This is a genomic window from Saccharopolyspora terrae (genome assembly GCF_004348435.1).
Taxonomy (GTDB): Bacteria; Actinomycetota; Actinomycetes; order Mycobacteriales; family Pseudonocardiaceae; genus Saccharopolyspora; species Saccharopolyspora endophytica.
The window spans coordinates 57,672-108,176 of sequence record NZ_SMKS01000012.1 but is presented as its reverse complement, the minus strand read 5'-3'; the positions used below and the strand labels follow the sequence as shown (position 1 = coordinate 108,176).

44 protein-coding genes (1 of these 44 cut by a window edge) are annotated in these 50,505 nt (G+C 70.0%); 31 read left to right on the top strand and 13 right to left on the bottom strand.

What is annotated here, in order from left to right:
* Positions 1–1,769: GGDEF domain-containing protein (locus tag E1181_RS10510; protein ID WP_132673794.1), on the bottom strand; the 1,769-nt coding region annotated here is incomplete at its 3' end.
* A gap of 335 nt (positions 1,770–2,104) precedes the next feature.
* Positions 2,105–3,310: a lycopene cyclase family protein gene (locus E1181_RS10505; RefSeq protein ID WP_132673793.1), complete on the bottom strand. Its 1,206-nt coding sequence runs from the start codon at positions 3,308–3,310 to the stop codon at positions 2,105–2,107.
* 60 nt (positions 3,311–3,370) lie between these two features.
* Between E1181_RS10505 and E1181_RS10500 the strand changes: the two genes are divergently transcribed.
* The 11 genes from E1181_RS10500 to nikE all read left to right on the top strand — a co-directional run bounded on the left by E1181_RS10500 (position 3,371) and on the right by nikE (position 16,022).
* Complete coding sequence (locus E1181_RS10500; protein ID WP_132673792.1) at positions 3,371–4,882, top strand: deoxyguanosinetriphosphate triphosphohydrolase family protein; 1,512 nt, start codon at positions 3,371–3,373, stop codon at positions 4,880–4,882.
* A gap of 229 nt (positions 4,883–5,111) precedes the next feature.
* On the top strand, positions 5,112–5,786 hold the full coding sequence (locus E1181_RS10495; RefSeq protein ID WP_132673791.1) for an acVLRF1 family peptidyl-tRNA hydrolase: 675 nt from the start codon (positions 5,112–5,114) through the stop codon (positions 5,784–5,786).
* A 184-nt stretch (positions 5,787–5,970) separates the two neighbouring features.
* Complete coding sequence (locus E1181_RS10490; protein ID WP_132673790.1) at positions 5,971–7,599, top strand: ABC-F family ATP-binding cassette domain-containing protein; 1,629 nt, start codon at positions 5,971–5,973, stop codon at positions 7,597–7,599.
* A 188-nt stretch (positions 7,600–7,787) separates the two neighbouring features.
* Complete coding sequence (locus E1181_RS10485) at positions 7,788–7,997, top strand: helix-turn-helix domain-containing protein (protein WP_093260265.1); 210 nt, start codon at positions 7,788–7,790, stop codon at positions 7,995–7,997.
* 25 nt (positions 7,998–8,022) lie between these two features.
* A complete protein-coding gene (locus tag E1181_RS10480) occupies positions 8,023–8,859 on the top strand; it encodes an enoyl-CoA hydratase/isomerase family protein (protein ID WP_235876667.1) in 837 nt (278 codons plus the stop codon).
* Positions 8,860–8,984: 125 nt separating this feature from the next.
* Positions 8,985–9,611: a TetR/AcrR family transcriptional regulator gene (locus tag E1181_RS10475; RefSeq protein ID WP_132673789.1), complete on the top strand. Its 627-nt coding sequence runs from the start codon at positions 8,985–8,987 to the stop codon at positions 9,609–9,611.
* A 125-nt stretch (positions 9,612–9,736) separates the two neighbouring features.
* Positions 9,737–10,459: an Imm1 family immunity protein gene (locus E1181_RS10470; protein WP_132673788.1), complete on the top strand. Its 723-nt coding sequence runs from the start codon at positions 9,737–9,739 to the stop codon at positions 10,457–10,459.
* 254 nt (positions 10,460–10,713) lie between these two features.
* Positions 10,714–12,507 carry an ABC transporter substrate-binding protein gene (locus E1181_RS10465; protein WP_132673787.1) on the top strand — a complete coding sequence of 598 codons (1,794 nt, stop codon included), beginning with the start codon at positions 10,714–10,716 and terminating at the stop codon, positions 12,505–12,507.
* A 13-nt stretch (positions 12,508–12,520) separates the two neighbouring features.
* Positions 12,521–13,549 carry an ABC transporter permease gene (locus E1181_RS10460; RefSeq protein ID WP_207922099.1) on the top strand — a complete coding sequence of 343 codons (1,029 nt, stop codon included), beginning with the start codon at positions 12,521–12,523 and terminating at the stop codon, positions 13,547–13,549.
* Positions 13,546–14,445 carry an ABC transporter permease gene (locus tag E1181_RS10455; RefSeq protein ID WP_132673785.1) on the top strand — a complete coding sequence of 300 codons (900 nt, stop codon included), beginning with the start codon at positions 13,546–13,548 and terminating at the stop codon, positions 14,443–14,445. Before E1181_RS10460 ends, E1181_RS10455 begins: the two co-directional genes overlap by 4 nt.
* The gene (gene nikE, locus E1181_RS10450; protein ID WP_132673784.1) at positions 14,442–16,022 is read left to right on the top strand and encodes a nickel ABC transporter ATP-binding protein NikE; all 1,581 of its coding nucleotides are present in this window, start codon (positions 14,442–14,444) and stop codon (positions 16,020–16,022) included. Before E1181_RS10455 ends, nikE begins: the two co-directional genes overlap by 4 nt.
* 78 nt (positions 16,023–16,100) lie before the next feature.
* Here the strand turns inward: nikE and E1181_RS10445 are convergent, their stop codons facing one another.
* Together E1181_RS10445 and E1181_RS10440 are read right to left on the bottom strand one after the other, a co-directional pair.
* Positions 16,101–16,730: a nucleoside/nucleotide kinase family protein gene (locus E1181_RS10445; RefSeq protein WP_132673783.1), complete on the bottom strand. Its 630-nt coding sequence runs from the start codon at positions 16,728–16,730 to the stop codon at positions 16,101–16,103.
* Between the two features lie 35 nt (positions 16,731–16,765).
* Complete coding sequence (locus tag E1181_RS10440) at positions 16,766–17,698, bottom strand: S66 peptidase family protein (RefSeq protein ID WP_132673782.1); 933 nt, start codon at positions 17,696–17,698, stop codon at positions 16,766–16,768.
* A gap of 220 nt (positions 17,699–17,918) precedes the next feature.
* On the opposite strand from E1181_RS10440, the gene E1181_RS10435 reads away from it, so the two are divergent.
* Together E1181_RS10435 and E1181_RS10430 are read left to right on the top strand one after the other, a co-directional pair.
* On the top strand, positions 17,919–18,485 hold the full coding sequence (locus tag E1181_RS10435) for a DUF3090 domain-containing protein (protein ID WP_132673781.1): 567 nt from the start codon (positions 17,919–17,921) through the stop codon (positions 18,483–18,485).
* A gap of 5 nt (positions 18,486–18,490) precedes the next feature.
* Positions 18,491–19,291: an SCO1664 family protein gene (locus E1181_RS10430; RefSeq protein WP_132673780.1), complete on the top strand. Its 801-nt coding sequence runs from the start codon at positions 18,491–18,493 to the stop codon at positions 19,289–19,291.
* A 207-nt stretch (positions 19,292–19,498) separates the two neighbouring features.
* On the opposite strand, the gene E1181_RS10425 is transcribed toward E1181_RS10430, so the two are convergent.
* A complete protein-coding gene (locus E1181_RS10425; protein ID WP_132673779.1) occupies positions 19,499–20,740 on the bottom strand; it encodes a serine hydrolase domain-containing protein in 1,242 nt (413 codons plus the stop codon).
* Between the two features lie 120 nt (positions 20,741–20,860).
* On the opposite strand from E1181_RS10425, the gene E1181_RS10420 reads away from it, so the two are divergent.
* Complete coding sequence (locus tag E1181_RS10420; protein ID WP_132673778.1) at positions 20,861–22,261, top strand: ATP-binding protein; 1,401 nt, start codon at positions 20,861–20,863, stop codon at positions 22,259–22,261.
* A complete protein-coding gene (locus E1181_RS10415; RefSeq protein ID WP_132673777.1) occupies positions 22,261–24,213 on the top strand; it encodes a vWA domain-containing protein in 1,953 nt (650 codons plus the stop codon). Before E1181_RS10420 ends, E1181_RS10415 begins: the two co-directional genes overlap by 1 nt.
* A gap of 440 nt (positions 24,214–24,653) precedes the next feature.
* Here the strand turns inward: E1181_RS10415 and E1181_RS10410 are convergent, their stop codons facing one another.
* From E1181_RS10410 to E1181_RS10400, 3 genes are read right to left on the bottom strand one after another with little or no spacing between them, the layout of a single operon-like run.
* Positions 24,654–25,517 (bottom strand): glycine betaine ABC transporter substrate-binding protein, encoded by an 864-nt coding sequence (locus tag E1181_RS10410; RefSeq protein ID WP_235876666.1) that lies wholly within the window; start codon positions 25,515–25,517, stop codon positions 24,654–24,656.
* A 58-nt stretch (positions 25,518–25,575) separates the two neighbouring features.
* Positions 25,576–26,463 carry an ABC transporter permease gene (locus E1181_RS10405; RefSeq protein WP_132673776.1) on the bottom strand — a complete coding sequence of 296 codons (888 nt, stop codon included), beginning with the start codon at positions 26,461–26,463 and terminating at the stop codon, positions 25,576–25,578.
* Positions 26,456–27,484, bottom strand: coding sequence for a quaternary amine ABC transporter ATP-binding protein (locus E1181_RS10400; protein WP_132673775.1), 1,029 nt, complete (start codon positions 27,482–27,484; stop codon positions 26,456–26,458). The genes E1181_RS10405 and E1181_RS10400 overlap by 8 nt, the downstream gene beginning before the upstream one ends.
* 340 nt (positions 27,485–27,824) lie before the next feature.
* Here E1181_RS10400 and mshC point away from each other — a divergent pair, with 340 nt between their 5' ends.
* Positions 27,825–29,063, top strand: coding sequence for a cysteine--1-D-myo-inosityl 2-amino-2-deoxy-alpha-D-glucopyranoside ligase (mshC, locus tag E1181_RS10395; RefSeq protein WP_132673774.1), 1,239 nt, complete (start codon positions 27,825–27,827; stop codon positions 29,061–29,063).
* Between the two features lie 277 nt (positions 29,064–29,340).
* The gene (locus E1181_RS10390; protein ID WP_132673773.1) at positions 29,341–30,576 is read left to right on the top strand and encodes a styrene monooxygenase/indole monooxygenase family protein; all 1,236 of its coding nucleotides are present in this window, start codon (positions 29,341–29,343) and stop codon (positions 30,574–30,576) included.
* Between the two features lie 58 nt (positions 30,577–30,634).
* Here the strand turns inward: E1181_RS10390 and E1181_RS10385 are convergent, their stop codons facing one another.
* Positions 30,635–31,534, bottom strand: coding sequence for a PAC2 family protein (locus E1181_RS10385; RefSeq protein WP_132673772.1), 900 nt, complete (start codon positions 31,532–31,534; stop codon positions 30,635–30,637).
* A 205-nt stretch (positions 31,535–31,739) separates the two neighbouring features.
* Between E1181_RS10385 and E1181_RS10380 the strand changes: the two genes are divergently transcribed.
* The 6 genes from E1181_RS10380 (at position 31,740) to E1181_RS10355 (ending at position 38,009) form a co-directional block, all read left to right on the top strand.
* Positions 31,740–34,019 (top strand): lysylphosphatidylglycerol synthase domain-containing protein, encoded by a 2,280-nt coding sequence (locus E1181_RS10380; protein ID WP_132673771.1) that lies wholly within the window; start codon positions 31,740–31,742, stop codon positions 34,017–34,019.
* Positions 34,020–34,108: 89 nt separating this feature from the next.
* On the top strand, positions 34,109–34,780 hold the full coding sequence (locus E1181_RS10375) for an HAD family hydrolase (protein ID WP_268952451.1): 672 nt from the start codon (positions 34,109–34,111) through the stop codon (positions 34,778–34,780).
* Positions 34,777–35,721, top strand: coding sequence for a homoserine dehydrogenase (locus E1181_RS10370; RefSeq protein ID WP_132673770.1), 945 nt, complete (start codon positions 34,777–34,779; stop codon positions 35,719–35,721). Before E1181_RS10375 ends, E1181_RS10370 begins: the two co-directional genes overlap by 4 nt.
* A gap of 74 nt (positions 35,722–35,795) precedes the next feature.
* Positions 35,796–36,059: a phosphoribosyl-ATP diphosphatase gene (locus E1181_RS10365; protein ID WP_132622409.1), complete on the top strand. Its 264-nt coding sequence runs from the start codon at positions 35,796–35,798 to the stop codon at positions 36,057–36,059.
* Positions 36,060–36,090: 31 nt separating this feature from the next.
* Positions 36,091–36,939: an ATP phosphoribosyltransferase gene (hisG, locus tag E1181_RS10360; protein ID WP_132673769.1), complete on the top strand. Its 849-nt coding sequence runs from the start codon at positions 36,091–36,093 to the stop codon at positions 36,937–36,939.
* Positions 36,940–37,163: 224 nt separating this feature from the next.
* Positions 37,164–38,009, top strand: coding sequence for a VOC family protein (locus tag E1181_RS10355; protein WP_132673768.1), 846 nt, complete (start codon positions 37,164–37,166; stop codon positions 38,007–38,009).
* Between the two features lie 210 nt (positions 38,010–38,219).
* Here E1181_RS10355 and E1181_RS10350 read toward each other — a convergent pair whose 3' ends face one another.
* A complete protein-coding gene (locus E1181_RS10350) occupies positions 38,220–39,101 on the bottom strand; it encodes a RecB family exonuclease (protein WP_132673767.1) in 882 nt (293 codons plus the stop codon).
* A gap of 133 nt (positions 39,102–39,234) precedes the next feature.
* On the opposite strand from E1181_RS10350, the gene E1181_RS10345 reads away from it, so the two are divergent.
* Complete coding sequence (locus E1181_RS10345) at positions 39,235–40,374, top strand: site-2 protease family protein (protein WP_132673766.1); 1,140 nt, start codon at positions 39,235–39,237, stop codon at positions 40,372–40,374.
* Between the two features lie 74 nt (positions 40,375–40,448).
* Entirely contained in the window at positions 40,449–41,282 is an 834-nt protein-coding gene (locus E1181_RS10340) for a tRNA (adenine-N1)-methyltransferase (RefSeq protein WP_207922097.1), read from the top strand.
* Positions 41,283–42,080: 798 nt separating this feature from the next.
* Here E1181_RS10340 and E1181_RS10335 read toward each other — a convergent pair.
* On the bottom strand, positions 42,081–42,833 hold the full coding sequence (locus E1181_RS10335) for a hypothetical protein (protein ID WP_132673764.1): 753 nt from the start codon (positions 42,831–42,833) through the stop codon (positions 42,081–42,083).
* A gap of 48 nt (positions 42,834–42,881) precedes the next feature.
* On the bottom strand, positions 42,882–43,580 hold the full coding sequence (locus tag E1181_RS10330) for an Rv0361 family membrane protein (RefSeq protein WP_132673763.1): 699 nt from the start codon (positions 43,578–43,580) through the stop codon (positions 42,882–42,884).
* 521 nt (positions 43,581–44,101) lie between these two features.
* On the opposite strand from E1181_RS10330, the gene arc reads away from it, so the two are divergent.
* Both arc and E1181_RS10320 read left to right on the top strand, forming a co-directional pair.
* Positions 44,102–45,892, top strand: coding sequence for a proteasome ATPase (gene arc / locus E1181_RS10325; RefSeq protein WP_132673762.1), 1,791 nt, complete (start codon positions 44,102–44,104; stop codon positions 45,890–45,892).
* Positions 45,893–46,012: 120 nt separating this feature from the next.
* The gene (locus tag E1181_RS10320; RefSeq protein ID WP_132673761.1) at positions 46,013–46,963 is read left to right on the top strand and encodes an aldo/keto reductase; all 951 of its coding nucleotides are present in this window, start codon (positions 46,013–46,015) and stop codon (positions 46,961–46,963) included.
* Positions 46,964–46,970: 7 nt separating this feature from the next.
* Here E1181_RS10320 and E1181_RS10315 read toward each other — a convergent pair whose 3' ends face one another.
* Positions 46,971–47,483, bottom strand: a complete 513-nt coding sequence (locus E1181_RS10315) for an NUDIX hydrolase (RefSeq protein WP_235876665.1) — start codon at positions 47,481–47,483, stop codon at positions 46,971–46,973.
* Between the two features lie 111 nt (positions 47,484–47,594).
* On the opposite strand from E1181_RS10315, the gene dop reads away from it, so the two are divergent.
* The 4 genes from dop to prcA form a co-directional block, all read left to right on the top strand.
* Entirely contained in the window at positions 47,595–49,094 is a 1,500-nt protein-coding gene (gene dop / locus E1181_RS10310) for a depupylase/deamidase Dop (protein ID WP_132673760.1), read from the top strand.
* Between the two features lie 157 nt (positions 49,095–49,251).
* Positions 49,252–49,443 carry a ubiquitin-like protein Pup gene (locus E1181_RS10305; RefSeq protein WP_132622389.1) on the top strand — a complete coding sequence of 64 codons (192 nt, stop codon included), beginning with the start codon at positions 49,252–49,254 and terminating at the stop codon, positions 49,441–49,443.
* A 153-nt stretch (positions 49,444–49,596) separates the two neighbouring features.
* Positions 49,597–50,442 carry a proteasome subunit beta gene (gene prcB / locus E1181_RS10300; RefSeq protein WP_132673800.1) on the top strand — a complete coding sequence of 282 codons (846 nt, stop codon included), beginning with the start codon at positions 49,597–49,599 and terminating at the stop codon, positions 50,440–50,442.
* Positions 50,443–50,500: 58 nt separating this feature from the next.
* A protein-coding gene (gene prcA / locus E1181_RS10295; RefSeq protein ID WP_132673759.1) for a proteasome subunit alpha crosses the window boundary here: on the top strand, positions 50,501–50,505 show its beginning. 739 nt of this gene lie beyond the right edge of the window; only the first 5 of its 744 coding nucleotides appear in the window; its start codon is at positions 50,501–50,503; its stop codon lies beyond the right edge, outside the window.

Below are 50,505 nucleotides of genomic sequence, written 5' to 3'. Positions count from 1 at the left end.
GGCCCCTGGGCGGGCGGTACCGGCGGGGGAGGGGTGCTGGTCAGAGGCGGTACCTGGGTCGGGGGTCCTCCGGGGCCCTGGCCCCTGAGGACCTCGATCCGATCCGAGCCCGGTCGGGACATGACCCAGCTCGATCCGGCGAGCTGCTTGGCGTAGTGCTTCAGCGGGGCGAGCTTGCTGGACGCCTCGTCGTAGTCGGAGACCGTCTGCGTCGTGCACACCAGAGTGGCCAGCGAGACGGTGATCTCCACGTCGCCCGCGGTGCGGGACGTGCCCAGCACCGAGTCGGCCAGCGTGACCAGGTCGTCCAGGTCCGCCACCAGCAGGAAGTCGTCGCCGCCCACGTGACCGACCTGCACCGACGTCAGCGCTGCCGCCGCGTCGGTGAGGCTGCGACCGATCGAGCGGATCACGTCGTCACCGGCGGAGAAGCCGGCCGTGTCGTTGACCGCCTTGAAACCGTCGATGTCCAGCCAGCTCACCGCGAAGATCTCCCCGGCGGCGATCCGCCGGGCCACGTCGCGGGCGATCGCGTCGCTGCCCGGCAGGCGGGTCAGCGGGTTGAGCGCGGCGGCCTCCTCGACCTTCATCTCCGCCATGCCGCGGATCAGGTCACCGGCCCGGACCGCCCCCAGGCAGCGGCCGGCCTCGTCGACCACGATCGCGTCGTCGTACATCCGGTACTGGTCGGAGCGGGTGACCATGCTCAGCGCTTCCATCGCGGTGGTGCCGGTGTTGACCACCCGCGGCTCGTCGGCCAGCCGCGAAGCCGGGCGCTTGGCGTGCAGCGCGTGCCCGTACGGGCCGGTCACCGCCAGCAGGAAGCGGTTCCGGTCGATGGTGTGCCTCGGCCGGTTGTGCTCGTCGACCAGCACGACACCGCTGATCTCGGTGTGGTCGGCCAGCACCTCGCGCACCTTGTCGGCGGTGACGTCCATGGACAGCACCGTCGCGGGCGAGAGGAACTCGGTGACGCGCGGGCCGCTGGCGAGGGTGCTGACCGTCGGCGAGTGCGGGTCGGTGACCTCGGCTGCCACGCCCGGAACGGTGCTCGTCGTCGGAGGCCTGCGGCCGGCCGGTGCGAGCAGGTTGCCCTGCACCAGGCGCACGCCGTTGCGCCGCAGCGCGTTGAGCTGGCGGTCGCTCTCGACGCCTTCGGCGACCAGCTGGCTCTCGGTGGCCTCGCACAGGTGGCGCACCGACTCGACGACGGCGACCCGCGCCGGATCGTCGGGCAGGCCCTGCACGACTCCCCGGTCGAGCTTGATGGTGGCCGGGCCGATGTCACCGATCATCGTCAGCGGGATGTCGCCGTCGCCGACCCCGTCGAGGGCGATCTGGAAGCCCTCGGAACGCAGCTTGCCGATGCCCTCCAGCAGCTGATCCGGGTCGATCCGGGCGAACGGCGGCCCGATCTCGAGGGTGATCTCCTGCTCGCGCCTGCCGACCTCGCGCAGCTTCTCGCGCAGCAAGCCCAGCCGGTCGTGGTCGTGGACCACGGTGCCCCCGAAGAGGTTCACGTGCAGCGGGAGCAGTGATTCGTGCTCCGCCGCTGCCTGCACGGCGTTCACCGCCAAGTCCACATCGAGCTCGGTGAGCCGACGAAGGCGCGCCGCTTCCCGGAACAGGTCCTGGACGTGCGCGCCCGCCGGCCGGGCCAACGCCTCTATCGCGACGATGGCACCGGTCTTGATGTTGATCAATGGCTGGAACGCGAAGCGCACTTCGTCCACCAGCGCGAGCACGGAGTCGATATTGCCCCGGCTCATGCTTCTCCAGCGACCGTGTTCACGATCTGTTCACCGACATCTCAGCTCCTCCTCGTCGGCGGAGCGCCGCCATTCTTGCCGACCAACTTAGCGTGCTTGAGCAGCACGTAACATCAGCCGGACGAACGGTGCGTGGCACCGGGCACCTCATTCCGAGTCTGCCTGATCACACTGCGTAGACAACGGCCAGAGCCTATCGGGTAAAGGCCTGCACGCAGCGTGAACGTTGTGTGAATAGGGCGACTCGAAAAACAGTATTGTGATTTGCGCTTCCCGCGATCGGAGCAAAAGCGGATGCCAATTCACCGCTTATTCATCGCGGAATTGGGCGCAGATCAACTTCCGCCGAGACCGTGCTTCGCAGCGGGATGCCCGAACGACATCCCACCCAGCACGATCCTACGGCGCACGCTCCACGGAACCCGGGCGAACAGCGCCGACATGGCGCGCGCCGTGCCCGCCGAGGTGCCCTCACCCGAGAGGAACTCGATCCGGTGCGCCTCGGGCAGGGTGAAGAACGCCTCGAAGAACTCCGGCACCAGCTCCGGCGGCAACGACAGCAGGGCGCGCAGCGACCGCTGCCGCAGCACGTGCGCGGCCAGCACGTCCGGCGGCCACAGCACCTGCCAGCCCGCCCGCGCGGCCGTGGCAGGACCCGGCGTCACGCCCGCCAGACCACCGGACAGCGCCGCCGCCAGCCAAGGGGCGCGGCGCAGCGCCCGCGCGACGCTGAAACCGCTGGCCGGGTGCACGAATCCGGCCGCGGCACCGAACGGCACGACCCGGCCGGGCCGGGGCAGCGGATCGTCGACTGGGAACCGCACCCGCTCCTCGCCCAGGCGCGACTCGGGGTCGATCCCGGCGTCGGCCAGGCGCCCGGCGAGCCTGCGCCGCAGCAGAGCAAGCGGCAGCGCGGGACGGCGGGCGAGGGAGGTCTCCTCCAGCAGCACCTGGTCGGGCCCCACCCGCACCGCGTACAGGAACGTCGGCCAGCCGCCCCGCGTGCGCGGCGCCGAACGCCAGTCCATGAACACGCCCTCGCCGGGGCCGCAGAACGCCTCGGCCGTGGCCGAGTCGACGATCCAGCCCACCGCGGTCTGCTGCGCAGGTGGGTGCGCCGGTCGTCCGCCGGACAGCGCTCGTGCGGGTCCGGTGGCGTCGACGACCACCCCTGCCGCGAGCCGCCTGCCGTCCTTGAGGATCAGCGTGGAACCCGTCGGGCCGTGCTCGGCGGCGACCGCGCGGCCGGTCACCTCGGTGACGTCGGCGCGCCACAGGTGCTTCCACAGCGCCGTGTTGTCCAGCACCGCGTAGGGCCGCCGCCACACGTGGGAGCTCGTGCCGTGCAGGTGAACGCGGTCCATCACCGTCGACAGCGCGGCGACGTCGGGCGGTAGCTCGTCGGCCCAGGAACCGAAGGTGCTCGCCCAGCCGCTGCGCGGCGCCGGATCGACCAGCGTCACCGCCAAACCGGCATCGCTGCAGGCCGAGGCGGCGGCCCGACCAGCAGGTCCGCCTCCGACCACCACGACATCCGCCACCCGATCATCAGATCACGCCCGCCCTGGGGCCCGCGTGGTGGCCGCCGATACCTTGACCGCATGGAGGAAGTGCAACCACGCGCCGCCCGCCGCAGCGATCGCACCGGGCACACCGTGCCGGGTGACCTGGCCGCGAGCCCGTTCCGCGCGGACCGCGACAGGATCTCCGCCTCTGCCTTCTTCGCGCGGCTCGGCGGCGTCACCCAGGTCGTCAGCCCGTCCGGCTCAGGCCTGCTGCTGCACAACCGGCTCACCCACAGCCTCAAGGTCGCCCAGGTCGCCCGCGCCATCGCCGAGCGCCTGCTGGCCGACCCCGTCACCCGAGCCGAGCTCGACGAGCTCGGCGGATGCGATCTGGACGTGGTCGAGGCCGCCGGGCTCGGCCACGACCTCGGGCACCCGCCGTTCGGGCACCTCGGGGAGAGCGTGCTGGACCGGCTGGCGCGCGAGCGCTTCGCGCTGCCCGACGGCTTCGAGGGCAACGCCCAGACCTACCGCGTGGTCACCCGCATCGACGTGCGCGGCGTGGAGGGCAAGGGCCTGGACCTGACCGCCGCCGTGCGCTCGGCGCTGCTGAAGTACCCGTGGACCAGGAACTCGCCGGTACCCCGACAGGCGGCCGAACTGCCGCGCGGCGCGTCGGAGCCGGTCGGGGCACCGGGCACCGGGGCGGCGAAGTTCTCCGCCTACAGCACCGAGCTCGACGACCTGCTCGACGCGCGCCTCCCGTTCGAGAAGGTCGTGCCGGACTGGCAGCAGACCGTCGAGGCGTCGATCATGGACACCGCCGACGACATCGCCTACGCGATCCACGACCTGGAGGACTTCCACCGCGTCGGCATCCTGCAGTTCACCTCCGTGCACCACGAGCTGCAGGAATGGCTCGGCCACAGCGTGGAGTTCGCCGCCGAGGAGCACGTCACCGCCGGAGACTCGCGGCCCGGCGCCTCGCTGGAGCTGCTGCGCCGCCGCCTGCACGCCAAGGACGGCTGGATCGCCGACGACGAAGCGTTCAACGACGCGGTGAAGAAGGTGCGCACCGAGTTGGCGGTCGACCTGCTGGAGGTGCCCTTCGACCGCTCCCAGCAGGCGGAGCAGGCCGTGGCCAGGTTCTCCGCGGACTGGACCCGGCGTCTGGTCGAGGGCATCCGCGTCGACCGGGCGGTTCAGCCCCGCTCCGGCCACGTGGCGCTCGCGCCCGAGCAGTGGCACGAGGTGCAGGTGCTCAAGTTCGTGCACCGGCACTTCGTGCTGCAACGCCCGGACCTCGCCCTGCACCAGCGCGGCCAGGACAGGCTGATCAGCAACCTCGTCGAAGCCCTCGACGAGTGGCTGATCGACGAGGTCGAGGTCGCTCCGCACCGGCTGCGCGACCTGTTCGGCCTGGCCCGCGAGGAGTTCGACGAGCTGCCGCGCGAGATGCTGCCCGAGGGCGCCGACCTGACGACGTTGGCGCGCGGCCGCGCGGTGATCGACTTCATCGCCTCGCTCACCGACGACCAGGCCGCCGCGCTGCTGGAAGCGCTGTCGGGACGCACCACGCAACTGTGGAACGACACCTTCGTCCTTTGAGGCTGTTCAAACATCACCCTGCTTGGCGGTGCGGGTGGCGGAAACCCCGAACGGGGAAGGCACAGCGGTCCTCTGGCTCCGGGATCCGAGACTGATGTATGCCAATACACGGCGTGTCGGCTGTCCTCCCCAGAGAACCGCTGAGAACCCGCGGCGGTGCGGGCCGAGTCCCACACCTGATGCAGCGGCTATCGCCGCCTTCAGGATCGAGTTCTGAGCGGAGTCGGATATGAGCAAGGTTCGTCAGCTGGCCGGTGGTGGGCGGGCGGTGGAGGTGGCACCGGGCCGGGTCGCCGGGTGGTTCGAGCGCTTCGCCGCCTCCCACGGCGGTGCCGCGAGCACGCTGCTGGAACCGCGAACGGTGCTGGTCACCGCCACCGACGGCGCCACGGCGACGGTGCGCGTGCCCTTCGGCCCGCTCCCGGCTCCGCACGTCGAGCACCCGGGCCTCGCGGTGTCGTCGCTGGTGGAGCACGTGTCGGTGTCCCGCCGGATCGGACTGGTGCTGGTGCGGCTGGGCGCGCACAGCATCGGTGTCGCCGTCGACGGCGTCGTGCAGACCTCCACCACCGACCGGCACCTCGTGCACGGCCGGAACAAGGCGGGCGGCTGGTCCCAGCAGCGCTTCGCCCGCCGTCGCGAAGGGCAGTCGGCGCGCTCGCTGGCCTCGGCCGCCGACGCCGTCGCCAAGGCACTCCTGCCGGTGGCCGCCGAGCTCGACGCGCTGGTCCTCGGCGGCGACCGGCAGGCGCTGCAGGCGTTGCGCGAGGACACCCGGCTGACCAAGCTGTTCGACCGCGCTGAGCAGCGCGTCCTCGACGTGCCCGAACCGCGCCGCGCGATCCTCGACGAAGCTGCCAAGCGGGCGGTCGCCGTGGAGATCGAGGTCCGGGACCCGCAGTGAGGTTGAACGCAGGCGAAATCCGCTGGATCCCGACCGGTAGACTCGACTCCGTGGTCAGCAAGCGAATCTTGGTGCGTTCCCGCGCCACTCCGCGCGTCGATTAGCTCCGCGCCCGCACGCCCACCCGTTCGTCGCCGGTGGGCGCACTCATGCCACGCAGACCACCTATTACCCGGAGTTCTCCTTGATCTCAGCCACTGGCCTGGAACTGCGCGCCGGTTCCCGCATCCTGCTCGCCGACGCGACCCTGCGCGTCCAGCCCGGCGACCGAGTCGGCCTGGTCGGCCGCAACGGAGCGGGCAAGACCACGACGTTGAAGGTCCTCGCAGGTGAGGGCCAACCGCACGCCGGCGATCTCACCCGCCGCGGCGAGATCGGGTACCTGCCGCAGGACCCGCGCGAAGGCGATCTGACCGTGACCGCCCAGGACCGGGTGCTCTCGGCGCGCGGCCTCGACAAGCTGCTGCGCGACATGGAGAAGGCGCAGACCGCGATGGCCGAGCTCGTCGACGAGAAGGAGCGCGACAAGGCCATCAACCGGTACGGCCGCCTGGAGGAGCGCTTCGGCGCCCGCGGCGGGTACGCGGCCGAGAGCGAAGCCGGCCGCATCTGCAGCAACCTGGGGCTTCCCGGCCGAGTCCTCAACCAGCCGCTGAGCACGCTCTCCGGTGGTCAGCGCCGCCGCGTCGAGCTCGCGCGCATCCTGTTCGCCGCGTCCGAGGCCGGACCCGGTGGCCGTTCGGCGACGACGCTGCTGCTCGACGAGCCCACGAACCACCTCGACGCCGACTCCATCAACTGGCTGCGCGACTTCCTGAAGAACCACGACGGCGGGCTGGTCGTCATCAGCCACGACATCGACCTGCTGTCGGCCGTGGTGAACAAGGTGTGGTTCCTCGACGCCATCCGCGGCGAGGCCGACGTCTACAACATGGACTGGACCCGCTACCAGGACGCCCGCGCCGCCGACGAGAAGCGGCGCCGTCGGGAGCGCACCAACGCCGAGAAGAAGGCGTCCGCGCTGATGACGCAGGCCGACAAGATGCGGGCCAAGGCCACCAAGGCCGTCGCCGCGCAGAACATGGCCAAGCGAGCCGAGAAGCTGCTGGCCTCCGCCGAGGCCGAGCAGGCCCAGGAGAAGGTCGCCAAGATCCGCTTCCCGGACCCCGCCCCGTGCGGCAAGACGCCGCTGACCGCCGACGGCCTGTCCAAGTCCTACGGCTCGCTGGAGATCTTCAGCGGGGTGGACCTGGCCGTGGACCGCGGATCCAAGGTCGTCGTGCTCGGCCTCAACGGTGCGGGCAAGACCACGCTGCTGCGGCTGCTCGGCAGTCAGGAAGAAGCCGACTCCGGTGCCGTCGTCCCAGGTCACGGCTTGCGCATCGGCTACTTCGCCCAGGAGCACGAAACCCTCGACCACGACGCCACGGTCTGGGAGAACGTGCGCTCTGCCGCGCCCGACGCCCCCGAGCAGCAGCTGCGCAACCTGCTGGGCACGTTCCTGTTCCAGGGCGAGCAGTTGCAGCAACCGGCGGGCACCCTCTCCGGCGGTGAGAAGACGCGGTTGGCGCTGGCGGGGCTGGTCTCCAGCCAGGCCAACGTGCTGCTGCTGGACGAGCCGACGAACAACCTCGACCCCGCCAGCCGCGAGCAGGTGCTCGACGCGCTGCGCAGCTTCAACGGCGCGGTCGTGCTGGTCACGCACGACCCCGGCGCGGTGGAAGCGCTCGAGCCCGAACGGGTCATCCTGCTGCCCGACGGCACCGAGGACCACTGGTCAGCCGAATACCTGGATCTGGTCCAGTTGGCGTAGCGCTCCGTATACCACGACGGCGGGCTACTACGGATGGATTAGTGCATTCCGGTGATCGCCGCGTGCCCATCTCGACCGATGGCCGATCTTTTTTCCATGATCGCCTGGCGTTCGGGCCTTTCCTGTTCGATCATTGCGCTGACAGGGGTCGCGAGGCCCGACCTGCTCAGAGGGAAGGCGGGGACACCGTGGCTGAGCTGAAGAAGGGCGCGCGCATTACGGGAAGCGCGCGCGACAAGCTGGCCAGTGATCTGAGAAAGAAGTACGAGAAGGGGGCGAGCATCCGCGCACTGGCGGAGTCGACCGGTCGGTCCTACGGCTTCGTGCACCGGGTTCTGAGCGAATCAGGCGTGCAGTTGCGTGGCCGTGGCGGCGCGACGCGGTCCAAGAAGAAGTGAACTCGACGGCCGACCGTTCCCGGTCGTGCCGTCCAGCCTGGAGGTCCGCTTGGCGGAGTCGGTAGTGGACGCCGACCTGTTGGATCGTGGCGGTGTGGGGCTCACGATCCACGGGCGGCGTGCCACCATCACGCTGGACCGCCCGGACAAGCTCAACGCGCAAACCCCGCACACCTGGCAGGCGCTGCGGGAAATCGGCCGGTCGTTGAGCGCGGAGATCCGGGTTGTCGTGCTGCGCGGAGCCGGCCGGGCTTTCTCGGCCGGACTGGACCGGAGGATGTTCAGCCCTGAGGGGGTGGACGGCGCTCCGGGCCTGGCGGCGCTGGCCGAGCGCCCCACCGAGCAGTCCGACGCCGAGATCGCCGGCTACCAGCAGGCGTTCAGCTGGTTGCGGGAACCGGAACGGGTCACGATCGCTGCCGTGCGGGGTCACGCGATCGGAGCCGGGTTCCAGCTGGCGCTCGCCTGCGACATGCGGGTGCTGGCCACCGACGCGCGGTTGCGGATGGCCGAGACCGGGCTCGGGCTGGTGCCCGATCTCGGCGGGACGCTGCCGCTCGTGCGCGCGGTCGGTTACGCGCGCGCGGTCGAGATCTGCGTGACCGGGCGTGAGGTCACCGCCGAGGAAGCGATGCGGATCGGCCTGGCCAACCAGGTCGTCGACCCGGACGGGCTGGACGCCGCGGTCGACGCCCTGGTCGAGTCGGTGTCGGCTCCGCCGGAGGGCGCGGTCCGCGAGACGTTGTCGCTGCTGGCACTGGCCGACGAGGCCGTCGATCCCGAGCAGCAGCTCGCGGCCGAGCGCGCCGCGCAACTGCGCCGCATCACCGAGCTCGCCCAGCAGCTCGGCGTGGTCCGATGATCACCCGTTGCTGATCATCGGCTCGTAATAGCGCTCTGCGCTGCAACACCCCCGCGTGCCCTCGCACCACCGCTGTGGTGTCGGGGATACGATCTTGCTCAACTCGAGCGAGATCTAGGGGATGCATGACGCAGCGAGGAAACCGTCGGGAACTGCTCGCCGATGCCGCCATCGAGGTGCTCGCGCGCGACGGCGGCCGCGGGCTGACCCATCGCGCGATCGACCGCGAGGCGCGGGTCCCGGAGGGCACCACCAAGAACTACTACCCGACGCGCAACGCCCTGTTCGAGGCCATTGCGCACTACCTCGCCGAACGGCACGTCGCAGCGCTCGAAGCGCTCTGCGCCCACATCCCCGAGGGCGTCTGCCCCGACGACATCACCGCGCTGTACGCGGCGATGCTGAGCCGCATGTCGGGCAACGCGCGTTCCCAGTTCCTCGCGCTGTTCGAGCTGCACCTGGAAGCCGTCCGCAACCCCGAGGTGCGCACCGCGCTCGGCGAGATCAGCCGGGCCAGCGTCGACACCGCCGTCCAGCTGCACTCCGCGGTCGGGCGCCGGATCGGCAGGCGCGGCGCGGGTCTGCTCGACGCGGGCATGCTCGGCGTCGCGTTGTCGACCCTCAGCCTGCCCGGTGAACTCGTCGAAGACCTCGGGCTCGACGACGCCGAGGGGCTCACCCGCGCGTTGCTGACCCTCGGCGGCACCCGCGATGAGCCGGCGCTGGAAGTGCTGCGCGACTGGGCCGGTTGATCCGTTCGGAGATCAACCGGATGCGCTGCGGGACCGAGAGATGACTCGCGGTAGCCTCACTGTGAACGAGCTGCGCCTGGGGTGCCCCCGCTGGTACCCGTGATCGAAGTGGATGCAGGGAAGGCATGTCGAATCCAGCACAGGACGAGCCCGACCCGCACGCACCGCTGGAACCGCCCGCGGTGGTTTTCGCGCGTCTGACCGACGTACCGGTCGATGCCCTGGACAAGCTGATCGAAGACACCCGCGCCGTCTACGACGACCTCAACAAGGTCCTCGGTCACCCGTACTGGGGTGACCTGGTGTACCACCAGGGAGCGGCGATGAGGGCGTTGACCGAGGCCAAGACCTGCCTGGAAGGTCTGCGGGCCGAGGCTGTCGGTGCCCGCAACACCGAACTGGGCGTCACCGTCACCACCGCGGTCATCGACGGCGAGCGGCACTACGCCCAGAACGAGGACGACAAGGCCGAACTCGTCGACAAGCTGCTGCGCTCGCCCGGTGAGGGCGCCGGGCACATCTACGTCTGGGACCGGCCGCACGCCGATCCCGAAGCGCCCGGTCCGTACGAGCAGATCCGGATCGTCACCGATGCCGAGAGCGAGCTCGGGGTCCTCAACTTCACCGAAGAGGACGTCGAAGGCGACATGATCTCCTGGCACACCTGCAACCCGCAGCCGTCGGGGGACGCGCCCGCCTTGCCGTTCGACGCGGGCAGCACGCTGAAGTTCCCGCGCAACGCGGTGCTGTCGTTCCGCGAACTCCGCGCCGCCCTGGACGAATTCACCCGGACCGGAGCCAAGCCCGAATGCGTGCAGTGGCAACCGGCCCGCTGGGGTGACCTGTAAACCGGGTTCACCGCAGTCGTTTCGCCCGCCGGGGCGGGTAGCGGAACTCGCACGGCAAGACGTGCCCGAACACGCGATCGTGCCCCTCGCGGGTTCGGCGCCCGCTGGGTCGGCATCCCGATCTGCGGCGTTCGGGTAACGGTTTCGCGCTCGAGCGTGACGCGGGTTCGCGACAACCCGCGGTGAAGCATTGACTAACAGCAGGAAAAGGTGGTTCCTTCTTTCCATTCGCGCGAGGACGAAGGGGGCCACACGTGCGTAGACGACTCGTCGCGCTGGGGGCCGCGTTGCTGGTCGGCTCGTTGCTGCCCGCACCGGCGTCGGCACAGGAGAACGGGGACCGCCCGCAGGGCGCCACGCTGCGCGTCGGACTGCAGCAGCAGATCGACTCGCTCAACCCGTTCCTGGGTTACACGTTGGCCGCCACGGACATCTTCCGGGTGATCTACCCGACGCTGACCACCTACAGCACCGAAGACTTCGGCGTGGAACCGGAGCTGGCGGAGCGGTGGGAGTCCACACCGGACAAGCTCACCTGGACCTTCCACATCCGGCCCGGGGTCACCTGGTCCGACGGTCAGCCGGTCACCGCGCGGGACGCCGCCTACACCTACAACCGGATGATGACCGACCCGGCCGCGTCCACCGCCAACGGCAACTTCGTGGAGAACTTCGACCAGGTCTCCGCCCCGGACGACTCCACGCTGGTCATCCGCACCAAGACGCCGCAGGCCACGATGCTGGCCATCGATGCGCCGATCGTGCCCGAACACGTGTGGTCCAAGGTCGCCGACGTGGAGAACTTCGCCAACGACCAGATGCCGGTCGTCGGCAGCGGCCCCTACGTGCTCACCGGTTACCGGCCGGAGCAGGACGTCACGCTCACCGCCAACCCGAACTTCTGGCGGGGCGCGCCGAAGGTCGCCGAGGTGCAGTTCACCCAGTTCAAGAACAGCGACGCCGCCGTGCAGGCGCTGCGCAAGGGCGACCTCGACGTGGTCCAGAAGCTCACCCCCGCGCAGTTCGACGCGCTGGAGGGCGAAGCCGACATCAAGCAGGTCAAGGGCCAGGGCCGCCGGTTCTACGAGATGATCCTCAACCCCGGCGCCACCAACAGCGAGAACCAGCCGATCGGCAGCGGGCACCCCGCGCTCACCGATGTCCGGGTCCGGCAGGCCATCGATCTCGCCATCGACCGGAAGGCCCTCGTCGACCGGGTTCTCGGCGGCTACGGGCAGGTCGGCGGGGGATACCTTCCACCGATCTTCGGCGACTACCACTGGACCCCGCCGCAGCCGCGCGGATTCGACCCGGCCGCCGCGAACCGCCAGCTCGACGAGGCCGGGTACACCCGTGGGCCCGACGGGATCCGCCGCACGCCGCAGGGCGAACCGCTGAACTTCGACTTCGTGCTGCACGGCGACGAAGCCGCCGACTCGCAGGTCGGCGAGTTCGTCAAGCGCTGGCTCGCCGACCTGGGCATCAACGTCGAGCTGCAGCCCGTGTCGGACAACCAGCTCAACGACCGCACCACCGCCGGCGACTTCGACATGGTCATCAGCGGCTGGTCGGCCAACCCCGACCCGGACTACGTGCTGCGCCTGCAGACCTGCGGCGCCCGACCGACGCCCGACGGCAACGGCACCCCGGACACGCTGCAGTGCGACCCGGCCTACGACGACCTGTACGGCAAGCAGCTCGCCGAGTTCGACCCGGCCAAGCGGGTCGACCTGGTCAAGCAGCTGCAGTCCCGGTTCTACGACCAGGCGACAGGGCTGGTGCTGTACTACGCCAACTCGCTGGAGGCCTACCGCACCGACCGGTACAACGGTTTCACGACGCAGCCGGCAGCGAACGGCGTGATCACCGGTCAGCAGGGCTACTGGGGCTACTACGGCGCCGAGCCCACCGAAGAGGCGATTAACGGCTCCGACGGCACGAACTACACCGCCGTCGCCTGGGGCCTCGGTGGGCTCGTCGTGGTGATCGTGCTGGTGGGAGTGGTGGTCGTCGTGCGGCGCCGTGCCACCGCGGACGACCGGGAGTGACCGCGTGCCGGACCTGCTGACCACTGTGGACGACCAGGAACCGGCCACCGGCAACGGTGGCCGGCTCCTGCGCTACGTCGGCGGCAAGATCGGTGGCGGGCTGGTGAGCCTGCTGCTGGTCGCCGTGCTCGGCTTCTTCCTGTTCCGCGTGATGCCCGGAGACCCGGTGCGCACCATGACCCGCGGCGCTCCGATGACGGCGCAGCAGATCGCGGACCTGCGCGAACGGCTCGGTCTCGACCAGCCGCTCTGGAAGCAGTTCCTGGACTTCCTCGGCAACCTGCTGCGCGGTGACCTCGGCACCTCCTACACCTACACCCGGCCGGTGGGCGAGCTGATCCTGCAGCGCATCGGCCCGACGGTGCTGCTGGTCGGCACCGCCACGGTGCTGGCCATCGTGCTGGGCCTGTGGATGGGCTCGCGCGCGGCGTGGAAGCACGGCGGGGCCTTCGACAAGACCACCAGTTCGGTGGCGCTGGCGCTGTGGTCGGTGCCGACGTTCTGGCTGGGCCTGATCGTGCTGATGGCCTTCGGCGTCGGGGTCGGTCCGATCCCGGGACTGTTCCCGGTCGGCGGCATCTCCGATCCCGACACGCCGCCGGAACTCCTGCCGCAGATCCTCGACGTCGCGCACCACATGGTGCTGCCGGTGCTGACGATGCTCGCGGTCATCTACGCCGAATACCTGATGGTGATGCGCTCCTCGCTGCTGGAGGAGATGGGCGAGGACTACCTGACCACCGCCCGTGCCAAGGGACTTCGCGAGGACCTGGTCCGCAGCAGGCACGCCGTGCCCAACGCGCTGCTGCCCACGGTGACGCTGATCTTCCTGCGGCTGGGGCTGGTGGTCGCCGGTGCCATCACGGTGGAGACGGTGTTCTCCTGGCCCGGCCTGGGGCTGCTGACCTACGAGGCTCTGCGGGTGCCCGACCTGCCGCTGCTGCAGGGCATCTTCATCGTGCTGGCGGGAAGCGTGGTGGTCATGAACGTGCTGGCAGACCTGCTCTACCGGGTCATCGATCCGCGGGTGCGCGAGTCATGACCGCCCCCACCGCAACCCAGGTCGTGCGCGCCCGGCGGAAGGCGAGCCTCGCCGAGGGCTGGCGGGTCTTCCGGGCCGACCGCGCAGGGCTGGTGGGACTGGTGCTGCTGGCGGCGATCGTGCTGCTGGCCGTGCTGGCGCCGCTGCTCACCGACTCCACCGGGCTGGACGTCACCCGCGCTACCGGTGCCGCGTTGCAGGCGCCCAGCGCCGAATACCCCTTGGGCACCGACGAATCCGGCCGATCCGTGCTGCTGCTGACCTGGTGGGGCGCGCGCGTCTCGCTGGTCGTCGGGTTGTCGGCGGCGATCCTGTCGGTGCTGATCGGTGCGCTGGTCGGGGTGGCCGCAGCGCACTTCGGCGGCTGGACCTCGCGAATCCTGCTGCGGTTCACCGACTTCTTCCTGGTGTTGCCGTCGCTGGTGCTGGCCATCGCGCTGTCGACGGTGCTGGAACGCGGGCTGTGGACGATCGTGCTCGCCATCGGCGTCACCTCCTGGCCGCACACGGCCCGGGTGGTGCGCGCCCAGACCCTGACCATCGAGGCCCGCCCCTACATCGAACGCTCCCGCGCGCTCGGAGCCGGGCACGGGCACGTGATCTTCAAGCACGTGCTGCCCGCCGTGCTGCCGCTGGTGTTCGCGAACACCACCCTGTCGGTGGCCAGCTCGATCATCTCCGAATCCACGCTGTCCTTCCTCGGGCTGGGCGATCCCAGCCGGGTTTCCTGGGGCACGATGCTGAAGTCGGCGATGGACACCGGTGCGGTCACCGGCGGTGCCTGGTGGTACCTGCTGCCGCCCGGCCTGGGAATCGTGTTGGTGGTGCTCGGTTTCACGCTGTGCGGCCGGGCGCTGGAAGCGGTGTTCAACCCGAGGCTGCGGGGGCGACGTTGAGTCCGATTCTGCAACTGCGCGACGTGTCGATCACCTACGGCGGCGCCGGCGAGCCCGCCGTGTCCGGGGTGAACCTGAGCCTGGAAGCGGGCGAAACCCTCGGCCTGGCCGGGGAATCGGGGTGCGGCAAGACGAGCGTGGCGATGTCGGTGCTGCGGTTGCTGCCGCGCACCGCCCGCGTCGACGGTGAGGTGCTGCTCGACGGCGAGGACGTCCGCGAGATGAGCTTCGGCCGATTGCGCGCGGTCCGCTGGGCCGGTGCCTCGGTGGTGTTCCAGGGGGCGATGCACGCGCTGAACCCTGTGCGCACCATCGGTGAGCAGATCGCCGAGCCGATCCGGCTGCACGGCGGAAAGGGCGATCTGAGCGAGCGGGTCGCCGAGCTGCTGGCTCAGGTCGAGCTGCCCGCCGACCGCGCGGGCGCCTACCCGCACGAGCTCTCCGGCGGGCAGAAGCAGCGCGTCATGATCGCCATGGCGCTGGCGTGCGACCCCCGGCTGGTCATCGCCGACGAACCCACCACGGCGCTGGACGTCGTGGTGCAGGCGCAGGTGCTGGACCTGCTCAAGCGCCTGGTCGCCGAACGCGGCATCGCGCTGGTCGTGATCAGCCACGACCTGTCGGTGCTGTCGGCGACCTGCTCCCGGCTGGCGGTGATGTACCGGGGCGAGGTCGTCGAGCACGGGCCGACCGAGCAGGTCATGAGCCGACCGCAGCACGAGCACAGCAGGGCTTTGGCCGACGCGTTCCCGACGGTGGGCGATCCGCGGTTCCGCCTCACCGAGGGCGGGTCCGCTGGTGAGCCGCTGCTGGCCGCCGACGGCGTCGCGGTGACCTTCCGCAGCCGGTCCGGTCAGGCCGTGCGCGCGGTGCGCGGGGTGGACCTCGCGGTCGGCGCCAACGAGATCGTGGCGCTGGTCGGGCAGTCCGGCTCCGGCAAGACCACGCTGGCGCGCACGTTGCTCGGCCTGCAGCGCCCCACCGGCGGTGCGGTGCGGTTCAACGGTGTTCCGCTGCCCGCCGGGGCGGCGGCGTTGCGCGACTACCGCCGCAAGGTCCAGCTGGTCCTGCAGGACCCCACCGGTGCCCTCAACCCGCGGCACACCGTCTACGAGGCGGTAGCCGAGGGGCTGAGGATCCACGGCATCACCGACGACGAGGTCGGCCGGGTGTCCGCCGCCCTGGAAGCCGCGGAACTGCGACCGGCGGAGAAGTTCTTCTCCCGCTTCCCGCAGCAGCTCTCGGGCGGTCAGCGCCAGCGCGTCGTCATCGCGGGCGCCCTGGTGCTGGAGCCGGAGGTCCTCATCGCAGACGAGCCGGTCGCCTCGCTGGACGCCACGGTGCGCGGCGAGATCCTCTCGCTGCTGCTCGGGCTGCGCGTGGACAGGGGGCTGTCGACGCTGGTCATCACCCACGACCTCGGTCTCGCCTGGAACATCGCCGACCGCGTCGCGGTCATGTACCAGGGCGAGATCGTCGAGCTCGGCACCGTCGAGCAGGTCCTGCTCGATCCGCAGCACGACTACACCAAGACGCTCCTCGCAGCGGTGCCGACCACGACCCGGCGCGTGGCGTGAGGTCGGTGATCACCTCGCTCGGCCGTGCGGGTGGCGGAACCTGAGGGGCCGCACCTGGAGCAGCGGCCACCGCCGCTCCTACTCGAAGCTGTCGATGATCGCGGGCCGGTCGGGGTGGTCGACGCGGACCACGAGGTCGGCCAGCCCGGTGGGGTCGACCTCCTCGGTGTAGCGCTTGAACGCGGGCAGCGTCCAGCGCTGGTCCTCCGGTGTGTTCCGGTGCAGCGCGGCGTCGGAGAGCCACAGGTGCACGACCAGGTCGAAGTCGAGTCCGACGCCCTGAAGCAGCGGTCCGTCCACGATGGCCACGCCCCGTTCCGGCAGCGCCACGCGGTTCAGGCGAGGGGACCGGTCCGCCTCCGGGTCCCACAGCGCGGGCAGCACCTGGCCGGTGCCGCTCGCGGCCAGCGGTGTGAGGACCTCGCGTGCCAGCCCCGTGGTGTCGAACCAGGACAGGTAGTAGGAATCCGGGTCGTGGTGGCCGTACTCCAGGCGCACCGATGCCGGGCGTAGGTAGTCCGTCGCGCGCACCCGGACCGCCTCGCGGCCGCGTTCCCTCAGCGGGGACACCAGGCGATCGGCGAGATCACCGGTGCCCGCGGCCGGAGCACCGTCGACGGCCACCCGGGCCCACCGCCCTGCGATGGCGTCAACGCGCTCCACCACCTCGTCGACCAGGGCTTGCGGGGAGATCGGCCGGACACGCACATCCCGAAGCTATCAAGCGCGGTCCGGCTCCGTACTCAGCGCAGCGCCGGCTGGAGGATGGAGAGGCGCTGGGCATCGGCGTCGAGTTCCGCGGCAACGCCGAGGGGGACCGTGCGCTGGGCTTCGCAGTGGCCGAAACCCAGCTCCCAGAGGATCGGCACTCCGAGGCCGCCCAGCAGGTTCTCCAGCATCGCGTACACCTCGCCCGGCGGGCCGCAGTCGGTCCACGATCCCAGTGCGATCCCGGTGGCGCCCTGGAAGAAACCGGCCCGGATGAGCTGGATCAGGAAGCGGTCCAGGCGGTAGGGCTCCTCGGTGACGTCCTCCAGCAGCGCGATGCCGCGTTCCGGAGGCCGAGCCGCCACGCCCGCTCCCAGCGAGCCTGCGAGCAGGCTCAGGTTGCCGCCGTAGGTCACGCCCAGCGCGCGCCCGGGAACCATGGTCTGCGCGCTGCGACCGGTCAGTATGGTCACGCCCTGCGGCTCGAACAGGGTGCGCCGCAGGTGGCCGCGCGCCTTCTCGTCGTGGGCGAACGCCTTGGTCGCCACCATCGGGGCGAAGATCGTGACCAGACCGAGCTCGGCGGTGAAGACCTCGTGCAGCGCGGTGACGTCGCTGGAGCCGACCAGAACCTTCGGGCCCGCCTTGGCCAGTTCCGCGAAGTCCAGGTGGTCGATCATGCGCAGGCAGCCGTAGCCGCCGCGGGCGCAGAACACCGCCGAGACCTGCGGGTCGCACCACGCCTCCTGCAGGTCGGCCGCCCGGTCCGCGTCGGTGCCCGCCAGGTAGTCCAGGCGGGGGTGGCGGTCCAGGACGTGCTTGCCGACGCGGACGTCGAGCTCCCAGGCGCGCAACTGGGCGAGCCCCGCCTCCAGCAGCTCTTCGGGCACCGGTCCGGCCGGGGCGACCAGCGCCACCGTGTCACCCCGCTGCAGCCTCGGCGGCCGGGTCAGTTCGCGCATGCTCATCGGCGTGCTCCATCCGGGTCCGTTCGAACACCCCTGATCTTGCCGCGAGCGTATCGGCAGTCAGGACAACGCGCCGCAGTTCACCTACAGCGAACACGGCGGGAACATCGTCCCGGCGGGACTGTTCGTCGCAGGTCACCGCGTTGTGCGGAAAGGTGATGAACAAAACGGGGGCCAGCCGCGCAGGACGTGCACGCGGTGGCCTAATGTCGGAGGGGTCATGGCTCGTGTCATCCACGTCTTCCGCCAACCCGACCGATTCGTCGCCGGAACGGTCGGGGAACCCGGTGAGCGCACCTTCTACCTGCAGGCGTCCGAGGACGTCCGCACGGTGAGCGTGCAATTGGAAAAGCAACAGGTCTCGGTTCTCGCCGAGCGGATCGGCGCGCTCCTCGACGAGGTGCAGCGCCGGTTCGACGCTGACCTGCCCGGTCGCACGCCCGAGGACCTCGTCGACACCGAACCGCTCGCGGTGCCGGTCGACGAGGAGTTCCGCGTCGGCACGATGGGGCTGGGCTGGGACGCCGAGTCCGAGGCCGTCGTCGTCGAGCTGCTCGCGGTCACCGAGGAGGAGATCGACGAGTCCGTGGTGCTCGACGACACCGAGGAGGGGCCCGACGCGCTGCGCGTGTTCCTCAGCCCGGTGCACGCCCGGGCCTTCGCCGAACGCGCCGAACGGGTCATCAACGCCGGCCGCAAGCCCTGCCCGCTGTGCAGCGAACCGCTCGACCCGGCCGGGCACATCTGCCCCCGCCAGAACGGCTACCGCCGCTCGGAAGAGGTCTGAGGCCCGTGGCCGTCGAGGAGCCCGCGACCTGCGAGCTGCTGCGGCACGGGCATCTGGAGATCCAGGGCCGCCTCGTGGAGGCGTCCAACGCGACGCTGTTCTGCTCGGTCGAGCTCGACGGGGTCTCCGGCGAGTGCGTCTACAAGCCGGTGCGCGGCGAGCGCCCGCTGTGGGACTTCCCGGACGGCACGCTGGCCGGTCGCGAGGTGTCGTCCTACCTGCTGTCGGAGGCCACCGGCTGGAACCTGATCCCGCCGACGCTGCTGCGCAACGGGCCGTTCGGGCCCGGCATGGTGCAGCTGTGGATCGACGAGGTCGCCGACGAGGACGCGCAGCTGGTCGACATCACGCACCCCAGCGAGGTGCGCGAGGGCTGGCGGCAGGTGCTGCGGGCGCAGGACCCCGACGGTGATCCGGTGGTGCTCGCCCACGCCGACCACGAGCAGCTGCGACGTCTCGCGGTGCTCGACATCGTGATCAACAACGCCGACCGCAAGGGCGGGCACATCCTGCGCGCCCCCGACGGCCGCGTGCTCGGCGTCGATCACGGCATCAGCCTCAACACCGACGACAAGCTGCGCACCGTGCTGTGGGGCTGGATCGGCGAGGCCGTTCCGGAAGCCGAGCTCGAGCGGCTCGGCGAGGTCCGCGCCCTCATGGAGGGCGACCTCGCCGAACAGCTGTCCGAGCACCTCACCATCAAGGAAGTGCAGGCGGTCAGCACCCGCATCGACCGGCTGCTCGACGCCGGAGTCTTCCCGGAACCCTCCGGAGACTGGCCCGCTATTCCTTGGCCTGCTTTTTAGAGCTCCGCGGTCTGTCTGCTTGGCGGTAGCCGCTGTTCCAGGTGTGGGACTCAGCCGGCACCGCTGCGGGTTCTGACACGTCTTCTGGCGAGTACGCCGCGACGCCGTGCATTGGCATGCATCAGGAGTGGCGCACGGAGTCCAGAAGACGTGTCAGGTTCCGCTACCCGCACCGCCAAGCAGAGCAACCGCTGGTGATGCAGCTCCTCAGTCCACCAATGCCTGGTAGACGAGTTGGTGGAGGTAGGGCCTGATCGGGTGGGTGCTTGAGGGCATCAGCTGGGTCAGGAACAGGACCGTGAGGTCTTCGGCGGGGTCGACCCAGAAGGCGGTGCTGGCCAGGCCGCCCCAGGCGAATTCGCCCTTCGAGCTGAGCACCTTGGCCGCGAGCGGGTCGTCGACCACCGAGAACCCGAGGCCGAAGCCCTTGCCCGCGTTGGCGACCTCGGAGAACGCGCCCATGGCCAGCGTCTCCAGGTCGGCGCCGCCGGGCAGGTGGTTGCGGGTCATGAAGTCGACCGTGCGCGCACCGAGCAGCCGCACGCCGTCCAGCTCCCCGCGACGCAGCAGCATCTGCGTGAAGCGGTGGTAGTCGCGGGCGGAGGAGAACAGCCCGCCGCCGCCGGAGGGGGCCTTGGGCGGCTGGAACGCGGTGTCGTACATCTGCTCGTGCTTGGGGTGCAGCCGCGCCTTGCCCTGCGGGTCCGCCGCGTACAGCGAGGCCAGCCGGTCGGCGTCGGCAGCGGCGACCTGGAAGCCCGTGTCGGTCATGCCGAGCGGATCCAGGATGCGCGTGCGGAAGAACTCGTCGAGGGGCTGTCCGGAGGCGACCTCCACGACCCGCCCCAGCACGTCGGTGGCCACCGAGTAGTTCCAGCGGGTGCCCGGGTCGAACAGCAGCGGGATCTCGGCCCAGGCGTCGCAGCACGCCGCCAGGTCCAGGTCGGGTGCCATGCCGAACTCGAAGCCGGCTCGGCGGTGCAGCTCGTCGAGCGGGTGCAGGTAGTTGAACGCGTAGGTGAGCCCGGCGGTGTGGGTGAGCAGGTGCCAGATCCGCATCGGCTCGGTGGCCGGCCGGGTCTGCGGATTGCGCGCCGGTCCTCCGGTGTAGACGCTCAGGTCGGCGAACGACGGGATGAAGTCGCTGACCGGGTCGGTGAGTTCGAAAGCGCCTTCCTCGTAGAGCATCATGGCCGCGACCGAGGTGATCGGCTTGGTCATCGAGTAGATGCGGAAGAGCGTGTCCGTCTCAACCGGTTTGCCGCTTTCGACGTCCCGCATTCCGTGCGTGGACAGGTGCGCGATCTTGCCCCGGCGCGCGACGAGCGCCAGCCAGCCGGGCAGCTTGCCCGTCGTGACGTAGTTCTCGAAGTGCTGATCGATCCGCTGCAGCCGGGCCGCGTCGAAGCCGACCTCGCCGGGATCCACCTCGATTTCCAGAGCCACCAGGGCCTCCTACCGCGTTGTGCGACATGACGTTACCTGGAGTTTTCTACTCCTCCGGTCCAGCATTCGAAATCCTGGGCGCAGTGGCGGCGTTCACGTTTCCTGCGGAGTAGCGTCGTAGGCGTGACGAATCCGACCCCACCTCCAGGGCTGCCCCGCACGGCGGGGGAGCTGCGGAACAGCGGCCACCAACCTCGCAGCATCAAGGCGGAGATGCGCGCGAACCTGCTGACCTCGCTGCGCTCCGGGCAGGCCCTTTGGCCCGGCATCGTCGGTTTCGACCGGACCGTCCTGCCGCAGCTGGAACGCGCCCTGATCGCAGGGCACGACGTGGTGCTGCTCGGTGAGCGAGGCCAGGGCAAGACGCGGCTGCTGCGCGGTCTGCACGCGCTGCTGGACGAATGGACCCCGGTCATCGAGGGTTCCGAGCTGGGCGAGCACCCGCTGCGGCCGATCACGCCCGCATCGCTGCGTCGCGCAGCCGAACTGGGCGACGAGCTGCCGGTGGCCTGGCGGCACCGCGATGATCGCTACGTCGAGAAGCTGGCCACTCCGGACACGTCGGTCGGTGACCTGGTCGGCGACGTCGATCCGGTCAAGGTCGCCGAGGGGCGTTCGCTGGGCGACCCCGAGACCATCCACTATGGACTCGTCCCGCGCGCGCACCGCGGCATCGTGACGATCAACGAGCTCCCGGACCTCGCGGAGCGGATCCAGGTCGCGCTGCTGAACGTCATGGAGGAGCGCGACATCCAGATCCGCGGCTACAGCCTGCGGTTGCCGCTGGACGTGCTGCTCGTCGCCACCGCGAACCCCGAGGACTACACCAACCGCGGGCGCATCATCACCCCGCTCAAGGACCGCTTCGGCGCCGAGATCCGCACGCACTACCCGATGGAGATCGACGACGAGGTGTCGTTGATGCGCCAGGAAGCGGACTTGCCCGCCGAGGTCGGTGACCACCTGCTGGAGGTGCTGGCCCGCTTCGTGGACCACCTGCGCGAATCCAGCGCGGTGGACCAGCGCTCGGGCGTGTCCGCCCGGTTCGCCATCGCAGCTGCCGAGACCGTCGCCGCCGCTGCCCTGCACCGGTCGGCGCTGACCGGGGAGGATCCGGCCGTGGCGCGACCGGTCGACCTCGCGGCGGTGCCCGCCGTGCTGCGCGGCAAGATCGAGTTCGAGGCCGGCGAGGAGGGCCGCGAGGACGAGCTGCTGGGCTACCTGCTGCGCCGGTCCGTCGCCGACACCGCGCGGGGCCTGTTCGCCGGCCTGGACCTGCAGTCGCTGGCCGACGCCGTGGTGGACGGGCACCCGGTGGCCACCGGCGAGCAGATCGCGGGCAAGGACGTGCTCACGGCGCTCCCGGAACTCCCGGTGCTGCACCAGGTCGCCGAACGCGCCGGTGTGCGCGCGGAGGACCCGCCCGGTCGCATCGCCAGCGCGGTGGAGCTGGCCCTGGAATCGCTGTACCTGGCCAAGCGGCTGGGCAAGGACTCCGACGACGACCGCTCGGTGTACAGCTGATGAGTCCCCGCTACCGGTACTCGGCGTGGCACGGCGGGCCGGACCCGCTGCAGCCACCGGTCGACCTGCGCGAGGCGCTCGACCAGATCGGCCGGGACGTGATGGAGGGAGCCTCCCCGCGCTCGGCGCTGGAGGAGCTGCTGCGCACCGGCACCCGGGATTCCGCGGGCCTGGACGAGCTGACCCGCCGGTTGTGGCAGCGCCGCAGCGAGATGCAGCGCAGGCACCGGCTGGACGGCACGATCTCCGAGGTCCGCAGGATGCTGGACCGCGCTCTGGAGCAGGAGCGGCTGGCGCTGTCGGCCGACACGACCGAGGACGCCCGGTTCCGCGAACTGCAGTTGAGCGCCCTGCCGCCGGACGTGGCCGGTCAGGTCAACGAGCTGTCGGAGTACGACTGGCGTTCCTCCGAAGCCCGCGAGACCTTCGAGGAGATCCGGCAGATGCTGGGCACCGAAGTCCTCGAACAGCGCTTCGAGGGCATGAAGGAGGCCATGCAGCAGGTCTCGCCGGAGGACGTCGAGCGGGTGCGCGAGATGCTCGACGACCTGTCGAACCTGCTCGCCGCGCACGCCCGCGGTGATGAGGACATCCGGTCGAAGTTCGACGAGTTCATGGGACGGCACGGCGAGTCCTTCCCGGAGAACCCGCGCGACGTGGACGAGCTGATCGACGCCTTGGCGGCGCGGTCGGCGGCCGCGCAGCGGATGCTCAACTCGATGAGCGAGCAGCAGCGCGACGAGCTGATGGCCTTGTCCCAGCAGGCTTTCGGCGATCCCCGCATCGCGCAGGCGTTGCAGCAGATCGACCGCCAGCTGCAGGGGTTGCGCCCCGGCGAGGACTGGAACGGCCGGGCGCGCTTCCGCGGTGACCAGCCGATGGGCATGGCCGAGGCCACCGCGGCGATGGCCGAACTGGGCGAGATGGATCGACTGGCCGAGCAGCTGGGCCAGTCGTACCCGGGCGCGAGCCTGGAGGACATCGACCTGGAGGCCCTGCAGCGCCAGCTCGGCCCGCAGGCCGTCGTCGACGCCCAACGCCTGTCGGACATCGAGCGCCAGCTGCGCGATCAGGGGCTGCTGCAGCGCGCACCGGACGGCAGCCTGCGGTTGAGCCCCCGCGCGATGCGCAGGCTCGGGGAGAACGCCCTGCAATCGGTCGTCTCGCAGCTGCGGACCCGCAGGGGCGAGCGCGACACCGACCGCGCAGGAGCTGCCGGGGAGCTGACGGGCACGACCAGGCCGTGGACCTACGGCGACGCGGAGCCCTGGGACGCGGTCCGCACGGTCCGCAACGCGGTGCTGCGCCGCGCGGCCGAGGGCGAGAACTCGCCGATGCTCGACATCTCCGACCTGGAGGTCTCCGAGACCGAGCAGCGCTCCCGCTCGGCGGTGGTGCTGTGCGTGGACACCTCGTGGTCGATGGTGCAGGACGGTCGGTGGGTGCCGATGAAGCGCACCGCCTTGGCGCTGCACCACCTGGTCGCGACGCGGTTCCGCTCGGACGCCCTGCAGCTGGTCACCTTCGGCCGCTACGCGTCCACTGTGGACGTCGGCGAGCTCGCGGCGCTGGAAGGCGTGTGGGAGCAGGGCACGAACCTGCACCACGCGCTGCTGCTGGCCGGTCGGCACCTGCGCAGGCACTCGGACGCGCAGCCGGTGGTGCTGGTGATCACCGACGGCGAGCCCACCGCGCACCTGGAACCCGACGGCGAAGCGGTGTTCCAGTACCCGCCCAGCCCGCACACGCTCAGCGTCACGTTGTCCGAAGTGGACGCGTTGCAGCGGTTGGGCACCACCCTGAGCGTGTTCATGCTGGGGGAGGACCCCAGCCTCGCCGCGTTCGTCGACGTCGTCGCCAAGCGCGGCGGAGGCCGGGTCCTCGCCCCGGATTCCGACGGGCTCGGTGCGGCGGTCGTAGGCGACTACCTCCGCACCAAGCGCCGTCGTTGAGCGGTCGCTGGTTTTCCCACTCTGGAGTTGTCAAAGAACAAGCGCCGCTGGGGCATGTTGGGGCGGCATCGGCCACCGGTTGTCGAACACCGGTCGTGGTCAGGTTGGCTCCGGCTCTCCGTCGTTCCGTCGTGGGACGAGGCGTCGGATCGTCGATCGGGCGTTTCTGGGCCGAGGCGTCCTGTTCGAACTCATGTGCCAATGGTGCACCCGAGGATTCGAAAATGCGAGCGAATCGCCATCGCACGTTCCGGTGATCGTCGGTGAAAGTCGCTGCGATCGCGCGCCATTCACCGGCCGCGGAGGAGGGATCCGCGGCCGGCGAATCGGTGTGACGGCCGCGACCAGCCCGTTCGTCGAGGGCCCGCGCTCGCCGCAGGTGATCATCGCGGAGAAGTGGCCGGTGGGAAGCTCCCACCGGCCACCCGAGGAGCGGTGCCTCAGCCCGCGAACGACCTGATCACGTCAGGGTTCGCATCGGCCCACTTCTTCGCCGCAGCCTGCTCCTGGCCCTTGGCCGCGCTGTTGATCTCGTTCTCCAGGCTCGCCAGCTGCTGGTCGGTCAGCCTGAACTTCTTGACCATGTCGGTGACCTCGGGGAAGTCCTGGCTGAAGCCCTTGCGCCCGATGGCGTGGATCTGCTCGGCCGCGCCCATCGCTCCCAGCGGGTCCTGCAGGTCCTTGATGGGGTAGCGGGCGTAGGCCCAGTGCGGGTGCCACAGCGTCACGACGATCGGCTTCCTCTCGTCGGTCGCCTTCTGCAGCGCGGCGAGCATCGCCGTGGTCGAGGACGTCTGCAGCGTGAACTCGCCCTGCAGGCCGTACGCGGGCAGCGCCTCCTTGGTGGTGCGGCTCAGCCCGGCGCCGGGGTCGATCCCGGTGACGGTCCCGCCCAGCTCTGCGCCCTTGCCCTTGAGATCGGCGATCGAGTTGACGTCGGTCATGTAGTTGGGCACGGCGATGTTGAGCGTGGCCTGGTCGTACCACACGCCCAGGTCCTCCAGCTGCGGGCCGTACTGCTTCCAGTAGTCCTCGTGCGTGGACGGCAGCCACCCGTCCAGGAACAGGTCCGGGTTGCCCTGCGCCAGACCGGCGTAGATCGGGCCGGCCTCCAGCTCGGTCGCGTTGACCGTGTAGCCGCGGCGTTCGAGGAGTTCCTTGTAGAGGTAGGTGACCGCGATGTCCTCGTCCCACGCGATGTACCCGATGTTGATCTGCTTGGCCTCTTGCCCTGTCTGCGCCTCCCGCCCGCCGCAACCGGCGGCCAGGGACAACGTCGCGGCCAATGCGGCCAACAGCGCCAAGAGCCGTCTGGTCCTGCTGTGCGACATCATCATCTGCCCTTCTGGTCAAGGCCGGGGCTCATCCGGTCTTGGCCGCCTTCCGCTCCGCCCGCGCGACCGGCGAGCGGTCCGACAGCACCGCGGTGATCCGGTCCAGGTAGACGGCGAGGATCACCACCGACAAACCGGCCTCGAAACCCTGCCCCAGCTGGACCCGGGTGACGGCCTCGTAGATGTTGGTGCCCAGTCCGGGGGCACCGACCATGCCCGCGATGACCACCATCGACAGCGACAGCATGATCACCTGGTTGATGCCGGCCATGATCGACGGCATCGCCAGCGGCAGCTGGATCCCGGTGAGGATCTGACCGGTTCGCGCGCCGAACGCCTCACCCGCTTCCACGACCTCGGAGTCGACCTGCCGGATGCCGAGCTCGGTGAGCCGGACGCCCGGCGGCAGCGAGAAGATCACCGTCGCCACCACGCCGGGCACGACACCGATGTTGAAGAACACGATGACCGGCACCAGGTACACGAACGCGGGCAAGGTCTGCATCAGGTCCAGCACCGGCCGCACCACGTGGCTGACCTTCTGGTTGCGCGCGGCCAGGATCCCGATCGGGATGCCGATCAGCACCGCCAGCGCGCTGGAGACCAGCACCAGCCCCAGGGTCTCCATCGCCGGGTCGAACTCCTCGATGCTGGCGATCAGGCCGAACCCGATCAGGCTGAACAGCGCGAACCGCCAGCTGCGCAACCACCACGCCAGCGCGGTGAACACCAGCACCATGACCAGGTCCGGCAACCAGGTCAGCGCGGCCGTCAGGCCGGCGACAGCGCCGCTGACCACCAGCTCGATGAAGTCGAAGACCGGGCCGATGTTGTTGTTCAGCCACTCCACGACGGCCTGGAACGCGTCACCGAGCGGCACCCTGGGCAGCTGGGTGAGCAGAACCGGATCAAGCATCGGAGGTCTCCTCCCGGTGGCTCAGCGCCGCGAACACCGCGGCGGGGGTGACCACCCCCAGCGGCCGCTGCCGTTCATCGACCACCAGGAGCGGTTCGGCGCGGTCGCTCATCAGCGCGAACAGGTCCTTCAGCGGGGTCGATCCGGGGACCGGGACGGCTCCGTCGGCGGGCGTGGCGTCCCGGTCGGCGATGGCCGCCGCGGTGAGCACGCGGCTGCGGTCGACGTCCTGGACGAACTCGGCCACGTAGTCGTCGGCCGGCGCGCGCAGGATGTCCTCGGCGGTGCCGATCTGCACGATCCGGCCCGCGCGCATCACCGCGATCCGGTCGCCCAGCCGCATCGCCTCGTTGAGATCGTGGGTGATGAAGATGATGGTCTTGGCCAGCTGCGCGTTGAGCTCCAGCAGCTGGTCCTGCATCTCGCGCTTGATCAGCGGGTCCAGGGCGCTGAACGCTTCGTCCATGAGCAGCACGTCGGTGCCCGTGGCCAGCGCGCGGGCCAGCCCGACGCGCTGGCGCATCCCGCCGGAGAGCTGCTGCGGGTAGCGCTGCTCCCAGCCCTGGAGCCCGACCAGCCGCAGCGCCTCGCCCGCGCGCTCGATGATCTCCCGCTCGTCGGTGCCCCGCACGCGCAGGCCGTAGCCGGCGTTGTCGAGCACCGTGCGGTGCGGGAACAGCGCGAAGTGCTGGAAGACCATGCTCATCTTCTGCTGCCGCACGGTGCGCAGCTCGCGGGTGCTCATGTGGGTGACGTCGACGTCGTCGACGAACACCGCGCCGTCGGTGGGCGCGAGCAGGCCGTTGACCATGCGGATGAGCGTCGACTTGCCCGAACCGGACAGCCCCATCACCACGAAGGTCTCGCCCTCGGCGACCGTGAAGGTGGCGTCCACGACTGCGGCCGTCGTCCCGCCGGCCACGAGGTCCGCCGGATCGGAGCCCTGCTTCAGGAGCCGGACCTTCTCGGCCGGTTGTGGCCCGAAAATCTTGTACAGCCGTTCAACGCGTACCGAACTCACCGATCGCCTCCAGCGTTCGGGATCGGCGAAAAACGTCGATTCCGCTTGTGTCGCGCTCTGTTTCCCCGGTGCTCTCGTGGGGCTCGTGTTGCCCGCTTGACCTGGGAAAACAGGCTACCTGCAGAAAAGATAGACCCATTTCCGCCCAGGCGTGCAGGTGGCGGTGGGCGGCGAATCCGAGGAATCGTTCCAGCTGGACCGGAAATCGGCGGAACGGGAGGAGGAAACGGAATGCCAGTACTTCCGGGAAAGATCTGCTCCCCAGGTCGTCCCAGCATGTGACACGGGTGATGCCCCGGATGGAGGCGGGGCCTCGTCCCGGACGTTTAAGGTCGGATGCATGCAACCCTGGTCATCGGTTTCCGTCCCCAAGGTGGAAGGCACCCCACGTCCACTTCAGCTGTTCGACACCTCCGCCGCTGAGATCAGGCCCACCGAGCCCGGGCCCGAAGCGCGGATGTACGTCTGCGGCATCACCCCGTACGACGCCACCCACCTCGGCCACGCCGCGACCTACCTGGCGTTCGACCTGATCCACCGGGTGTGGCTGGACAACGGTCACCAGGTCCACTACGTGCAGAACGTCACCGACATCGACGACCCGCTGCTGGAGCGGGCCGAGCGGGACAACGAGGACTGGGTCGTCCTCGCGATGCGCGAGACCGCGCTGTTCCGCGAGGACATGGAGGCGCTGCGGGTGCTGCCGCCCGCGGACTTCATCGGCGCCGTGGAGTCCATCCCGGAGATCGTCGAGGCAGTGGGGAAGCTGCTGGCCTCCGGTGCCGCCTACCGGGCCGATGACGCCGAGTACCCGGACATCTACTTCCGGCACCAGGCCACCGGCCGGTTCGGCTCCGAGTCGAACTACGACGAGGCCACCATGAACACCTTCTTCGCCGAGCGCGGCGGAGACCCGGACCGGCCGGGCAAGGAGCACCCGCTGGACGCGCTGCTGTGGCGGATGGCCCGGCCGGGCGAGCCGTCCTGGGACTCCGAGCTGGGCGCGGGCCGTCCCGGCTGGCACCTGGAGTGCTCGGTGATCGCGCTGAACCGGCTCGGGCTCGGGTTCGACGTGCAGGGCGGAGGCTCGGACCTGATCTTCCCGCACCACGAGTTCAGCGCCGCGCACGCCGAGGCGCTCTCCGGCGACTTCCCGTTCGCCAAGCACTACGTGCACTCCGGCATGATCGGGCTGGACGGCGAGAAGATGTCCAAGTCGCGCGGGAACCTGGTGTTCGTCTCGCGGCTGCGCGGGGACCGGGTGGATCCGATGGCGATCCGGCTGGCGCTGCTGGACGGCCACTACCGCCAGGACCGCTCCTGGACCGCTGATGCGCTCACGGCCGGTGCCGCGCGGTTGGCCCGCTGGCGGGAGGCGGTCGCGCTGACCTCCGGTCCGGCGGCGGCCGAGGCGATCGCGGGGCTGCGCGCCGCGCTGTCCAACGACCTGGACACCTCGGGCGCGCTGCGCGCGATCGACGCCTGGGTGGAGTCGGCGCTGGTGTCCGGCGGTGACGACCAGGGCGCACCGGCCCTGATCCGCACGGCGGTGGACGCGCTGCTCGGAGTTGAGCTGTAAACTTCCACGACATCAGCGAAGGGTGATCGGGAAGTCCGTCGAGGGCTCCCGGTCACCCTTCTTCGCGTTCCGGGCCGCTCTGGCAAAAACGGCAATTGAACAGGGCGGGAGCGTTGATCTGCGGTTGAGCAGAACGAGTTCCGGCGTCCGTGGACAGGTCCGAACGGGTTTTGATTTGATCACCGCGTCATCACGGGGAGCGACGACGTTCGTCCGGAATGTCGCCGTGGGCCCAGATTTCCGAAGATGAGGACGCTCGAAAGGTGACCGGGGAAATATGCGGAGAGTCCTGATTGTCGGAGCCGGGCAGGCAGGGCTGCAACTGGCGCTCACGCTGCAGGCCGAGAGCTACGACGTCACGTTGATCTCGGCGCAGACACCGGAGCAGATCCGGAACGGACGCGTCATGTCGACGCAGTCGATGTACTACCAGACGCTGGAGATCGAAAGACGGCACGGACTGGGCCTGTGGGACGACACCGCGCCCCAGCTCACCGGCCTGCGCGTGTCGGTCGCGAGCCCGGAAGGGGAGCGGGTCATCGACTGGATGGCGCCGCTGAAGGACTACGCGCTGTCGATCGACCAGCGCGTGAAGATGCCCGCCTGGCTCGACCTGTTCGCCGAGCGCGGCGGCACGATCGACTACCGCGAGGTCTCGGTGGCCGACCTCGACGAGATCGCGCCCGACTTCGACCTCGTGGTGGTCGCGGCGGGCAAGGGCGAGCTCGGTTCGCTGTTCGAGCGCGACGCGCAACGCTCGCCCTACACCGAACCGCAGCGCGAGCTCTCGGTCGCCTACGTCCGCGGCACGCACAACTCCAGCGACCCGGACGACTCGTCGGCCGCCCGCTTCAACGCGCTCGCCGGCCTCGGCGAGGTCATCAGCTACCCCGGGCACACGCTCGACGGCTCCTGCGAGATCCTGCTGCTGGAAGGCGTTCCCGGCGGTCCGCTGGACGCCTTCGGCGACCGGCCCGAACCGCAGCGGCAGTGGGAGCGGATGCTCGGCCTGCTGCGCGAGCACTGCCCGTGGGAGCACGAGCGGTTCGCCGACGCCGAACTCACCGACGAGGGCGGCACCCTGGCCGGCGCGGTGACGCCGACCGTCAGCAAGCCGATCGGGCAGCTGCCCTCAGGCCGCCTGGTGCTCGGTCTCGGCGACAGCGTGGTGCTCAACGACCCGGTGACCGGGCAGGGCTCCAACGCCGCCTGCCAGAGCGCGCAGATCTACCTGGAGAGCATCCTCGCCCGCGGTGACGGCGCTTTCGACTGGGACTGGATGCAGCGCACCTTCGACCGCTACTGGGACTTCGCCCAGCACGTCACCTCGTGGGCCAACGCCGCCCTGCAGCCGCCGCCCCCGCACGTGCTCAACATCTTCGGGGCGGCCGCGCAGCTGCCCGCGGTCGGCGAGCGCTTCGCCGACGGCTTCGCCAACCCCGACGACATGACCTCGTGGTTCCTGGACCCGAACGTGGCCGACGCCTTCATCGCCGAGTGCGCCGCCGCCTGAACGAAAAACGGTCGACCGCGATCGGGTGATCGCGGTCGACCGTCCGTGCATCAGGGGCTCAGCCCGGTCCGGGACCCAGCGGGCCCTTGCCGCCCGGTCCCCGGCGGCGCAGGTAGCGCTCGAACTCCGCGGCGATCGCGTCGCCGCTGGCCTCGGTCAGCCGGACCTCCGCGTCACCGCGCTCCTCGAGGGCGCGGACGTAGTTGCGCACGTCCTCGTCCTCCTCGGCCATCTCGCTGACCGTCTCCTCCCACTCCTCGGCCTGGTCCGGCAGGTTGCCCAGCGGGACCTCCACGTCCAGCGCCTCCTCGACGCGGTGCAGCAGCGCCAGCGTCGCCTTCGGCGAGGGCGGCTGCGAGACGTAGTGCGGCACCGCCGCCCAGAACGAGATCGCCGGGATGCCCGCCTGCACGCACGCGTCCTGGAAGATCCCCACGATCCCGGTCGGGCCCTCGTAGCGGGTGCGCTCCAGGCCGAACGTCGCCGCCGAGTCCTCGTCGTAGGCCGTGCCGCTGACCGGCACCGGGCGCGTGTGCGGCGCATCGGCGAGCAGCGCGCCCAGGGTCACCACCGTGCGCGCCCCGAGCTTCTCGATCTTCTCGACCAGCTCTGCGGAGAAGGCCCGCCACCGCATGTTCGGCTCGATGCCGTGCACCAGGATCACGTCGTGCTCGGCCCCCGGCGGGCGGCACACCGTCAGCCGGGTCGTCGGCCAGGTGACCTGCCGGGTGACGCCGTCGACGAGCTTGACCGTCGGACGCGTGACCTGGAAGTCGTAGTACGGGTCCGGGTCGAGCTCGCTGAGCGACTCGGCGTCCCAGATGAGCTGCAGGTGCTCGATCGCGGAGCTGGCTGCGTCCCCGGCGTCGTTCCATCCTTCGAACGCGCAGACCACGATCGGGTCCGTCAACCGCGGCAGGTCGGCGTTCGGTTCGGGCGTCTGTTCGCGATCGGTCACTGCGCAAGCCTACGACCTAAGCCCTCCCCGAGCGCTACCTCCTCGCCTATTTCATGATCACGTGCCCGGCCGGTGCGGAGGTGCCGGTTTGACGGTTCCTGCTGCTGGTCCGAGGCTTGTCAGACCAGTCTGTGTGGAGCAGGTGCCCGTGGAGCGGAGTCCGTCAGCGCCTAGTGGGGGAACCGGTGTCTCCCCGCGTTCGCGCTTGCGGCTGTCCATCGGCCGCCACCCCGGTGACCTGGGCAAACTAGCTCTGGTCGCGGGTCTGCTGGTGCTGAGCGCGCTGCTGGTGCTGATCCCGGCGAACCCGGTGGAGATCGCTGTTCACCAACAGCTGATCGCCCTCCCGCGCGTCGCCGACCCCTTCTGGGTGGTGTTGACCTGGATCGGGTCGTGGGCGGGCATCGTCGGCGTGGTCGTGGCGACCTCCTACCTGGGCTGGATCCGGGTGGCGCTGCTGTGCGGCGGCTCCGGTGCGCTGACCTGGCTGGTCGCGATGCTCATGCACCAGCTGCTGGCGAGACCCGGCGGTCCTCCCTTCCCGTCGGAAGAGGTCGCGGTGGTGACCGTGCTGGCCGTGGTCGCCACCCCGTACTTCGGACGGACCCCGCGCTACCTCGGCTGGGGCCTGGTCCTGCTGACCGGGATCGCGGTCGTGCACCTGGACCTGCACCTGCCGCTGGGCGCGGTCGGGGGAGCGCTGCTCGGATGGGGCGTCGGGCTGCTGTGCCACCTGGTGTGGGGCGCTCCGGGGCGGAAGGTCTCCGAGCTGGTCATCTTCGACGAGCTCGAGCAGGCGGGGCTGGCGCCGGTGTCGATCAGCGCGCTCCGGCACCGGCTGCTGCAACCGCGCGAGTTCGCGGTGGACACCGTGGACGGGCCGCCGCTGCGGGTCAAGGTGGTGCGCAGGCTCAGCCGGCGAGCCGGCGCCTGGTACAAGCTCAAGCGCCTGCTGATGCTGCTCGACGTGCAGGACGAGCCGAGCCTGTCCACCCCGCACCACGAGGTCGAGCACGAGGCGTACGCGGCGTTGCTCGCCGCCCGCGCCGGAGTGCGCACCCCCGAGGTCGTCCTGGCCGGCGACGTCCCCTACGCGCCCGCGCTGCTGGTGATGCGGGAGGTCCCCGGCAGGCGGCTGACGGAGCTGTCGCCGGAGGAGATCGACGACGAGCTGCTGGCGGGCGTGTGGGAGCAGGTCGCGCTGCTGGCCGAGGCCCGCATCGCCCACCACGACCTGCGGGCCAAGAACATCCTGGTGGACGAGCGGGGGCGGCCGTGGCTGCTGTCGTTCACCTTCAGCCACCCCGGTGCCGACGACGCCCGCTGCGCTCAGGACCTGGCCGAAGCGCTGGTGTCGGTGGCCGCCATCGTCGGCACCGAAAGGGCCGTGACCAGCGCGATCGCCGCGCTCCCCGTCGAATCGCTGGGCGCGGCGCTGGGCAGCGTGGTGCCGCTGGCGCTACCGCGCCGGATCCGCGCGCAGGCCCAGCGCGGCCGGTACTTCCTCGCCGAGCTGCGCGAGACCCTCGCCGACCGGCTCGGCCTGCCCATCCCCGGTTTCCGCTCACCCGTGCGACCGACCACCGTGCTGAGCCTGCTGCTGGTCGGTGCGGCCGTCTACCTGCTCATCCCCGAGCTGTCCAACACGCGGGACGTGGTCGGGGCGCTGCGCCACGCCAACTGGGGCTGGCTGGCGGTGGCGGTGGTGACCGGGTTCGCCGCCGTGGTGCTGTCGTCGATCTCGGTGCAGGGCTCCAGCCGGATCCCGCTGCCGTTCTGGCTGACCCTGCAGGTCCAGGTCGCCGCGGCCTTCACCGGGCGCACCACCCCGGGCGGTGCCGGGTTCTTCGGCATCAACGTCGTCTACCTGGAACGGCTCGGGCTGCGCAGGCCGCTGGCGGTGGGGGTGACGCTGCTCAACCAGGCCGGGACAGGGGCGGTGGCGTTCGTGGTGTCGGTGATCGGGGTGTTCGCGGTCGGGCTGTCGGGCACCTTCACCAACCTGTCGCTGCCCGGTTGGCAGCTGATGGTCGTCGTCGCGGCTGCGGTGCTGGTCGCGGTGCTGGTGGTGCTGTCCCCGCCGGGGCGGCGCCGGATCATGCCGTCGGTGCGGGAGGTGAGCCGGGAGCTGCTGGAGACGCTGCGGCACCCGGTGCGCGCGCTGCAGCTGTTCGGCGGGGCGCTCGGCTACCTGGTGGTCTCCGGGCTCGGGTTGGCGACGTCGCTGGCCGCGCTGCACCCGAACTTCTCCTGGACCGCGGTGACCATCGTGTTCGTCGTCGGCAACACCCTGGGCCACCTGGTGCCCTCGCCCGGTGGGCTCGGCGCGGTCGAGGCCGTCCTGCTCGCCGGGCTGGGGGCCATGGGCGTCCCGCCCACCGCGGCCGTGGCCGCCGTGCTGCTGTCGCGGCTGCTCACCTACTGGATCCCGGTGCTGCCCGGCATCCTCATGTTCCGCTACCTGCAACACCGCAACGTCATCTGAGGAGTCTTCGGACACTTTGGGTAGGAATCGGTACAGATGGTCGTGTGTACTGAAGGTGGTCCTTCCACCTCATTGAACGGAGTGTTCGCGTGGCTCAGCCCGCCGCCGTGCTGTTCGACATGGACGGCACGCTCGTCGATTCCGAGAAGCTCTGGACCATCGCGCTCGACGACTACGCGGCGCATCGAGGCGGGAGCCTCTCGCAGCAGACCCGCGAGGACATGGTCGGCTCCAACATGACCCGCAGCATGCGCCTGCTGCTCGTCGACCTGGGCCTGCCGGACGGGAACTCCGAGATCGCGGGCGCCGCCAGCTGGGTCGCGCGCCGCATGACCGAGCTGTTCGGCGAGGGCCTGCCCTGGCGGCCGGGAGCCGAGGAGGCTCTGGCCCGCGCCAAGGAGCTGGGGCTGCGCACCGCGCTGGTGACCTCCACGATCCGCCCGCTCACCGACCTCGCGCTGGACACCCTGGGCCACGACTCCTTCGACGTCACCGTCTGCGGCGACGAGGTCGACGGCAAGAACAAGCCCGATCCCGAGCCGTACCTCAAGGCCGCTCGCCTGCTCGGCGTCGACCCCGCCGACTGCGTCGCGGTCGAGGACTCGCCCACCGGCGTGGCCTCCGCCGAGGCCGCGGGCTGCGCGGTGCTGGCGATCCCGTGCGAGGTGCCGCTGTCCCCCGGTCCTCGCCGCACGCTGCGCGACTCGTTGGCCGATGTCGACATCGCAGCGCTGGGCGAGTTGCTCGCACCGGCCGCGTGAGCGGACCGGTCCCGATCGTGCTGGCCGGCCACGGGCCGGTCGGCCGGGCCTACGCCGACCTCGTCGCCGAACGAGGGCGGCAGCACGGCCTGGACCTGCGGGTGGTGGCCGTGCGCGGCCGGGAACGCCAGCGCGAAGCGGGGGTGTGGGGACCGCTCACCGACCTGCCCGAGCTGCTGGAGCGCACCGGCGCGCGGGTGTTCGCCCAGGCCGTGCCCCCCGACGGCGACGGCCGCGCGGCGCGGGAGGCGCTGCAGGCGCTGAACGCGGGTGCCCACGTGGTCACCGCGACCAAGTCGCACCTGCTCACGCACTGGAACGAGCTCGCCGCAGCGGCGGACGCCGCCGGTCGGTCGGTGCGCGTCTCGGGCGCCACCGGCGCCGCGATGCCCGCCGGTGACCTGGCGCGATCGGTGCTGCGGGGCTTCGACGTGCGCGCGGTCTCCGGCTGCGTGAACGGCACCGCCACCTTCGTCCTCGACCGGCTCGCCGACGGCGCGGACCTGGACGGCGCCGTCGCCGAGGCGCAGCGCGCGGGCATCGCCGAGGCCGACCCGAGCTACGACCTCTCCGGGGGCGACGCGGCGACCAAGCTGCGGCTGCTCAGCGCCCTGCTGTGGGGTTGGGACCCGGCTGACATCCGGGTCTCCGCCGAGCCGATCGCCCCTCCGCTGCCGTCCGTTCCCGCAGGCCACCGGCTGCGGCAGGTCGCCGGCGCGGTGCGCGACGAGCCCGGCGTGGTCCGGGTGGCGTTGACGCCCGAGCCGGAGGTGTCCGCACTGGGCGCGCTGCGAGGGCCGGAGAAGGCGGTGCGCTACGACTGCGGTGACGCCGGCCAGGTCACGGTCTCCGGAGGCCGCTCCAGCCCGCACGGGGCCGCGCTTGCGATGATCAAGGACACGCTCGGCGCGGTCCTGGAAGCCACCACCGGCTTCCGCTGATCGGCCGTGATCGAGCCCGCAAACGGACGGGTCCGATGCGAACCCGCCCAGGACGGATGCAAGGATCGAGGACTGTGAAGACCTTCGACGAGTTGTTCGCCGAGCTGCAGGAACGTGCCCGGACCCGCCCCGAGGGCTCCTCGACGGTGGCCGCGCTCGAATCCGGTGTGCACGCCCAGGGCAAGAAGGTCCTGGAGGAGGCCGGCGAAGTCTGGCTGGCCGCTGAGCACGAGTCCGATGAGGAACTCGCCGAGGAGATCTCGCAGCTGCTCTACCGGCTGCAGGTCATCATGCTGGGTCGCGGACTGTCCCTAGAGGACGTCTACCGCTACCTGTAGATCAACACCGAACACGAGGAGAACAGGTTCAATGCTGCGCGTTGCAGTGCCCAACAAGGGCACGCTTGCCGGTCCCGCGTCCGAGATGCTCGCGGAAGCCGGGTACCGGCAGCGCCATGAGCAGCGGGACCTGACCGTGATCGACAACGCCAACGAGGTCGAGTTCTTCTTCCTCCGGCCCAAGGACATCGCCATCTACGTCGGCTCCGGCGAGCTCGACCTCGGCCTGACCGGCCGCGACCTGGCGCTGGACTCCGGGGCTCCGGTCGACGAGCGGTTGGCGCTGGGCTTCGGCGGATCGACCTTCCGCTACGCGGCCCCGGCCGACGCCGGTGAGTGGACCGTGGCCGACCTGCAGGGCAAGCGGATCGCCACCTCCTACCCGCGGCTGGTCTCCGACGACCTGGCCCGGTACGGGGTGACCGCCGAGGTGATCCGGCTGGACGGGGCGGTGGAGATCTCCATCCAACTCGGCGTCGCCGACGCGATCGCCGACGTCGTCGGCTCGGGCCGCACCCTGCGCCAGCACGGCCTGGTGGCCTTCGGCGACCCGATCTGCAAGTCCGAGGCCGTGGTCATCGAACGCCGCGACTCCGACCAGGTGCAGGCGAAGAACCAGCTGATCGCGCGGCTGCAGGGCGTGGTGTTCGCGCAGCAGTACGTGATGCTGGACTACAACTGCCCGAAGGACCTGCTCGACGACGCCACGAAGATGACCCCGGGCCTGGAGTCGCCGACCATGGCACCCCTGGCTGACGAGCGGTGGGTCGCGGTCCGCGCCATGGTCTCCCGCAAGGACGCCCCGGCGATCATGGACCGCCTCGCGGCCGTGGGGGCGAAGGCGATCCTGTCCTCGGACATCCGGGCCTGCCGCCTCTGACGGGCCGTTCTGGTCCGAACGCCGATCGCGGACGTTCGGACCAGAACCGCGCCTTGGTGCTCCATTCGGGCGAACCGTTCTCCCGATCGTGTTCACCTCGCTCACGCCGAGAGAGGCTGGGCGAGGTGAGCGCGAGTTCGTCCGGCGCCTCCACGGTTGTCACACCTGCGGGGTAGTTTCGAACGTGACGATCTTGGACGACGCCCATGGGGGTTGGCACGCATATGGCAGTAGTGGTCCCGGGGAAGACGCCTCCGCAGTGGCAGCTCTACGCAGGCATGCCCTGCTGGATCGAGCTGATCACCACCAACCTGGACAGGGCGCGGGAGTTCTACGCGAACCTGTTCGACTGGGAGTACGAGACCCACTCCGACCCGGCTTCCGGGGAGCACGTCATCGCCCTGCGCGACGGGTTCCCGGTGGCGAGCCTGCGCGCGGCCTCCGGTGATCAGTCGATGTGGCGGCTCTACCTCGCGGCCGCCGACTGCGCCGAGAAGGTCGCCGAGGCCGAGCAGCACGGCGCGGTGCAGACCGTCCCGCTGAACTCGGTTCCCAAGGTGGGCCGCAAGGCCGTCATGGTCGGTCCTTCCGACGCCGAGTTCGGGCTGCTGGAGCCGGAGGAGTCCTGGCAGTTCGACGTCGGTCTGCCGGGCACCCTGATGTGGGCCGAGCTGGTCACCATCAAGGCGCAGACCGCCGACAACTTCTTCCAGGAGCTCTTCGGCTACACCGCGGAGCAGTTTGGCACCGAGAACCGCTCGGACTACTCGGTCTGGTACCTGGGCGACGAATCGGTGCTGGCGCGGGTCAGCATGATCCGCGACTTCATCACCGAGTCCACGCACCCGCACTGGCTGCTGTACCTGGGCGTCGACGCCGAGATCGGCACGGACGAACTGGTCCGCACCGCCATCGCCAACGGCGGTCGCGTCCGCGTCGACCCGTACGATTCCAGCATCGGCCGCGTGGCCGTGCTCCGGGACCCCACCGGCGCTCGCTTCGCGGTCATCGACCCGAGCCAGGCAGGCGACTTCGGCACCGCGGCCAATTACGACCCTTACGAGGACTGATCTCTTTTTGCTTGGCGGTGCGGGTAGCGGAACCTCAGACGCCTTCTGGCTCCGGGATCCGCGACTGATGTATGCCCAATTACACGGCGCTGCGGCTGTCCTCACCAGAAGACGTCTGAGAACCCGCGGCGGTGCAAGTTGCTCAGGTGGTGAAAGAGGAAACGACTTCGTCGCTTGCCTGACGCTCGTTCCGCTGTGGGACAGGGCCTGTCAGTCCGTTCGGTCCAGGATGGACTCTTCGTTGGTGGCGGGGTCTTCCGGCCAGCCCGGGTAGGGTGGCGGGGTTCCGCCGAACGCCGGGCAGAGGGCTTTGTGATCGCAGTAGTCGCAGAGCTTGCTCGGATTCGGCCGGAAGTCCCCGGTCTTGCCCGCGCGCAGGATCGCCTGCCAGATCGCCTCGAGAGTCCGCTCGAAGCGGCGCAATTCGTCCTCGTCGGGGGCGTAGGCGAGCTTCTGCTTGTTCGCCAGGTACATCAGCAGCAGCTGGCGGGGGATCTCGCCGCGCAACCGCCACAGCACCAAGGCGTAGAACTTCATCTGGAACATCGCCTTGGCTTCGCCGATCTCGCGCGGCGCGTTGCCGGTCTTGTAGTCCACCAAGCGGATCTCACCGGTCGGCGCGACGTCCACCCGGTCGATGAAGCCGCGCAGCAGCACGCCCGAGGGGAGCTCGGTCTCGACCCGCAGCTCGCACGCCTCCGGCTGCAACCGCTGCGGGTCCTCCATCTCGAAGTAGGCGTCGAGCAGCCCGCTCGCGGACTTCAGCCACTTGGCCAGCTCCGGGTCGTCCGGGCCCTCGAAGAGCTCGGCCAGCTCCGGCTGCTCGGCGAGGATCTCCTCCCACGCCGGCGCCAGCAGGTCCCCGGCCTTCTGCCGGTCGCGCTGCTCGGTGGGCAGGCCGTAGAGCCGCTCCAGCACCGAGTGCACCACCGTGCCGCGCACCTGCGCGCGCGTGGCCTTCTCCGGCAGCCGGTCCACCGCGCGGAAGCGGTAGAGCAGCGGGCACTGCTTGAAATCCCCGGCCCGCGACGGCGAAAGCGCCGGACGCCGGCGGGTCGCCTGCTCGGGTTCCTGCTGCGCGGTCTCAGCCATGAGCACTGACCCTAACGAAACCCCCTGACAGGAGATCGGCGCGGGAGGGGCGTGGTCGCGAAATCCGCGAGAACTCCGATCGCTCCACCCGGGCGTAACAGCTCTCTTACCTCCGACCTACTACCCTTCGCACATGCCGCCGACCGCTTCCTCGCCCGTCCGGCCCAGGCTCAACGACGGGGGGCTGCTGTTGTGCCGGGTGGCCGGCGTTCCGGTGCTGCTGTCCACCTCGTGGTGGCTCGGCGCCGCGCTCATCGTGCTGCTCTACACGCCGATGGTGGGCCGCATCCTGCCGGGCGCCGGGGTGTGGGAGAGCGCCGTGCTGGCGGCGGTGTTCACGGTGCTGCTGGCGGCGTCGGTGCTGCTGCACGAACTCGGCCACTGCATCGTCGCCCTGCGGATGGGACTGCCGGTGCGCCGCGTCCGGCTGTTCCTGCTCGGCGGGCTCTCCGAGATCTCCCGCACGCCCCCCAAGCCCGCCCAAGAAGGGTTGATCGCCGCTGCCGGACCGGCGGTGTCGCTGGTGCTGGCGGGCGCGACCGGCATCGCCTGGTACGTCATGACGCCGGGCGGCGCGATCTGGCTGCTGGTCGCGCAGACCTGCGTGGCCAACCTGGCCGTCGGCGTGTTCAACCTGCTGCCGGGCCTGCCGCTGGACGGCGGCCGGATGCTGCGCGCGCTGCTGTGGCGGATCACCGGTCGCCGCGTCGCGGGCACCACCGCCGGCGTCATCGGTGCCGGAGCCGTCGCCGTCGCACTGCTGGTCTACGCGCTGATCGGGTTGTTCAGCGGAGCGGACGACCAGTGGCTGCGGCTCGGCGTGTGCGTGCTGATGGCCTGGTTCGTCGTGGCCGGGGCCAGCGCCGAGCACCAGGCGGAGCAGCGCCGCCGGTGGCCCAGCGGCCTGGAGCTGTCGGACCTGGTGCGCCCGGTGCTGCAGCTGCCCGCCGAAAGCCCGGTCGCCGACGCGCTGATGGCCGCCGCCGGACGCGGCGTCGTGCTGGTCCGCGCCGACGGCATCGCGGTCGGCCTGCTCGACCAGACCGCCGCCGAGCGGTTGGCCACGCACGCCCCGCACGAACCCGCCGAGCGCGCCGCGGAGCCGGTCGAGGCGGACACGATCCTGCTGGACAGCGAGTCGCCGGACGTGGTGCTGGAGCGGGTCCAGGCGGTGCTCGCCTGGCAGTTCCTGGTGATCGACGAGGAGGGCAGGCCCAGCGGAGTCCTCCGCCGCGAGGACCTGCGCTCGGCACTGCGCTCCCGCCGGGGGTAGAGGCCTGCCCATCTGCGACGATGGTTCGCCGTGCATCGAGCACGTCAGGCGAGCGTGGAGAAGGTAGGCAGCACTTGAGCAGCACCGTCAGCGGTGAGTTCCAGCCCGGCGACCGGGTCCAGTTGACCGACCCCAAGGGGCGCAAGTACACGGTCGTGCTGGAAGAGGGAGGGGAGTACCACACCCACCGCGGCGCGCTCGCGCACGACGACCTGATCGGGCAGCCGGAGGGCTCGGTCGTGGTCTCCGCGGGCGGCACCTCGTTCCTGGCGCTGCGCCCGCTGCTGGCCGACTACGTGCTGTCCATGCCGCGCGGAGCCCAGGTCATCTACCCGAAGGACGCCGCCCAGATCCTGATGTGGGGTGACATCCGGCCGGGCGCGAAGGTGCTGGAGGCCGGTGCCGGATCCGGCGCGCTGAGCTGCTCGCTGCTGCGCGCGGTCGGTCCGGAGGGCAGCGTCACCTCCTACGAGGTGCGCGAGGACCACCACGAGCACGCCGAGCGCAACGTCAAGCGCTTCTTCGGCGAGGTCCCGGAGAACTGGGACCTGCGGCTCGGCGACCTGCTGGAGTACGACGGCGAGCCCGTCGACCGCATCGTGCTGGACATGCTGGCGCCCTGGGACGTGCTGGAGCTGGTCAAGGAGAAGCTCAACCCCGGCGGCGTGCTGATCGTCTACGTGGCCACCACGACCCAGCTCTCCCGGGTCACCGAGGCGATCCGCGAGCAGCAGAACTGGACCGAGCCGCAGGCGTGGGAGACGCTGCTGCGCCCCTGGCACGTGGTCGGCATGGCCGTCCGCCCCGAACACCGCATGGTCGCCCACACGGCGTTCCTGCTCACCAGCCGCCGCCTCGCCGACGGCGTCACCCCACCACGCGTCCAACGCCGCCCCAGCAAGGGCTGACACCGACGCGGAACGGCCTCTGTAAAGCGCGTTCCAAGGCCTTGCAGAACGTGTGATCTATGGGAACTGGAGCAGACCGGACGCTCGGCTGGGAGACCAGCCGAGCGTCCGGCGCTTCGGGTATGGAGCGCCTCATCCGATTTCTCGAAGCGGTCCGGCGGCCACGCACAATTGACTGGGCGACGTAATCAATTCTGCGGCCTGTGAAATCGGGGTAATCCTATGCGTTGGTGTGCAGGGCTTGACCCTTCACCACCTTGCTCGCTGGCATCCCTCACTTGCGTGGTCTGGGTTAACCCCGTGATTTGCAAGTGCTTGAATGCAGATTCCCATGTTCACCGGAAGGGTCCCAACATTTGAATCAGCAACGTTGTCGCAGTTGTTGATGACGATCGGGCCCACTTCGTATCCCATGCTGGCCAGGTACATCTGACAGTCCGCAGCGGTTGCCTGTGCTGGCGTGGAGATCGCGATCATGATTCCTGCAGCAGTTGCAGCAGATCCAAAGAGCGCGGCAAATCGCCTTGCTGTGTTGTGCACACTTTCCCCTGAAGTTGCGTGAATTGAACAGGTGGAGAGTAGTGCTTCGGTGATTCGCCTGTCCTTCGAAAACTTCGGGCTGGCAATTTCTTGCCAGTCTGAGTGGGGTAGCCGATGGAATGATGGATCTGTGGCGGTAGGTATCTGGAACCCCCTGCGAGCACGTGCGCGGTGTCACGATCCAACGCACATGGTTGACGCTGACATCAGGACGGCCCGGACCGAACGTTCGGTCCGGGCCGCCCTGATGTCAGCGGGTCAGCAGATCTTCCACTCGCTGCCTTCGACGACGAGCTTGAAATCCTCGTCCAGCGGGAACGGTGGCATCTGGCTCAGATCCCTGCCCATGATCTGGCCGGTCGCTCGCATTTCGCCGGTGACCTTCGCGCTGGCAGTGTTGTCACCGTTGTCGACGACATTGCCGAGGGTCGCGTGGAAGGACAGTCCGTCGACGAACTTCTTGACGTCGGCGTCCGTCATTCCCAGCTTTTTGAGCTCGGCGACGTCGCCGCCCTTGCCCTCCATCGTGTCGATGACCTCTTGCAGTCCCGCTCGCTCCTTCTTGCAGCTGACGGACTGCAGTGCAGTGAAGTCCTTCGCGTTGATGCTCTCCACGGCCTGCTGCGCGACGGGTCGAGGATCGCCCGGGCCGCCGGTGAAGGCGAGGACGAGCGCGATGATCACGCCGATGACGACCAGGCCGCCGACGCCGCCCAGGACCCAGGGCAGCGGGGACTTCTTCTTGCGCGGCTGACCGCCGTAGCCGGGCTGGCCGTACGGGCTCGGGTACGGCTGCTGCGGGTATCCCGCCTGCGGCTGCTGCGGGTACTGCTGGCCCCCGCTGGGCGGGTAGGCGCCGCCGGGCTGCGGGTACGGCTGGGTGCCCGGCTGCTGCGGGTACTGCTGACCGCCGCTCGGCGGGAACTGCCCGCCGGGTTGCTGCGGGTACTGGCCACCGGGCTGCTGCCCCCATCCGCCCTGGCCGGGCGGCTGCTGCGGTGGGTACGTCACTGGTGTTCCCCCTGAATCTTTTCTGTTGTTCCCCTCGATGCGCCCCGGCTACTGGCCGAGGTCGCAGACCTTCCACTCGCCGTTCTCGACGACGAGGCCCATCGTCTGGTCCACCGGCTGTGACGCCCCATCGGCCTCGTAGGTTCCGGTCAGATCCGCCGAAGCCTTGTCACCGTTGCGGGTGACCTCGCCGAGGCGGACGTCGAACTTCCACTGCTTGAGCTGGCCGATGGCGGTGTCGAGCTGGGTCTTGTTGGACTCGCAGAACAGCTCGCCGACGGTGCCGAAGTCACCCGCGTTGACCTTGGCCACGACCTCCTGGGCCACCGGACGCGGTTCGCCCGGGCCGCTGCCGAGCCAGAAGTAGACGCCGACGCCCGCTCCGGCGAGCACCAGCACGGCCGCGACGATCCCGAGGACCACCGGCAGCTTCGACTTCTGCGGTGCGGGCGGTTCGACGTCGCCGAAACCGCCGGGCTCCTTCAACCACGAACCGGGGCCGAACTCGCTGCCCCACTGCGGTGGCATCGGCTGACCGACCTGCGGCGGCTGCGCGGGCTGCGGCTGACCCGGGTGCATCTGACCGGGTTGTCCCTGCTCCGGGCCCTGCTGGCCCCAACCGGTGTGCTGGTTGCCGTACCAGTTGGGCTGCTGCTGCGGGGCGCCGGGAGGTTGAGGGGGGAATCCGTTCCCCGTGGGTTGCTGCCCCCACCCGCCCTGTCCAGGCTGCTGCGGCGGATAGGTCATGGACTCCTCCCAGGAGTGTTCTTGCGGCATTCGACGCCGGTTGTGCGCTAGCGGCGGTAAGTAGACCAGAGCCTTTGGGCCCGCGGGTGCGGAGTATCCGGATTACAACTCCATGGCCGCCTCGACGGAGTCCGGAATGTCCGGACGCCCGGAGTTGTTCCAAATGATGGGAGAAGTGCGGAGGCTCCGGACGGAAAATGCCACCCGGTTGCCGGAGTCGTTAACCCGGATGATCGCAGAGCGCACATGAGCGCTGTGGCGCAACGGAAAAACCCGTGGTCGCGGGGTTTCCGCAGGGGTGTCGGAGGTCGTTCGGGAGTATCGAACGGACCATGATCGACAACCCACCGTATCCGCCCCGACCAGCCAGGATGCAACGCGCCGGGAACAAACGTCTTTAGACCGTGTGTATTCGGAGATTTCTGTGGCACGCTGGGCGATCCGGCGGACACCTCACGACGCCGCCGTCGTCGGTGATCGCCGGTACCGTGGTGGTACGAGCACGGGAGGAGGGTGCCGATATGCAGCACGACCGTCCCGGCAGCCGGCCTGAGGAGGGCGACGGCGAGCAGGGTGCGGGCTCCGCGGAGCTCCGCAGCCAGATCCGTCTTCTCGAAGACGAGGTCGCACTGCTTCGCCGCAGGCTCAACGAGTCTCCTCAACAGGCGCGCCTGCTGGAAAAGCGGCTGGCCGAGGCATCCGAGAGAGTGAGCCAGCTCACCGAACGGAACGCCAAACTCACCGAGACCCTGAAGGAAGCGCGGGGCCAGCTGATGGCACTGCGCGAGGAGGTCGACCGCCTCGCCCAGCCCCCGAGCGGGTACGGCGTGTTCCTGCACGCCTACGAGGACAGCACGGTCGACGTGTTCACCTCCGGTCGCAAGATGCGGGTGGCGGTGTCGCCGAACGTCGAGACCGGGGACCTGCGGTTGGGGCAGTCGGTGCGCCTCAACGAGGCCCTCACGGTGGTCGAGGCGGGTGCGTTCGAGCAGACCGGTGAGGTGTGCACCTTCCGGGAGGTCCTGTCCTACGCCGAGGGCGAGAGCCCGCGCGCGCTGGTGATGGGGCACACCGACGAGGAACGCGTCGTGTGGCTGACCGAACCTCTGGCCGACTCCGGGCTGAAGGCCGGCGATTCGCTGCTGGTCGACAGCAAGGCCGGTTACGCCTACGACGTGGTGCCCAAGGCCGAGGTCGAGGACCTCACCCTCGAGGAAGTGCCGGACGTCGGCTACCGCGACATCGGTGGCCTGGCCGGGCAGATCGAGCAGATCCGCGACGCCGTGGAGCTGCCGTTCCTGCACTCCGACCTCTACGTGCAGTACCAGCTGCGCCCGCCCAAGGGCGTCCTGCTCTACGGGCCACCGGGCTGCGGGAAGACGCTCATCGCCAAGGCGGTGGCGAACTCCCTGGCCAAGAAGGTGGCCGCGGCGCGAGGCGACGACGATGGTCAGGCGAAGTCCTACTTCCTGAACATCAAGGGCCCCGAGCTGCTCAACAAGTTCGTCGGCGAGACCGAACGGCACATCCGGATGATCTTCCAGCGCGCTCGGGAGAAGGCCTCCGAGGGCACGCCGGTGATCGTGTTCTTCGACGAGATGGACTCGATCTTCCGGACCCGCGGCAGCGGTGTGTCCTCCGACGTGGAGACCACCATCGTCCCGCAGCTGCTGAGCGAGATCGACGGTGTGGAAGGCCTGGAGAACGTCATCGTCATCGGTGCCTCCAACCGCGAGGACATGATCGACCCGGCGATCCTGCGCCCCGGCCGGCTCGACGTGAAGATCAAGATCGAGCGTCCGGACGCCGAATCGGCCAAGGACATCTTCTCCAAGTACCTCACCACCGAACTGCCGATCCACGAGGAGGACCTCAAGGAGTTCGGCGGCGACAACGCCGCGTGCCTGGACGCGATGATCCAGGCCACGGTGGAGCGGATGTACGCCGAAACCGACGAGAACCGGTTCCTGGAGGTCACCTACGCCAACGGTGACAAGGAAGTCCTGTACTTCAAGGACTTCAACTCCGGCGCGATGATCCAGAACATCGTGGACAGGGCCAAGAAGGCGGCGATCAAGTCGGTGCTGGAGACCAACCAGCCGGGCCTGCGGGTGCAGCACCTGCAGGACGCCATCATCGACGAGTTCGCCGAGAACGAGGACCTGCCCAACACCACCAACCCGGACGACTGGGCCCGCATTTCCGGCAAGAAGGGCGAGCGGATCGTCTACATCCGCACCCTGGTCAGCGGGAAGAACCAGGAATCCGGCCGAGCGATCGACACCGCGACCAACACCGGCCAGTACCTGTAGCTCAGGTGCCGCGCTCGCACGCGTGGTCGAACGACGGTGATTCGGGGCCGCCATCCCGCCTTCCGGGATGGCGGCCCCGAGCTCGTGCGGGCGGCTCCGCGGCGGGATACGTTGCTGGGCATGATCCCCGCGCAGAACCCGGTGCAGCGGCTGGGACTCGGGCTGGCCGCGCTGGGCCGGCCCGCCTACATCAACGTCGGCCGCGCCGACGTGCTGCCCCAGCAGCGCACGGCCCAGGCCATGAAGGAGCGCACCCGCTCCGTCCTGGACGCCGCCTACGCCCACGGCATCCGGTGGGTCGACACCGCCCGCTCCTACGGCAGCGCCGAGCAGTTCCTGGCCGACTGGCTGGGGGAGCGGGGCCACGAGGACGTCACCGTCTCCAGCAAGTGGGGCTACGCCTACGTCGCCGAGTGGCGCATCGAGACCGAGGTCCACGAGGTCAAGGAGCACTCGCTGGAGCGGCTGCGCACCCAGTGGGCGGAGACCCGCACGCTGCTGGGCGATCGCATCGACCTCTACCAGGTGCACTCGCTGACCGGTGACAGCCCGCTGTTCGAGGACCTGGAGCTGCAGCACGAGCTGGCGCGCATCCGCGACGCCGGCGTGCGGCTCGGCTTCTCCACCAGCGGCGCCGCGCAGCCCGAGACCATCGAGCGGGCGTGGGAGCTGGAGATCGGCGGGACGCAGCTGTTCAGCGCCGTGCAGTCCACCTGGAACACCGCCGAGCCCTCGGTCGGCCGCACCCTCAACGAGGTGCACACCGGCGGGTGGCGGGTGCTGCTCAAGGAGACCATGGCCAACGGCCGGCTGGCGCTGAAACCGCCGGACGAGTTCGCCGCCATCGCCTCCCGCCACGCCGTCGGGTCGGACGCCATCGCCGTCGCCCACGCCCTGGCTCAGCCGTGGGCGGACGTGGTGCTGCTCGGCCCGGCCAGCGTCGAGCAGCTGGAGACCAACCTCGCGGCGCTGCGCGTCGAGCTCGACGACCAGGACCTGGCCACGCTCAAGTCACTGGCCACCGACGCGGCGACCTACTGGGGCGAGCGCTCCCAGCTGCCGTGGCACTGAGCGCCGCTCAGGCGCGCGCAGCGCGCTCCCGCAGCCATCGCCGCGTGAACTGACGGCCGTCGGGCACGAAGGGCCACAGCGGGTCGTCGAGGCGCTCGCGCAGCTCGGTGACGGGCATCCACCAGCCCTCGGCGACCTCCTCGGGCTGGTGCACCACGGGTCCGTCCCAGCGCGCCTGGAACACGAAACCGTGGTAGCGGACGGTGTTCTGCTCGAAGACCTCGCGGAACAGGAACTCCGGTTCGGTGCGCACCCCGAGCTCCTCGGCCAGCTCCCGGCGGGCGGCGTCGAACGGGTCCTCGCCGGCGGCGACCACGCCCCCGGCGGTGCAGTCGTGCAGGCCCGGGTAGACGTCCTTGGTGTCGGTGCGGCGGTGCACGTAGACGCGCTGCTCATCGCCGGAGAGCAGCAGCACGGACGTCGCCGCGTGCCACAGCCCCCTCGCGCGCATCTCGCTCCTCGACGCCCGGCCCACGACACGCCCGGCCGCGTCGTACAGCGCGACCTGCTCCTCGCCCATGCCCACACCACGATCGTGCCACCCGGTCGGCGCAACGCTGGAAGGCCCGATCGGCGAACCTGTGGCTTCAAGCACTCTGCTCCGTCGCCGATACCCCGTACGCTGCGAGGTATGCGGCGGATCATGGGAACCGAGGTGGAGTACGGCATCGTCGTGCCTGGCGATTCCAGCGCCAATCCGGTGCTGACCTCCACCCACATCGTGCTTGCGTACGCGGCGGCGGCCGAGATCCCGAGAGCCAGACGGGCTCGCTGGGACTACGAGGTCGAGTCGCCGCTGCGCGATGCGCGCGGGTTCGACCTGAGCTCGGCGGCGCAGCAGTCCAACGGTTCGGACGGCGACGACCTCGGCGCGGCCAACGTCATCCTCACCAACGGCGCGCGCCTCTACGTCGATCACGCGCACCCCGAGTACTCCGCGCCCGAGGTCACCAACCCGCGCGACGCGGTCATCTGGGACAAGGCCGGCGAACGCGTGATGGAGGAGGCCGCGTTGCGCGCGGCCAGCGTGCCCGGCACCGCGCCCGTACAGCTCTACAAGAACAACGTCGACGGCAAGGGCGCCAGCTACGGCACCCACGAGAACTACCTGATGGCCCGCAACACCCCGTTCACCTCGGTGATCGGCGGCCTGACGCCGTTCTTCGCCTCCCGGCAGGTGATGTGCGGGTCCGGCCGGGTCGGCATCGGCCAGTCGGGTGAGAAGCCCGGTTTCCAGCTCTCCCAGCGCTCGGACTACATCGAGGTCGAGGTCGGCCTGGAGACCACCCTCAAGCGCGGCATCATCAACACCCGCGACGAACCGCACGCCGACGCCGACAAGTACCGGCGGCTGCACGTCATCATCGGCGACGCCAACCTCGCCGAGACCTCGACCTACCTCAAGCTCGGCACCGCGGCGCTGGTGCTGGACATGATCGAGGGCGGGGTGCGGTTCGACGACCTCAAGCTGGCCGACCCGGTGCAGGCGGTGCACCTGATCAGCCACGACCCCACCCTCAAGCAGTCCGTGGAGCTCGCCGACGGTCGCCGGTTCACCGGACTGGACCTCCAGCGCGCCTACCACGAGCGGGCCTCGGAGTTCCTCGACGCCAACGGCGCCGAGCGGGCCTCGCGCGACGTGCTCAACACCTGGGGCGAGGTGCTCGACATGCTCGGCAACGACCCCATGTCCTGCGCCGACAGGCTCGACTGGCCGGCCAAGCTGCGGCTGATGGAGAGCTACCGCAGCCGCGACGGCCTGGGCTGGGCCTCGCCCCGGCTGCACATGATCGACCTGCAGTACTCGGACGTGCGGCTGGACAAGGGCCTCTACAACCGGCTGGTCACCCGGGGTTCGATGAAACGCCTGGTCAGCGAGGAAGAGGTGCAGGAAGCCGTCGCCGCCCCGCCGGAGGACACCCGCGCCTACTTCCGCGGCCGATGCCTGGAGCGCTACCCGTCGGAGGTCGCCGCCGCGTCCTGGGACTCGGTCATCTTCGACCTCGGCCGGGAATCCCTGGTGCGCATCCCGACGTTGGAACCGCTGCGCGGCACCAAGGCCCACGTCGGCGCTCTGCTGGAAGCCAGCAACAGCGCCGAGGAACTGGTCGACTCGCTGACGAAGGGGTGACCCGCTACGACCACGTTTCGCGCACGTCAGGTAGTCGGAAAGATCGTCAAAGACGCCCAGCTGGGCGTGGGCGAACGAGTGGTCGGATAGGTAGTGTTCAAGGCAGGACGCCCCCGATTCCGGGGGAGTTCGGGACTTCAACCCACCGGGAGGCGAGATGTCTCAGGAGAAGGCTCAGCGGCAGGGCGGCGGCGACGGCGAGGAAGAGAACGAACCGGAGGCCGCCGGTCAGGAACGTCGCGAAAAGCTCGGCGAGGACGTCGACGCCATCCTGGACGAGATCGACGACGTCCTGGAGGAGAACGCCGAGGACTTCGTGCGCGCCTACGTGCAGAAGGGCGGCCAGTAGGCCCCCGGCCGCCGGTGCGCCCAGGCGGTGATCCTGCGAGAACCGGTCACCGGGCCGGAGAAACACCGGCCCGGTGCCGCTCGCTGCGCACTCGATCATGACTAAAGTGCATCCTGTCGCAGGAGTCCTGTGAGAACGGAGACGATGTCGCTGATGGACCAGAGCTCGGCCCAGTTCCCCGGGCAGGCGCTTCCCGCCGCCTACTTGACCCCCGGATCCTCGTCGTTCACCGACTTCCTCCGAGCCGCCGCACCAGAACTGCTGCCGGGCGGGCGCAAGGCCCCCGAGGGCACGGTGCAGGCGCCGCACGGCACCACCATCGTCGCGGTGACCTTCCGCGGCGGCGTGCTGCTGGCGGGTGACCGCCGGGCGACGATGGGCAACGTCATCGCGCAGCGGGACATGGAGAAGCTCTTCGTCACCGACGCCTATTCGGCGGTGGGCATCGCCGGAACGGCCGGTGTCGCGCAGGAACTCGTGAAGCTCTACGCGGTCGAGCTGGAGCACTACGAGAAGCTCGAAGGCATCTCGCTGTCGCTGGACGGCAAGTCCAACAAGCTGGCCACGATGCTGCGGGGCAACCTGTCCGCGGCCATGCAGGGGCTGGCGGTCGTGCCGCTGTTCGCCGGTTACGACACCGACGCCGAAGACCCCGACCGCGCAGGTCGGATCGTGTCCTACGACGTCGTCGGCGGTCGCTACAACGAGGCTGGCGGCTACCACGCGGTCGGTTCCGGCTCGCAGTTCGCCAAGTCGGCGCTGAAGAAGCGCTTCGACCCGGATGCCGACCTGGACACCGCCGCGCGCGCCGCGGTGGAGGCGCTCTACGACGCGGCGGACGACGACAGCGCCACCGGCGGCCCGGACGTGTCCCGGCGGATCTACCCGTCGGTCATCACCATCACCGCGGCCGAGGGCGCGGTGCGGCTGACCGAGGAGCAGACCTCCGAGATCGCCACCGCCGTGGTCAACGGACGCCTGGAGAACCCGGGCGGCTGACCAGCGCCGTCCCACGATCCCGCCTGCCACAGCGAGCAGATTCAGGAGTGCAGAAGCCGTGAC

What these genes read in the sequence shown, in the direction of transcription:
- E1181_RS10500 (WP_132673792.1), top strand. Translation starts at nt 3,371, where the DNA reads ATGGAGGAAGTGCAACCACGCGCCGCCCGCCGCAGCGATCGCACCGGG.
- E1181_RS10495 (WP_132673791.1), top strand. Translation starts at nt 5,112, where the DNA reads ATGAGCAAGGTTCGTCAGCTGGCCGGTGGTGGGCGGGCGGTGGAGGTG.
- E1181_RS10475 (WP_132673789.1), top strand. Translation starts at nt 8,985, where the DNA reads ATGACGCAGCGAGGAAACCGTCGGGAACTGCTCGCCGATGCCGCCATC.
- E1181_RS10470 (WP_132673788.1), top strand. Translation starts at nt 9,737, where the DNA reads ATGTCGAATCCAGCACAGGACGAGCCCGACCCGCACGCACCGCTGGAA.
- E1181_RS10455 (WP_132673785.1), top strand. Translation starts at nt 13,546, where the DNA reads ATGACCGCCCCCACCGCAACCCAGGTCGTGCGCGCCCGGCGGAAGGCG.
- E1181_RS10440 (WP_132673782.1), bottom strand. Translation starts at nt 17,698, where the DNA reads ATGAGCATGCGCGAACTGACCCGGCCGCCGAGGCTGCAGCGGGGTGAC.
- E1181_RS10435 (WP_132673781.1), top strand. Translation starts at nt 17,919, where the DNA reads ATGGCTCGTGTCATCCACGTCTTCCGCCAACCCGACCGATTCGTCGCC.
- E1181_RS10415 (WP_132673777.1), top strand. Translation starts at nt 22,261, where the DNA reads ATGAGTCCCCGCTACCGGTACTCGGCGTGGCACGGCGGGCCGGACCCG.
- E1181_RS10405 (WP_132673776.1), bottom strand. Translation starts at nt 26,463, where the DNA reads ATGCTTGATCCGGTTCTGCTCACCCAGCTGCCCAGGGTGCCGCTCGGT.
- mshC (WP_132673774.1), top strand. Translation starts at nt 27,825, where the DNA reads ATGCAACCCTGGTCATCGGTTTCCGTCCCCAAGGTGGAAGGCACCCCA.
- E1181_RS10390 (WP_132673773.1), top strand. Translation starts at nt 29,341, where the DNA reads ATGCGGAGAGTCCTGATTGTCGGAGCCGGGCAGGCAGGGCTGCAACTG.
- hisG (WP_132673769.1), top strand. Translation starts at nt 36,091, where the DNA reads ATGCTGCGCGTTGCAGTGCCCAACAAGGGCACGCTTGCCGGTCCCGCG.
- E1181_RS10355 (WP_132673768.1), top strand. Translation starts at nt 37,164, where the DNA reads ATGGCAGTAGTGGTCCCGGGGAAGACGCCTCCGCAGTGGCAGCTCTAC.
- E1181_RS10350 (WP_132673767.1), bottom strand. Translation starts at nt 39,101, where the DNA reads ATGGCTGAGACCGCGCAGCAGGAACCCGAGCAGGCGACCCGCCGGCGT.
- E1181_RS10345 (WP_132673766.1), top strand. Translation starts at nt 39,235, where the DNA reads ATGCCGCCGACCGCTTCCTCGCCCGTCCGGCCCAGGCTCAACGACGGG.
- E1181_RS10330 (WP_132673763.1), bottom strand. Translation starts at nt 43,580, where the DNA reads ATGACCTATCCGCCGCAGCAGCCTGGACAGGGCGGGTGGGGGCAGCAA.
- arc (WP_132673762.1), top strand. Translation starts at nt 44,102, where the DNA reads ATGCAGCACGACCGTCCCGGCAGCCGGCCTGAGGAGGGCGACGGCGAG.
- E1181_RS10320 (WP_132673761.1), top strand. Translation starts at nt 46,013, where the DNA reads ATGATCCCCGCGCAGAACCCGGTGCAGCGGCTGGGACTCGGGCTGGCC.
- E1181_RS10315 (WP_235876665.1), bottom strand. Translation starts at nt 47,483, where the DNA reads ATGGGCGAGGAGCAGGTCGCGCTGTACGACGCGGCCGGGCGTGTCGTG.
- dop (WP_132673760.1), top strand. Translation starts at nt 47,595, where the DNA reads ATGCGGCGGATCATGGGAACCGAGGTGGAGTACGGCATCGTCGTGCCT.
- E1181_RS10305 (WP_132622389.1), top strand. Translation starts at nt 49,252, where the DNA reads ATGTCTCAGGAGAAGGCTCAGCGGCAGGGCGGCGGCGACGGCGAGGAA.
- prcB (WP_132673800.1), top strand. Translation starts at nt 49,597, where the DNA reads ATGGACCAGAGCTCGGCCCAGTTCCCCGGGCAGGCGCTTCCCGCCGCC.